The following is a 42,014-nucleotide window of genomic DNA, read 5'->3' on the forward strand; positions in this document are numbered from 1 at the left end:
CTACATCGCACCGCTCAACCACGTACCCTTGCTATGTTCCCATCCTGGGGGAGTCTGCAGGAGCTGGTCGTGTAGGACTTGCCGGTGCAAATATACAATCTTTTTATATTTTTGCAAGGCCTTGTTGCTATAAAAATATCGTCGTATATTGGCTTATTCAAATTTTAAACTATGAAAAAATATAACTTCCTAACTATCATTTTATTAGGAATCACATTAATTGGATGTGGAGATACAAAAAAAGGTGAAAATTCTTTATTTAACATCGATGATTCGGCTTTTCCGGCACATTTTAAACAACAAGAATCAATTTCTATTGGAATTTTAAACCCAAATTCGAAAGAAATTGACAGCGTTGCATACTTTATTAATGATAAAAAAGTAGGAAGCACAAAAGGTACCGAAAAATTTAAATATGCATTAAAAGATCAAAAACTAGGATATCAATATTTAAAAGCAACCGTATATTTTGGATCTGATTCCTCTGATGCTACAAAACGCATTGAGTTGGTTTCTAATATCGAACCTAAATTATTAAAATACAAAGTTCTAAATACTTATCCTCACGACAAACAAGCTTTTACTGAAGGTTTTGAATTTTTTAATGATACTTTATATGAAAGTACAGGTCAGGAAGGAGCTTCTCACATTAAAAAATACGATTATAAAACAGGAAAAATTTACAAACAAATTGATCTTGATAAAGAATATTTTGGTGAAGGAATCACTTTTATCGGCGGAAAATTATTTCAATTGACGTATAAAAACAAAAAAGGTTTTATCTATAATGCCAAAACATTAAAATTAGAAAAAACGTTTAATTACGAAAAAGAAATTGAAGGCTGGGGAATGACAAATGACGGAAAATACATTTATCAAACTGACGGAACCGAGAAAATATGGAAAGTTGATCCGGCTACTCAAAAAATGGTTGATTATATTAATGTATATTCAGGAGATTCAAAAATTAAAGCTATTAATGAATTAGAATGGATTAACGGAAAAATCTATACTAATGTTTGGTTTAAAGATGCAATTGCTGTTGTAAATCCTGCTTCAGGAGCTGTTGAAGGAATTTTAAACATGTCGGATTTGCGCAAGTCTATGAATGACATTACTAAAGATGATGTTTTAAACGGAATTGCTTACAATCCTAAAACTAAAACAATTTTTGTAACGGGTAAAAACTGGAGCAAAATGTTTGAAATTACAGTTTCGGAATAAAGTTAAAAGCAATATTCAAATTTTAAATTTCAATTTTTCAACACGAATTTCACAGATTTTCACAAATTAAATTAGTGCTAATTTGTGAAATTTGTGTTTTACTTTGATACCTAAATATAAAAAAAAAGCTTTTCTTTAATACAACTAAATCCCTATTATGATTACTCTTATCAAAAACATAAAAGAATTACTTCAGGTTCGCGAAACTTCAATTGCAAAAGTTTCAGGAGATGAAATGGCAATACTTCCTACCATAAAAAATGCTTTTTTAGTTTTAAGAAATAATCTAATTGAGGATTTTGGCGTGATGGAAAATCTTCCTGAAATCAAAGCTGATAAAGTTATCGATGCCACCGGAAAAATCGTTTTGCCATCTTGGTGCGACAGCCACACACATATTGTATACGCAGGAAATCGCGAACAGGAATTTGTAGACAGAATAAATGGATTTTCGTATGAAGAAATCGCCAATCGCGGTGGCGGAATTTTAAATTCGGCTAAAAAATTAAATGAAACATCTGAAGAAGAAATTTACGAGCAATCAAAACTACGGTTAGAAGAAGTCATGCATTTAGGAACCGGAGCGGTCGAAATAAAATCAGGTTACGGTTTAACGATTGAAGGTGAATTAAAAATGTTACGCGTAATTAAAAAACTAGCTAAAAATTATCCAATTACTATAAAAGCGACATTTCTGGGTGCTCATGCTTTTCCTGTTCATTATAAAGACAATAAAACAGGTTATATTGATGAAATCATTAACAAAATGCTACCTGAAATTGCGCAAAATAAACTCGCAGATTATATTGATGTTTTTTGCGAAACGGGTTATTTTTCTGTTGAAGAAACAGAGAAAATTATGGAAGCAGGAATTAAATTTGGCTTAAAGCCAAAAATTCACGTCAATCAGTTTAATTCTATTGGAGGAATCCAGTCAGGAATTAAATTTAACGCCCTTTCTGTGGATCATCTTGAAATTATGACACAAGAAGATATTGAAGCTTTAAAAAACACCGAAACGATGCCTGTAGCGTTACCTTCATGCTCGTACTTTTTGAGTATTCCTTATACACCGGCACGAGAAATGATAAAAGCGGGACTTCCGCTGGCATTGGCAACAGATTTCAACCCTGGTTCTACTCCATCCGGAAACATGAATTTTGTTGTTGCAACGGCTTGTATCAAAATGAAAATGACGCCCGAAGAAGCAATCAACGCCGCAACTATAAATGGCGCGTATGCAATGGGAATTTCCCAAACTCACGGAAGTATTACTAAAGGTAAAAAAGCTAATTTAATCCTTACGAAACCTATTTCATCCTATTATCAAATTCCGTATGCTTTTGGCAGCAACCTGATCGAAAGTGTTTTTATAGAAGGTGAAATTTTAGCATAAAGATTAAACACAAGCCAGAAATTTGTATTGAATAATAATTTTAACCACAAAGTGCGCTAAGATTTAATTTTTACTTTACGCATTTAAAACACAAAGTTCGCAAAGCTGTATCAACACAGAGCTTTGCGAACTTTATAGTTTATAAAAAACCATATCTTTAAAAAATCTTAGCGCACTTTGCGTTTAAATTCATCCTTAATATAGCTCCGCAGGTTTTGGTTTTGATCCATATTCTTTTCTTTTTGTCTCAAAAACAACCAACTTAATCCCATAAAAAAAGGTCTGTGAAAAATCACAGACCTTTAATATTATAGTGGTATTATTACCTTAATCGACTAGTATTATCTTAAGTTAAAACTAGTTTTAGAAACTAATTCGTCATTATCAAAAACATTGATAAAATAAGTTCCTTTAACGAAATCTTTACCTGGCAAATCTTCACTTACGTTAACTGTTTTGTTTTCATACTGAACAGTAGTTTTAAAACTATAAGTTAAAGTATTATCACCAAAGCTTTCTGTCTTTTTATCTCCTAAAACATTGTTTTTAGAGTCGATAACTTGTACATAATACGTTTTATCACCAGATTTAGCGATTTGGTTTTCAGCAACAGTAAAGCTAATTTTCAAAACGTCAGCACGGCTTGCTTTATCAGTTTCAACTTGTTTTCCTGAGCTTTTTAATTTGTAAGCTGCAGTTTTTGTGTTCAGGATTGATAATTTAGCCCCTTTTTCAACAGTTTTAGCCAACTCTTCGTTTTGACCAACTAATACTTCATTGTACTTTTTAGATTCACCTAAAACTACAATTGTACTATCTCTTTGAACTGTTAAAGTACCGTTTTGTTTTTTCAGTTCATCATTTTCAGCAACTAAAGTTTTCATTTTACCTTGCATTGCCTGAACCTGAGATTTGTATTTACCTACATCTCCTTTTGATTTATTCAAATCATCCATTAGAGCGACTACTTTATCTCTTTCCTGAATTAACTCATCAGACATTGAAGTGTTTTCTGCAATAGCTGCATCATAAGTTGTTTTTAACTCTTGCAGATCTTTCATTACAGATTCTTTCTCTGTCATTGTTGATGTAAGTTCAGTTTTTGTAACATCTGAATCTGACGACAATTTAAAAATATACACTAAGCTACCAATCAGTAGGACTGCTAAAACTGCGATTACCGCTTTTAGACTTGAGTTGTTGTTCTTTGGGTTTTCCATATTTAAATAATTTTCTTTAAAACAAATTTAAGAATTAATATAAGGTTATAACGTAAGTTAATACAATTATATTATTTTTGGAAAATAAATTTTTTTCATGGAGAAATTAGTCCCGTTTACTATCAATGATTTAGCAAAAGTCACAAATCATCGAAGTGGTGAAATAAAGTTTGGAGAAAAGATGATTATCATTCCAAAAGGAGTTGATAAGATCGAATTTCTAAAAGAAAGCGAAGCCAAATATGTTCTTTTGGGAATTCCAGAAGATATTGGCGTGCGTGCCAATTACGGAAGACCCGGAACAGCATCAGCCTGGGAAAACGCAATAAAAAGTATTGCAAACATTCAGCACAATCGTTTTTCTAAAGGAAGTCAGATCATAGTTTTAGGACATATTAATGTTACTGAAGAAATGCGCGATGTCGAAAACCTTGATTTTAATGATATTGACGACCGATCAAAATTAAGCCAGTTAGTTGAAAAAATTGACAAAGAAGTTTCTCATATCATCTTTACTATTATAAAAGCCGGAAAAACTCCAATTATCATCGGCGGAGGCCATAATAATGCCTACGGAAATATAAAAGGATCGGCTTTAGCCAAAGGAAAACCAATCAATGCCATTAATTTTGATGCACATTCAGATTTTAGAATTCTGGAAGGACGTCACAGCGGAAACGGTTTTTCCTATGCTTATGAAGAAGGTTTCCTGAAAAAATATTTCATCTTCGGTTTACACGAAAATTATACTTCAAAAAGTGTTCTCGATATTATCAAAAAACTGGAAGACAGAGTTCGCTACAATACTTATGACAGCGTAAATATCCGTAAGGAAAAAGATTTTGAGAAAGAAATGGCTTTGGCTTTAGAATTTATAAAAACAGATTCGTTTGGTATTGAAATTGATCTGGATGCAATTCCTAATATTGCCAGCAGCGCTATGACAATCAGCGGATTTTCGGTAGAAGAATTACGTCAGTTTATATCGTTTTTCGGACAGCACAGAAATGCCACTTATTTGCATATTTGCGAAGGAGCGCCGGATTTAGCTGATTCTCCAAACAATAATTTAATTGGTAAATTAATTGGTTATCTGATTACTGATTTTATCAAAGCAAATAACGAAAAAGAATAATTTACCTCATTATCATTAATTTTAGCACATAGTCCCGATAGCTATCGGGACATAGATTTAATGCTTTAAAAAAAGATGTTTCACTTATTTTAAAAAGTACAAAGTTCCCCAAAAGAGAATATTTCTATGTGTTGGATAAATTTATAATTTGAGCCAAATGCTTTAATTTGTTCAGTTATTAAGGACTGGAAATTAGCGCATTTGGCAAATAATACAAGTTTCAAATAAACGATTGGTCGAATAAACCTATCTTTGCACAGAATTTTAGTACTTAAAACTAAATTCTTAATACCTAAGATATGTTATTCGAAGATTTATCACTTTCAAAAAGTATACAAAAAGCCGTATTTGAAGAAGGCTACCTTAACCCTACTCCTATTCAGGAACAATCTATTCCGATTGTTTTGGCTGGACGGGATTTAATTGGTTGTGCCCAAACCGGTACAGGAAAAACTGCTGCATTTGCAATCCCAATCATACATCAATTACACAGAATTGTAGGTTCAACAAAAAAAGCTAAAGTAATTCGTGCTCTTATAGTTACGCCTACTCGTGAATTAGCGGTTCAAATTGGACAAAGTTTTGATACCTATGGCAAATATACCAACTTAACCCAATTGACGATTTTTGGTGGAGTTTCGCAAAATCCGCAAGTAGATGCGTTAAAAAACGGAGTTGACATTTTAGTTGCAACGCCGGGAAGATTACTGGATTTACAAAAACAAGGATTTCTTGATTTAGATCATTTACACACTTTGGTTTTAGATGAAGCAGATCAAATGCTGGATATGGGTTTTATAAATGATGTAAAAAAGATCGTGAAATTAACGCCTAAAAACCGTCAGACTTTATTGTTTTCTGCTACAATGCCAATTGCAATTCGCGAATTAGCCGAAATGTTTCTACAAGATCCGGCAAAAGTAGAAGTTTCTCCGGTTTCATCAACAGCCGAAAATGTAGAACAACGCGTTTATTTTGTTGAGAAAACAGAAAAAAGAAACCTTTTATATCATTTGATAAAAAACGAAGATTTATCAAACGTTTTGGTTTTTTCGAGAACAAAACACGGAGCTGATAATGTTGTAAAAGCACTTAGAAAAAACAATATCGCAGCTGAAGCAATTCACGGTGATAAATCGCAAAATGCAAGACAACGCGTTCTTGATGCTTTCAAAAATAAAGAAGTTGGTGTTCTTGTCGCTACAGATATTGCTGCACGTGGAATTGATATTGATCAATTACCTTTTGTAATCAATTTTGATTTACCTAATATTCCTGAAACTTACGTGCACAGAATTGGTAGAACAGGTCGTGCCGGAAACGGAGGAATTGCGATTTCTTTTTGTAGTAAAGACGAACATGCTTACTGGAAAGATATTCAGAAATTGATAAAAGTTGATGTGAAAACTATTTCAGATCATCCGTATCAATGGCATGCAGGAAGTCCTGAAGCAACGGCAGAAAAACCTAAAAATTCAAACCGAAGCGGTGGCGCACACAAATCAAGAAAATCAGAAGTTTCTAAGCAAAATAAAAAACGCTGGTACTAAACTTGTCATTCATACAAGAATATTATAAATAAACGCTGAACACGAATTTTACAAATTTGCACAAATTTAATAGTTAATTAATTCACAGAATTATGAAACAAAAGAATTAGTGGCAATAGTAAAATTCGTGTTTATTCTTTTGTACCTCTCTCGTTTTTAGCTTCCTGTATTAAGTAACTTATAATTTTAAACAGCTTAACAGGTTCAAACGGTTTAATGATAATATCATTTATTCCGGATGATATTGCTTCATCTGTTATTTCATCTTTATCAAACGCTGTTAAAGCAACAATAGGCGTTTTTACATCTTTTAAACGAATTCGTTTTGTGGTTTCAAATCCATTCATCAAAGGCATATTAATATCCATTAAAATAAGATCAAACTCTTCCTGCTCCAATATTGCCAAAGCAGCAAAACCATCATCGACTACTTTACAGATATAATTATTTTTTTCGATAATTTTTTTTGTCACTAATTGGTTGATAAGATTATCCTCGACAATCAGGATTTTATAAACCTCACTTGAAGTTAAATCAACCTCAATTTCATTTATAATATTCTTTGTTTTTTGAGGGTCATGCTCAAAAGGAATGATGAACATAAATGATGTTCCTTCGCCAATACTGCTTTCTAAGGAAATAGTGCTCCCAAAAAGACCTAACAATCTTTTTACAATACTCAATCCTAATCCGGTTCCCTGATAATCCTCGTCTTTTCGACCAACCTGAACAAATTTCTCGAAGATTTTGCTCTGATCTACAGTTGCAATTCCAACGCCATTGTCTTTGACCAGAAAATCCAGAAAATATATTTTTCCTTCTATTTTATGAAGTTTTACAATAATTTCTACTTCGCCATTTTTAGTAAATTTCAATCCATTACTTACTAAATTCATTAAAATTTGAGCCAGTCGCAGTTTATCCCCAATTAAATATTCCGGAATATCCGCATCGATAGATACTGATATTTCATTCTTGTTTTTTTGGCATAAAAAAGAAAGTGAATTTTTGATCATTGTAATTTCATCCGAAATATTAAATGTCAAATTCTCCAGAACTACTTTATTTTCTTCAATTTTATTAATTTGCAGAATATCATTTACCAGCGATAATAAATATCTTGCCGAAAATTTTAAAGAACTCAAATGCAGGCTTCGGGATAATTCCTTATGCTCTTCAAGCAGCATATTAGTAATTCCTACAACGCCATATAAAGGAGTACGCAATTCGTGACTTATAGTCGAAATAAATTGAGTTTTCAACAAAGAGGCTTCTTCTGCAATTTCTTTTGCTTCTAAAAGCTCTAAATTATGTTTTTTCTTAAATCTGATATTTTTAATCAAAGTAATAATCAGAAAAAGAAGAATAAACGAAATGAGAACAAACAAGATGACAATAATTCTGGATTTTTTCAGACTTTGATATTGTGAATCTTTTTCACTTTCGATTTTATCAATTTGCCTTTTATATTCATCTAATTCAAGATTAAAACCTGCAATAGAAGCTTTTTTCAGCTTTTCCTGATTGTATAATTCTTCGGTAATTTTATTATAAGCTTCAAGATTATCATACGCTTCTTTATACTTTTTGGTTTTACTCAGAAACTTCGAATATTCTAAATGAGCGTATGATAAATCCGATTTTTCATCGGTATTTTTTCCTAGTTCAATTGCTTTTACAAAAAAATCATTTGCTGTTTCATACTCATTTATAGAACTCAAATACATTCCGTTAAGCATATTAACAACAATCTCTGTAGATTCTTCGCCGTACTTTTTCCTGTTACTGTTTACAAATTTTAAATAAGGATAACCTGCTTTATATTGCCCGATATCAAAATATGCCCATGCTAAATTTACGTTTGTAAAATAAACCTGGTTCATTTGATGCATCTTTAAACTAAAAGCAATCGATTTTTTATAGTAATCAATTCCTTTGTCAAATTGTTTTTTTTCGAAACAATAAATATTGCCCAGATTATTATGAAGACTATATTTTATAGAATCATTGTCTGTTCTGTTAGCGTAGAATATACCTTTGTTGTAGAAAAAAATGGCTTTATCAAACTCTGATAATTCACTGTAATTTCCGGCGATAATTTTGTATGATTTCGCAATTAAAAAATCATTTTTTGAAGCTGTAGCATAATTCAGGGCTTTGCGAGAAGTAATTAATGATCTTTCGAAATTAGATTCCTTATAATCATTCCATGCCATTTTTACCATCGAAGCAATTTTCTCATCTGTCATATTTTCAGATTGCGCAATTGCCGAATTGGCAAAACAATTCAGTAAAAATAGTAACAGTAAAAAAATCCGTATTTGGGGCATAAATAGGCTAATTTCATCAAATATACGTTTAAAAATAAAAAAAAGCCGTATTTAAAATAAAAATACGGCTTTGCTTAATTTATTTAAATTTTGCTCAAAATTCAAACTATTTTTCTAAAAAACAGGATATTCCAGTTATTCAGAAGCAATATCTTTAGTCTCTGAAAAAGCCTCTAAATCGTTATCATTTTCCCATTGTCCTACTACAGAAGTTGCCAAAGCGTTTCCTAATACATTTGTAGCACTTCTGAACATATCACAAAAGTGATCGATTGGCAAAATCAAGGCAATTCCTTCAACAGGAATTTTAAACATTCCGCAAGTTGCCGCAACAACAACTAAACTTGCTCTTGGTACTCCTGCAATTCCTTTACTGGTTAACATCAAAACCAATAACATCACCATTTGCGTTCCTAAATCAAGGTGAACGCCATAAAATTGAGCAATAAAAATACTGGCAAAAGTCATGTACATCATACTTCCGTCAAGATTAAACGAATAACCTAAAGGTAACATGAACGATACAATTTTATTTTTTACACCAAAAGCTTCTAATTCTTCTGTTAATTTAGGAAAAACAGCTTCACTGCTGGTTGTTCCAAAAGCAATTGCCAATGGTCCAACAATACGTTTTAATAACTCAGTCATTCTTCCTTTCAGAAAAATATATCCAACTGTAATTAACACAAACCACAATGTACTTATCCCGATTAAAAATGATCCGAAGAATTTGAAATACGTAATTACTAATTCTTCTGCATCTCTAATGGCAAATACTCCGGCAATGGCTCCAAAAACTCCAATTGGAGCGAAGTTCATTACATAATTAACCATTTTTAAAACAATATGCGATACTTTGTCTAAAGCATTTATAACTGGTTTTACAGTAGTTCCTAATGATGCGGCGGCTAATCCAAAAAAGATTGAGAATACAACAATTTGTAAAATCTCATTGGTTGCCATTGCTTCAAAAATACTTTTAGGAACAATATGCTCCACAAAATTCTCAAATGATAAAGTGGTTGTTTTAGCTGTAACTTCAGATGCCGCTGCCATATCTACATGCTCTAATTTTAAACCAACTCCCGGTTCTAAAACATTTACATAAAATAAACCAATTAATAAGGATATAAATGAAGCTGTAAAAAACCATCCAAGTGCTTTTCCACCAATTCTCCCTACGGTTTTAATATCTCCTAATTTCGCAATTCCCACTACTAAAGTGGTAAATACTAAAGGAGAAATAATCATTTGTACCAATCGGATAAAGATGGTTGCAAGCATTTTTATTTTGTTACTAAAGGATACTGCTGCTTCTTGCGAAACCGAATTGTGCAATATAATTCCTAAAGTTGCTCCAAGCACCATTGCAATTATAATTTGCCCTGTTAATCCTGAAAGAAATGATTTTTTTTTGGTTTCTGTAACTTGCATTAATTTTTTTATTTAGAATTAAAATACTAAGACCCTCACTGTCTTAATTTTTATTAATATGTTTTGTTGATTAAGTAAAAATCAGCCAAAACAATTGCTGCCATTGCCTCAACAATAGGTACAGCACGCGGAACCACACATGGATCATGACGTCCTTTTCCGGTCATGGGTGTAATGTTTCCTTTATTATCTAATGAATCCTGAGTTTGCATAATCGTTGCAACGGGTTTAAAAGCCACTCTAAAATAAATGTCCATTCCGTTACTGATTCCGCCCTGAATTCCGCCTGAAAGATTCGTTTTTGTCGTTCCGTCAGGATTGTATAAATCGTTATGTTCGCTTCCTTTCATTTCAGAACCTGAAAATCCGCTTCCGTATTCAAAACCTTTTACGGCATTTATAGAAAGCATTGCTTTTCCTAATTCGGCATGTAATTTATCAAAAACAGGTTCGCCTAAACCAACCGGAACATTCTGGATTACACATGAAACAACTCCGCCAACAGTATCTCCCTGTTTACGGATATCACGTATATATTCTTCCATAATTACTGCTGATTTTTCGTCAGGACAACGAACGGGATTACTTTCTATTTTTGAAAAATCCAAATCCTGATATGGCGTATCTAAATGAATTGGACCAACGGATGAAACATAAGCATTAATTTTAATTTCCGGTAACATTTGCTTTGCAATTGCACCGGCTACTACTCTGCTTGCTGTTTCTCTGGCAGAACTTCTTCCGCCGCCGCGATAATCACGAAAACCATATTTTTGGTCGTACACATAATCTGCGTGACTTGGTCTGTAATTGTCTTTTATATGCGAATAATCGTCTGATTTTTGATTGGTATTCGGGATAATAAAACCTATTGGAGTTCCTGTCGTTTTTCCTTCAAAAATTCCGGATAAAAACTGAACTGCATCCGGTTCTTTACGTTGTGTTACAATTGCTGATTGTCCTGGTTTTCTGCGGGACATTTCAACTTCAATTGCTTCTAAATCAAGTTCAATTCCTGATGGACAACCATCTATAATTCCGCCTAAAGCTTCACCATGAGATTCTCCAAATGTTGTTACTTTATATAGGGTGCCGTAGCTATTTCCTGCCATTGTAATTTGTTTTGAGCAAATGTAAGTTTTATGAATTAAATTAAAAAATTTTACATTAGTATTATTAAATAAACGTTAAACACTTTAAAAATCACAATTTATTAAAATTGTAGCCAAATTGATAACCTTTTGATAAAACAAATCGAGTTGGAGTTTCTTTTATTTGTTGAACTTCAAAAAACGAAAAATTGAAAAAACGAAATGTTGAATTGGTCATTCTTTCAGATGTCCATTTAGGAACTTACGGAAGTCACGCTAAAGAACTAAACAACTATTTATCAAGCATTAGACCCAAAACTTTAGTCTTAAACGGCGACATTATTGATGCCTGGCAATTTAGAAAATCGTACTTTCCAAAAGCACATTTAAGGGTCATTCAGCGTATAATAGGAATGGCTTCTAAAGGTACAAAAGTGTATTATATCACTGGAAATCACGATGAAATTCTTAGAAAGTTTAGCGACATGAACATGGGAAATTTTTCGTTGGTCGATAAATTAGTTTTAGAATTAGACGATAAAAAAGCATGGATTTTTCACGGAGACGTTTTTGATGCCTCTGTTCAGCATTCAAAATGGATTGCAAAACTTGGAGGATTAGGGTACGATTATTTAATTTTAAGCAACCGATTTGCGAATTGGTGTCTGGCAAAATTAGGGCGTGAACCTTATTCATTTTCTAAAAAGATAAAAGCCAGCGTAAAAAAAGCAGTTAAATTTATTTCGGATTTTGAAACTACGGCAACCGATTTAGCTATCGAAAAAAAATATGATTACGTAATTTGCGGACACATTCATGAACCCAAAATAGTCAATATAGAAAACAAATACGGATCTACTTTATACCTAAATTCAGGTGATTGGGTTGAAAATCTAACAGCATTAGAATATCATAAAAAGCGTTGGAAACTATATTCTTACGCCGAAAGTAATTTTACCGAGGAAGAAAATCTTTTTGAAATGGAAGATATCTTAAGTTCTCAATTAATCTCTTCAATAATTTTAAAAAAATAAATTTTCTTTTGTAGTTAATTAAGTATTATAACGCTTCTTATATTTTAACCACTTCCTAAATGTGAATTATATAACAATTTTCAAAAATAGTATACGTTATAACTTTGTACACCAATGTACATTTGAAAAAAATTAATAACCATTTTTATGAAAAGAATTATTTTATTTGCCATTATGCTATTAGGATTAGCGTTTACGGCTCAATCACAAGAAATTTCGAAAAACGCTTTAGGATTGCGTTTGGGAGACAATAACGGTTTTGGTGGAGAGGTATCATATCAATTAGGATTAAACCAAAAAAACAGACTTGAATTTGATTTAGGCTGGAGAAATAGCAGCGATGTAGACGCTATTAAAGGTGTTGCTCTTTACCAATGGGTTTGGAACATCGATGGAGGTTTTAACTGGTACGCTGGTGTAGGTGGTGGAATTGCTGCCTGGGATCATGATTACTATACAAACAATAATAAATATAACGACAGCGGAACATACGTATTTGCAGCTGGAGATATCGGGATAGAATACAGATTTAGCGAAGCACCTATTACATTATCATTAGATGCAAGACCGGAAATTGGATCAGGATATTATGATGATGATAATTTTGGTTTTGATGTAGGTTTGGGAGTTAAATTCAGATTCTAAAATAAAAGTAAAAAATAATTGTAGAAGAAATCCTGTCGTTTAAAACCGACAGGATTTTTTTGTTTGTCACATTGAGCGAAGTCAAAATGTAAACTAAGCAACACCAATGTCAAGCCGAGCAACGCTATGTCAGGCTGAGCGAAGTCGAAATGTAAACTAAGCAAACTCCAATGTCAGACTGAGGAAGGCTATGTCAAGTAGAGCAACGCTATGTCAGGCTAAACACACTATGTCAGGCTGAGCGGAGTCGAAGCCCGCGTTTTAATTGGGGCGCCCGTCGACTTCGCTCAGGGTGACATGCGAATTAAGGTTATTTAGTAAAAAAATTTTCAGGCTAAGCCAAGTCGAATGTGAGAAATTTCAGGTTTGATATGACATTTTAATTTCGCCAAATATGTCCCAGCGGGACTATATATTTATAGAAAATTAAAAATCATCCAACAAAAACCCCATCGGGGTGAAATTAAGTTACTAGTAAATTTATATACCGCTCCGCTGGAGCTGGATTTCAATAACTGAATTATTTTTCTATAAATATAATACTCCTATGGAGCATACTTAATTATAATAATTTTTGTTTGCCTCTCAAATAAACAAAAAAAAGACGCACTACTGTGCGTCTCTATCGTAAAAAAACTCGTTACTTTATAATAATCTCTTTTTTAGAATGTATTTTCACAACCGTATAAGGATATGTAATTACCTGCATTGTCATTGCATCCGGCGCAGGACCATTCTCTTTTACTGTGATAATAATATTTTTATCTGTTTCTTCAACTTTTTCAACACCAATAGAATAACCACCGGTATTTTTTTCTCCCATATTCAGGATAATGTAATTTGAATTACTAATGTCGTCATGCTTCATTTTATCCTTCAAAAGCGGATCATTTTCCAGCATTTTGATTTCGTTAGGTTCCGTCAAAATTTCAAAAAATTTAATGTTTCCTCCACCATCGGATTGTTCTGTTAAAACTTCATATAAAATTTTCGAACCCGAGCCTGAAGTTTTTTTTGCACCACAGGAAACCAAAACAAGAACTATTAAAACCAGAATTACTTTTTTCATTTAGTATATTTTAAATTAAATTTTACTCTTTATAATCGTCTATTGCTCTTTGATACAACGCTTCATATTTAGGCAGAATATTCAGGATATCAAACTTTTTAGCCACTTCTAAAGCATTTGCTTTAAATTGATTTAAAACTGTATCGTCTTTAAGAATTTTAATTGCATTTGCTGCCATCTCATCTACATTCCCCACATCACTCAAATATCCTGAAAAACCATCAAAATTAACTTCTGGCAAACCTCCTGAATTACTAGAAATCACCGGAACTCCACAAGCCATTGCTTCTAAAGCCGCTAAACCAAAACTTTCTGTTTCTGACGGAAGTAAAAATAAATCAGTCAGACATAAAATTTTATCGATTTCATTACTATTTCCAAAGAAAATTACTTTGTCGTAAATTCCCAATTCCATGCACAAAGCTTCTGCTTTTTCTTTTTCAGGACCATCACCAACCATCATTAATTTGGCCGGCATTTCTTTCTGGATAATATAAAAAATCTTAATAATATCCGGAATACGTTTTACCTTTCTAAAGTTACTGATATGCGTAATAATTCGCTCATTTTCCTTAGCCATCACATATCGATGACAAGGCTGTTGCGGATCTTTTCGCATTTTATCCAATTCAATAAAATTCGGAATCACCCTGATTTTGTTCTTAATTTTGAACAATTTCAACGTATCATCTTTCAAACTTTGAGAAACAGATGTCACATAATCTGATTTATTGATACTAAAAGTCACCGCAGGTTTATAAAACGGATGATTCCCCACCAATGTAATATCAGTTCCGTGAAGCGTTGTAATCATTGGGAGATTAATTCCTTCATTTTTAAGCATTTGCTTTGCCATATAACCCGCATATGCGTGAGGAATAGCGTAATGAACATGAAGAACTTCTATTTTATATAATTTCACCATATCGACCAATTTGCTTGACAAAGCCAATTCATAAGGCTGATAATGGAAAAGAGGATATTCAGGAACGTTTACTTCGTGATAATGAACATTAGGATTTAAAAGTGCCAACCTAACGGGCTGACTATAAGTAATAAAGTGGATTTCGTGTCCGCGTCTGGCTAATTCAAGGCCTAGTTCTGTAGCAACTACACCACTTCCGCCAAATGTTGGATAACAAACTATTGCTATTTTCATGTATTAAATTTAATACTACGAAAGTACTCAAAAATAGCGTTTAATGAAGATTTAGATTGTTAGATTTTTGTGAATATTAGATCTATCAGATTATTAGATTGTTAGATCACAGACTAAATTAGATCTCTAGATTATCAGATTCTTAGATTTTTTTTTATTCAGTATTGAATTTTAATCAGTGCTTCAAAAGTTCGAGCAAAAAAAAATTAGGTCGTAATTCATAACTATAATCCATAATTTTATCAGAAGTAGGATTTTAAATTTTCAAAAGAACCATTTGTCCCGCTGTTCGTTATATCTTTTTCTGTCTAAAGAAGCCAGAAAAAGGATATCACTTCCATCGGGGCTAAATTAGAAATTTTTGTTTTTATAACAACCGTATTTCTAAACCCGACAGGTTTTAAAAACCTGTCGGGTTTGCTCAAAACTGTCTTAGAAAATAATAAAAACATGTATAGTCCCTACGGGCAATGTCATTAAGTTAAGCCTTTTTAAGATAATTATGATCAAACAATTTCCAGGCAAATAGTGGGGAAATTTTTAAGCATTTAATTTATTGACTAGCCTCCAGCTTCAGCTGGAGGTATTTAATGCGTACAATAAGATGGCTTTAACCAAATTACGCATTTTTGGCTAAAGCCACTCAGATTGAGTTTATATAAACTCCAGCTAAAGCTGGAGGCAATTCAAAACTAGACTTCGAGAGAAAAAACTATAGTTCCTAAAAAGCTTAACTTAATGACATTGCCCTACGGGACAAATTTACTACGACATTATTTCTACCAACATATAATCTCTACGAGATATTATTTCGCAATTAAATATTTAGATTAGACAAAGTTATACTCCTTTAGGAGTTAAATATGGGTAGAAAAAAAGAATAGTTAAGTAGAAAAATGTCTCGTGGGGACTACACATAATTCTATTAATTCAAATTTAAATTACAAATCATTGGTAAAATCTAAAAATTCTTAAAACCTTAAAGTTAAACCCGACAGGTTTTAAAAACCTGTCGGGTTTGCTACATAAATAAAGAAAGGCGCAAAATCTAAATTTTGCGCCTTTTTTTATTATAAATATTTTTCTAGAAAAATCTGCTATGCCAACTATCAATAGCAGGAACTTCCCAGGATTCGTTATATTCTTCAATATTATTTACAAGATTATTAAAAACAATCGTATTCTCAGAAACCGATTTATCCTTAACCATTTTCTTGAAATCAATTAATGGTTTGTGAGCGATATGTTCTCCTAGTTTAAAAGTAACGTTCATTTTATCTAATAAATCAACGGTATATTTTTTCTCTAAACCCTGAATAAATTCCACCGAACTATCAATAGAACATCCTGTCGCCGCTTGTACATCCTGATTTACAGCCAAAATAATGAATCGGTTGTATTTAAGTTGGTACGAAGCTTCTAAACTTGTTCCGTGTGCTGCCCAACCTTCAACAAAAGCTTTCAGGTCAGTTTCTATTTCAGAAAATTCTTCCTCAGAAAATTTTCTGTTTGATTGATAAATCCAGATTTTGGACTCACCAGGTAAATCTTCAAAAGGTATATACATTTTTAATTTTTTCTTTTAGTTTTTTGTTTCAGGTTTCAAGCTAAAAAACTTAGAACCTTAGAATCTTAGCAGCTCAGAAGCTTACTACAGATCCTGCGCATTAGCAATTAATTCCGCTATGTCCATTACTTTTACTTGCCCTTCTTTTTCCTGATGTTTGATTCCATCCGTTAACATTGTATTACAAAACGGACAACCCGCTGCAATAATATCCGGCTGAACTTCAAGTGCATCTTCTGTACGCAATACATTTACTTCTTTGTTTCCTGGTTCAGCATCTTTAAACATTTGTGCACCACCCGCTCCACAACATAAACCATTTGCTTTAGAACGTTTCATTTCGACTAATTCAACGTCTAACTTCTGAATTAAATCTCTTGGTGCTTCATATACTTTATTGGCTCTTCCTAAATAACAAGGATCGTGAAAAGTGATTTTTTTTCCTTTAAACTGACCTCCTTCAACGGTTAATCTTCCGTCATCAATTAATGACTTCAAAAATTCAGTATGGTGAATTACATCATATTGACCGCCTAATTCAGGATACTCATTTTTTAAAGTATTAAAACAATGCGGACAAGCCGTTACGATTTTTTTAGCCTCGTATGCATTTAAAACCTCGATATTCATCATGGCCTGCATTTGAAACAAAAATTCATTTCCGGCACGTTTTGCAGGATCTCCTGTACAACTCTCTTCTGTACCAAGAACCGCAAAAGAAACATTGGTACGATTTAATATTCGCACAAATGCTTTTGTAATTTTCTTTGCTCTATCATCAAAACTTCCCGCACAACCTACCCAAAACAAAACTTCTGGTTGTTTTCCTTCGGCCAGCATTTCTGCCATTGTTGGTACTACTAAACTTTCTGACATCTCTTTTTATTGTTAAATCGGTTAATTGTTAATTTGGTTAATCGCTCTCTTGAAAAACCTTTTATCTTTATTAACAACCGAAATTTATTGTTTATTTAATCATACAAACGGTTAAACAAATAACCAGTTAAACCATCTTTATTGTTAAATCGGCTAATTGTTAATTGGATTAATCGCTCTCTTGAAAAACCTTTTATCTTTAACAACCAAAATTTATTGTTTTATTTAATCATACAAACGGTTAAACAAATAACCAGTTAAACCATCTTTATTGTTAAATCGGTTAATTGTTAATTTGGTTAATCAGTATTGAAAACACCTACATAATCATTATAATTTAAAAACCGAACTTTATTACAATCGGACAAACAGTTAAACAAATAACCCATTAAACTATCCTAATTCTCATTTTTCCAATTCAATCTGTCTTGCTGATTGTATTGCCAAGGCGCACCATTATTTTCAATATTTGTCATCATGGCATTTAGTGACATTGGAGCAGCACTTTGTTCCATCACTAAATAACGGCGCATATCCATAATAATTGATAACGGACTAATATTTACCGGACATTCCTCAACACAAGCATTACATGATGTACATGCCCATAATTCTTCGGGAGTAATATAATCGTTTAATAATGTTTTATTATCCGGGACAAAAACTCCTTTGTTAGCATCAATGTTTTTTCCAACTTCCTGCAAACGATCTCTTGTATCCATCATAATTTTACGAGGAGACAATTTTTTACCTGTTTGATTTGCCGGACATGCTGATGTACAACGACCACATTCTGTACAAGTATAAGCGTTTAGCAATTGAACCCAGTTTAAATCCTGAACATCACTTGCTCCAAATTTACCTGGTGCAGCATTTGCATCAACCGGAGCTGCCGCAAACGGATCTGCATTTGGGTCCATCATTAATTTTACCTCTTGTGTAACCGATGCTAAATTATCAAACTTACCTTGCGGATTTAAGTTTGCAAAATACGTATTTGGGAACGCTAAAAGAATATGTAAATGTTTTGAGAAGTACAAATAGTTCATAAAAACTAAAATACCTGCAATATGCAACCACCAAAATACTTCGAATAACATTACTACCAATTCATTAGACATTCCGTTGAAGATTGGCGCAATAAACTGACTTACAGGAAAACTTCCTGCTTTATGAAAATGCGAGAATCCACCGGGAACATTCTGCAAATGAAAATCGGCTGCATTCATCAATAAAAATAATGTCATTAAAACCATCTCAAAATACAAGATGTAATTGGCATCACTTTTAGGAAAACCTTTTAAATCAGGATTAATAAAACGTTTTAATCGTATAACATTTCTTCTGATCCAGAAAACTGAAACAGCTGCCAGAACTAAAAGTGCCAATATTTCAAATGAAGCAATTAAAATATTGTAAACTACACCTAAATAAGGCGCAAAGATTCTGTGTGTACCAAATAAACCATCAATGATGATTTCAAGTAATTCGATATTTATGATTATAAAACCCAGGTAAACGACAATATGCAATACACCCGCTACGGGACGTTTCACCATTTTAGATTGTCCAAGCGCAATCAAAGCCATGTTTGCCCAACGTGCCTTTGGATTGTCTTTTCGATCTACATCGACTCCTAAATTAATGTTTCGGATAATTTTTTTTACACTCGTCGCAAAAAAACCAAAACCTGCTATCAGAAGTATAGCGAATAAAATATTGTCTAAATAACTCATTCTATAGTGTACTTAATTATTTTTTGTCAGTCGTTTTTGCATCTTCTGCCGGAGCAACATATGGTTTATTTTTCTTTCCAAAAAGAGAAACATTTACATAACGTGTTGGAGAAAGACGTACATCTTGTAATAATAACTCCAGCTCTTTTGAAGTTTTAGAAAGATTATTGTACAAGGCATCATCGTTTAATAATTTACCTGCGGTACCTTTTCCTGAGTTTAAGTTACTCATAATACCATCAACTTTAGCCAAAGTTTTGTTTAGGTTTCTAACTGTTTTTCCTAAATCAGCTTTGTTTAAAGAGTCAGAAATTTTATTGAAGTTGCTTGACATTTTATTAAAATTTGTCACAACTCCGTTAATTTGACCTTTATTAGTATCTAAAATAGAGTTTAAACTTCCTGAAGCTCTGTGAAATTGCTCCATAGTCTGGCTTAATTCTGCTAATGATTTTTTAAGATTTTCCTGTCCTTGTTTGTCTAAAACATTATTTAAACCGGCAACCAGTGTATTAATGTTAAGGAGCATTAAATCTAATTTTTGCTGAATTGGCTCAATTTTACCTCCAAGAGACTCTGTTAATCCTAATTCTACAGCAGATTCCAGGGTTTGTCCTTCAACAGCAGGATCTTTATCTTGTAGATTAGGCAAAATCTTAATCTGTTTTCCGCCAATTAAACTTGGAGAATATAAAGATGCTTTACTTGTTTTTGAGATTGGGAAATCTGTTTTTAACTGAAGTTCAACTAATAATTTACCAGTTACTTCATTAATTGTGATTTTAGTTACTCTACCTACTGTAAGACCATTTATAGTTACAGGTGCAGATTGTGACAAATCCTCAACATTATTATATTCAACATATAATGTTTTGTAATTTGTAAAAAGGTCTTTGCCTTTTAAAAAACTATAGCCCCAAATAAATAATAAAATAGATGCGATGACTAATATAGCCGTTTTAATTTCTCTTGTTAGTTTCAAAATTCTAAGTGTTTGTACAAAATTAATATAAATATTCGAACTAAAAGCTATTATTTAATAGCGTCTTGAATATTGATTTTCTCTCCATCTTTATTTGCAATTAGAAAAGCGGCTCCATATCCTTTATTTTTAGCTTCTTCCAAATATTTTTTTGCAGTTTCATAATTGGAAGTTTCCTGATAGAAATATTTGTAAATGTTGTTTTCATACAACATTGTTACATTTTTCAATCCTTTAAAGTTTTTAGGTTCCAGTGGTGTTTTTTTAATGCTGGCAATAAGCTGAACCTTGAAGAAGATTCCTTTTGGAGCATTTTTAGCCGCGGCAGCACTTTCTACAACCTTTGCTTTTACCGGAGTAGAGGTGTCTTTTACTGGTCTTGCATCTGATGCTTCAGAAGCTCCTGAACCAAAATACTCTTTTTTATAACTTATAATGGCTTCGGCAATAGCTTTTGCAATATCGTCTTGTCCTTCTTCAGAGTTTAAAATATTTCCTTCGGTAGGATTAGAAACGAATCCGGTTTCAATCAAAACTCTTGGCATGTATGCTTTATGAAGCACCATAAATGGCGCTTGTTTTACTCCGCCTTGTCTTAACTTTTTTCCAAGCTTTTCAAAATTGTCTTCGACTTTACTGGCAAGTGAGATACTGTTATCTAAATATTCTTCCTGCATTAAAGTTATTCCAATCATTGATTCAGGCGAATTAGGATCATAACCTTCATACTTACGTTTATAATCTTTTTCTAATGTAATTACGGAGTTCTCTTTTTTCGCAGCTTCAAGATTCGAGGCAACTTTACTCAAACCCATTACATAGGTTTCTGTTCCGTCCGCCGCTGTGTTTTTATTTGCATTACAGTGAATTGAAACAAAAATATTCGAATTTGCTCTGTTCGCAATATTGGCTCTTTCGACCAAATCGACAAAAACATCAGTTTTACGGGTATAAATAACATCTACGTTTGGACTTGCTTCTAAAATTTTTCCAACTTTTAAAACAATAGCCAAAGCAATATTTTTTTCAATTCGTCCGCTATAAACTGCACCAAAGTCATGATCACCGTGTCCGGCATCTAGTGTTACCTTAAAAACATTTGACTGGCTATAGGCACAAAAAGACAATATCATTAGAAAAAAAGTAAATATTACTTTAATTTTGTTAAATATATTCATAAATCTAAAAGTTAATTTTAATAAAACGTAACAGCTATAATTTTTACAATTGATTATTTTTGACAAAAAATTATATGTAAGTTTGACATGTCAAAAAACAAGCCATAATTATACAAAAATAGCATTTAAACCTTTGCATACAAACTTATTTAATATCGTTTTATTATCATTTTTCCTGTCATTAGGATGTGGTAATTTATATTCGCAAGAGATAAAAAACAAAAAAAAGCCGTTACCCGCTGCAAAACAAACAGATAAACCTAAAATTACTGTTGCAGATAAAGCGCCGGCTCCTATTCTTGATACCATAAAGTTAGATACTGTTAAGCCTAAAAAGAATTTTTTAGATGCTGTTACAAAGTATAAAGCTAAGGATTATGCTAAATATGACAAAAAATTAAGAACGCTGACTTTATACAACGAAGCTGAATTATACTATAAAGATGTCGAGCTAAAATCCGGAATCATTGTATTAAACCTCGAAAAAGATGAAGTTTATGCCGGACGTATAAGAGATTCTGCAGGAGTTTTAACACAATATCCAAATTTTAAACAAGGCGCGAGTGAAGTTCAGCCGGATTCTATCCGCTTTAATTTTAAAACTAAAAAAGCCTTAATTTATAATTCGAGAACTGAACAGGGAGAATTTAAAATCAAAGCTGCCGTTACCAAAAAAGAAAATGATTCCGTTTACTTTTTAAAAGGCGCGCGTTTTACCACTTCAAAAGACATTGATAATCCGGAATATTATTTCCAGACTAATAAAGTCAAGTTTATTCCGGGGAAAAAAGTTATTACCGGATTAACGAATATGGTTATTGCTGATGTTCCTACCCCGCTCGCTTTACCTTTTGCTTATTTCCCGATGAGTCAGGAAAAAAGTGTTTCAGGGATTATTATACCAAGTTATAACGACTCGAATACCAGAGGTTTCTCATTACAAAACGGAGGTTATTATTTTGCTTTAAGCGATAATTATGACTTAACGGTTTTAACAGATTATTATACAAATGGTAGTTACGCCATGCGATTTGAATCGGCATATGCAACGCGATATAAGTATAGGGGAAACATTAATATTCGTTACGAAAACCTGATTAACAGCGAGCGTGGTTATCCTGATTATAGTAAAGAGAAGATTTATAATATCCAGTGGTCACATTCAAAAGACACTAAATCAAATCCTAATTCAAGTTTTTCTGCTTCTGTGAATATGGGTAGTAGTAAATACTTTAAACGATCTATTAATCAGGCGAATGTAGGATCGAATTTAAATAACACTTTAAATTCATCTATCTCCTATAATAAAACTTTTAATACGATTCCTCAGGCGCGTTTTTCATTAACTGCAACGCATTCACAAAACACGCAAACAGAGCAAATTCAAATGACTTTACCTGCTTTACAAGCGAGTGTGGATCGTGTATATCCGTTTGTAGGGAAAGATGGGGTTAAAAAAGGTTTTATAAAAAACATCAACTTACAATATAATTTAAGCGGTAAAAATAATTTCAACACAACCGATTCCCTGTTTTTTAAACCACAAATGTTTAAGGATGCACAAATTGGTATGCAGCATAGTATCCCGATTAGTACGAATTTTAAAATATTTAAATATTTTAGTGCCGGAGCATCTACGAATTACCAGGAAACATGGGTTACAAAAACGGTCGACAGAAATTATGATACAAATCAAAGTAAGGTTGTTGATAAAACCGTAAACGGATTTGATGCTTATAGAACTTATAATTTCAGCACCAATTTAGGAACTACTATTTATGGTACTTTCAACTTTGGAGACGATAAAAGAATCCAGTCGATTCGTCACGTCATGAGACCAACTATTACATATTCATATACACCTAGTTTTGATCAGTATTACAACAATTATACTGTTGATGCTTCAGGAAGAATTTCTACTTATTCAAGATTTGACGGTGGTATTTTTGGAGCACCGGGAAAAAGTAATTCTAATATTGTATCATTTGCTTTAAGCAACACTATTGAAGCTAAAGTAAGAGACAGGGACAGCACAAAAACAGAACCTAAAAAGATTATGCTGCTGAACAATTTAAACTTCAGTACTAGTTATAATTTTGATGCTGACGGAAAAGAAACTTTAGCGTGGCAACCGATTCTTGTAAGTGGTGGAACTCAGCTTTTTGACAATAAGATGAATGTGAATTTTGGCGCTACATTAGATCCGTACGCTATTGATAATGGCGGAACCAGACTTAATACTTATAATATTGATAACGGCGGAAGTTTATTCAGAATGACCAGTGCCAATGTAACTTTAAATTATTCGTTCTCCAATAAAGGCGGCAAAGAAGAAAATAAGCAGAGCGAACGGAATGGTGGCCGTAAAGATGATTTATTCGGGACAAATACTGATTTAAATGATAGCAGAAATAGTCAGTTTGCCAATGAAAAAGACAATGATAAGGATGATCCTATTACCGAGTTTTTTAATTCTAAAATCCCGTGGGACATGACTTTAGCATATTCATTAACGTATTCGAATACAAAGCGTGATAATACCATTAGCGGAAACTCTATTATGATATCGGCAAATATGGATATTACGCCTAAATGGAAAGGCGGGGTTTCAACCGGTTATGATTTTGTGCAAAAAGGTGTTACGTTTACCCAATTTCGTTTTGAACGAGATTTATTAAGCTGGAGAATGGCTTTTAACTGGACTCCGCTTGGTTTAAATTCTAACTGGAATTTCTTTATTGGTATCAAATCAGGAATGCTTAGTGATATTAAATGGAATAAACGAAGTACTTCAAACCGATAAATTAACACCATTTAAACCTATAAATTTTACAGTTATTATGAAGATTAGATCTTAAGATTTAATCTTAATTTCATGATGCTGATAAATTATAATCCTTCAATTTAATATTTCAAACAACTATTATTATGAAAAAGATCATTTTTACAGACAAAGCACCAGCTCCTATTGGTCCATATAACCAGGCTGTATTATCAGGAAACACACTTTATGCTTCAGGTCAGATTGCTATAAATCCAGCTTCAGGTGAACTTGTTACAGACAACATCAATGATGAAACAACGCAGGTGATGAAAAATATTGCTGCAATTTTAGAAGCTGCAAATATGACTTTTGAGAATGTTGTTAAAGCAACTATCTTTATTATGGATATGAATAACTTTGCTGCGATAAATACTATTTACGGTTCTTATTTTGACGAAAAAACTGCTCCTGCACGTGAAACTGTTCAGGTTGCCTGTTTGCCAAAAAATGTAAATGTTGAAATTTCTATAATCGCTGTACAATAGCATTTAAAAATAATTGTGCCGTTGCTACGTTTGTTGCCAGCGGCACATTATGAACATCGCATATCCTGACAAGCATTTTAATATCAACTTCATGAGCGTTTGTTACTAAAGGATCTGTGAACATAAAGGCGATATTGATTTTTCCTTCTGCCACTTTTGAAGCAATTTGAGCATCGCCACCCATTGAACACGGAAGCATCTTTTTTACTTTAAATCCTGATTTCTCAGCATTTCTTCCTAATATTCCTGTTGCAATAAGTTTTACTTTATCATGTTGAAGCGTAATTCCGTTTTTAATTAAAAACTGAAGCATATCTGCTTTTTTATTATCATGAGCAATAATTGCAATTAAAGTTTGTTTTTTCATGATTCAGCGATAAATGTTACATCAAATGTACATTAAAAAATGAAAGAATATAATTACAAGTCAATGAATATCAAATATTTACCAATACAACAATAAAAGACTTCAAATCTATTTTTATAGTAATTAATAAGCAATAAAAAACCGTTTCAATAATGAAACGGTTCTGAATATATCTAAAAATGTAAAATTCTATAATTGCAATGAGACTGCATTTAACAGTAACTGAGCCGAAGCTTCGTTTGTAGCTAAAGGCACATTATGTACGTCACAAACACGAATAAGCATATTAATATCGACTTCGTGGGCGTGGCTTGCAAGAGGATCTTTAAAAAAGAAAACCATCTGTGTTTTACCTTCGGCTACCCGCGCAGCAATTTGCGCATCACCTCCCATTGGTCCTGAAAGCATTCTTTTTACTTTAAATCCAGCATTCACTGCTTTACTTCCGGTAGTTCCTGTTGCAATCAGCCTAATCTTTTCCTGAAGTAACAAGGTTTTGTTTTTGTTTAAAAACTGAACCATATCTGCCTTTTTACCGTCGTGCGCAATAATAGCAATTTCCATATTTACTTTTATTTATTGATTGGCAACATGATAAGCAATTAATCCGTCAATAGGTCTTCTTAAAACATTCCCTAATTGAAGTTCATATTTATCAAATGTTTCCTGTAATTCATCTTTCAGATAAAAAGCAATAGAACCTACAAAATGCACTGGAACTTCTTTACAATTATCAAACTGTTTGATATAGTTTTTCACAAAAGATTTCATTCCTTTAAAAATGATTTTTCTGCAAAACTCAGTGTCCTTATGTTTGATTAAAAATTTCGCAAAAGTCGCTAAATAAGCATTTGGATTTGGTTCTTTATATAATTTATTCTTGATGAAATCAGGATCTAAATCATATTCTTTTTCAAATTCAACAGCCAGTTCTTTAGGCATTTTATTGAAATAATATTTTCTGATTAATTCTTTTCCAAAAACATTTCCGCTGCAATCATCCATAGCAATGTATCCTAATGACTGTACTTTTTGATGCAATACTTTTCCATCAAAATAACTACAATTAGAACCAGTTCCTAAGATACTTACAATAGCTTCTTCTCCTTTTGGAGTAGTTGCATAAACTGCTGCGTATGTATCTTCATGAACTTCTACAATGGCATTTACGAAATATTCCTGAAATATTTGCGAAAGCGCAGTTTTCATTCTGTCAGTTCCACAACCTGCTCCGTAGAAGAACAAATGTGTGGCATTTTTTTTATTTTGTAAAATATCAAAACGATCATTCAATCTTTCAAGAATATCCGGAGCGTCAAGAATTTCAGGATTTAATCCTAAAGTTTGTGTGGTGAATAATACTTTTCCATTATCATCAATTGCAATCCAATCGGCTTTAGTAGATCCACTATCAACTATTAATTTCATTTTATTTAGTTTTTGGATTAGTTTTCTTTAACTAAATAAAAAGTGTATTTTTTACATTAATTAAAGAAGTAACAAAATAAGAAAATCCCGTTACTTTGAAATAACGGGATTTTGCAAATATATATACTATTATTTCAAACCTGCAATATGCACAGATAAATCAATTAATTTAGAAGAATATCCGTACTCATTATCGTACCAAGATACAAATTTGAAGAAAGTAGAGTTTAATCCAATTCCAGCAGTTGCATCAACGATTGAAGTTCTTTTATCAGAAATAAAATCCTGAGAAACAACAGCATCTTCAGTATATCCTAAGATACCTTTCATTGTAGTTTCAGAAGCCGTTTTCAAAACAGCAAGAATTTCCTCGTAAGAAGTTTCTTTTGCCACCTTTACAGTTAAATCTACTACAGAAACGTCAGCAGTAGGAACACGGAAAGACATTCCTGTTAATTTACCGTTCAAAGACGGAATTACTTTTCCAACAGCTTTTGCAGCTCCTGTAGAAGATGGGATGATGTTGATGCTTGCAGCACGTCCACCTCTCCAGTCTTTTCTTGAAGGACCATCAGCTGTCATTTGAGTTGAAGTTGTAGCGTGTACAGTTGTCATTAAAGCTTCTTCAATTCCAAAATTATCGTGGATAACTTTAGCTAAAGGCGCTAAACAGTTTGTAGTACAAGAAGCATTAGAAACTACTAAATCTGTAGCTTTTGCAGTTTCATGGTTTACACCCATTACAAACATTGGAGCATCTGCAGACGGTGCAGAAATAATTACTTTTTTAGCACCACCTTTAATGTGCTCATTTGCAGTTTCGATAGTTGTGAAAATACCAGTACATTCAGCAACTACATCAACATCAACTTCGTTCCATTTTAAGTCAGCTGGATTTCTTTCAGCAGTAATACGGATATTTCTTCCGTTTACGTAAAGTTTTCCTTCTTTAACTTCTACAGTTCCGTTGAAACGACCGTGAACTGAATCATATTTTAATAAATAAGCTAAGTGATCTACATCTAACAAGTCATTGATTGCAACAACTTCTACATTGTCTCTGTTGAAAGATTCTCTAAAAACGATTCTTCCGATACGTCCAAATCCGTTTATTCCTAATTTTACTTTTGACATTTTACTTAATTTTTTGCTTTTGTTTTTATTACACTAATATTAAAGTCTAATTTCCTCACAATAAACTTCTTTCCTTTTTAAACTTTTTTATTTGTTATGTCGACATGATGTCAGACACTCTCAATAATTCCCTATCAATTTCTGATTTACCTTTAATTGCTTGTTCAAGAGGCGTTAAAGCCACTTTATCAGCCTGAAGACCTACCATATAATTTGATTTTCCTTCAATTAGAGATTCCACTGCTTTTACACCTAAACGGCTTGCTAAAACACGGTCAAAACAAGATGGAGAACCACCACGCTGCATGTGTCCTAAAACAGATACTCTTACATCGTACTCAGGTAAATTAGCTTCAACGTAATCTTTTAATTCAAATACATTTTTACCAATTTTATCACCCTCGGCGATTACTACTATACTTGATGATTTTCCTGAAGCTTTACTTTTTTGAAGAGAGTCAAGTAATCTGTCTAAACCTAAATCTTCCTCAGGAATAAGAATTTCTTCTGCACCAGCTCCAATTCCCGCATTAAGGGCAATATGACCGGCATCTCTACCCATAACCTCTACAAAAAACAAACGGTTATGTGAACTTGCAGTATCTCTGATTTTATCAATACAATCTACAACAGTATTCAAAGCGGTATCATAGCCTAAAGTATGGCTTGTACCAAAAATATCATTATCAATTGTACCGGGAATTCCCATAATAGGAAAACCATATTCTGAATTAAATATTAATCCTCCGGTAAAACTTCCGTCACCACCTATTACAACAAGAGCATCAACTCCGGCTTTAATAAGATTATCGTGTGCTTTTCTTCTACCTTCCGGGGTTCTAAACTCAACCGAACGAGCTGATTTTAAGATCGTTCCACCTTTGTTTACAATATTATTTACGCTTCGGGGACCCATTTCCTTGAAATCACCTTCGATCATTCCCTGATACCCTCTATAAATTCCTATGCATTCTATATTATGATAAGCGCATGTTCGAACAACTGATCGTATTGCGGCATTCATTCCAGGTGAGTCTCCTCCCGATGTCAGAACACCAACTTTTTTTATTGTTTTTGGCATTATTTAAGTATTAAAGTGTAAAATTAGCAAACATTCACCACTTTTCAGGTTATGTTTATAATAAATTAATAAAATATGTTAAATTCAAACGTTTTCGTTAATAAGTTTTTCGATAGTAAAAAATTCATTTAAAATAATAAAAGGGTCATTTTTTAATTAAATCCTTAAAATTAACAATACATAAATGAAGTGTTATAAAAATTCAGGTTTTACAATCTGATTCCAAAATTTATGAGCCGCTAAATTTAGCACAAAAAAAACCATTCAATGCAACGAATGGTTTCTTTTAAGTATATTTTTAACAATTTGACTAAAAGTCATTGTCCGGAATTAATCCTTCATTATTATTTTGAGGAGGCGGCTTTTTCTCTTCTTCTTTTTTCTCAGGTTTCTTTTTGTTCTTTTCAGCGTCTTTTTTATTAGAGAAATTGACAAAATCGGGATTTAAATAAGAGTCTTGTAAATCATCCGAAGAATTTTTTATTGCCTTTTCTAATTTATGGTTTTTAAATAATTTGTTGACCAGTTCGCTAAAAGTATCAAAATCGACTTCATACGAAATACCAACTCCTTGCGTATAACCAATTCCCTGACCTATATAATTGATATCATTTTCTTTATTAAACAAACGAAGATTCATTGATCCGTCTTCGTTCATTCTATATAATACTTCAATATCCCCAACAATAGCCGACTCGTTAACGCCGCCAATAGGAACTCCTAATTTTCCGTTTATGGTAATCCTTTCATTTACCTGAGATGTTATATTTGCCACAAACTGACCATCGGCTTCCTGACCAATTCGCTTATCTGCGGATATAAAATTCAAATCAATATTTATTTTATCATTGTCAGATTTTATGATTCCGCCTAATAAGCTTGCCGCAGTTTCTGCAAATGTTCCTGATAAATCACTTTGATTAAAACCATCCGGACTCATAAATGATCCTGTCGAAAGTAAATACAAAGCCTGTGTCTGACGAACATCTTTATCATCTAATTTGTATTGAATTTCAGATTTTAAAACGTTACTTACAGATGGAAACTGAATATCAAAATTAGGCTCAGGACTTGTTAAATCTCCTCTTAAACCAATTACAACTTCTACCGGAACTTTTTTATTGAACGATGAATTCTGTAATAATACAGCCGGATTTGCAGATGTTTTATAAACAGCCTCAAGATTCAATTGCGCTTTCATTGGGTTTCCTTCCCAAATAATAGAACCACCTTTTTTGACTGCGAATTTTTTATCGATTAAACCACCGTATTTAAAATTATAAGTTCCTTCATATGCCTGGAAATCTCCCCACATATTAAATTTACCCAGCGTATTTATCTTAAATAATAACGATCCGTATCCTTTTCCTTTCATACCATGTCCGGAATTTCGATCTAAGATTACTTCGACCTCCGCATCTGGCGTAATATCAAAATCAAACTCTAATTCAAGGCCATTATAGTTTTTGGTTTTTTCAACAATACCATTCGCTAAATTGTATTTCTCTTTTGGTGTAACAAAATGAATCCAACTGCTTTCACCAACACTTTGGGCATTATTAATTGGGATTTTAACCTCAGTTCCTTTCTCAGATTTGGCATCAACTTTAATAAACAAACTTTCCGTAGGTCCTTTTATACTTGCAGTTCCATTAATAAATGCTGTACCAAAATAAGCCGCATCTTCACTATCTTTTGTATCAAGCGCCAATAATCGTTTAGATGTAATGGTCAAATCCAGTTTCCAGTCGCTAAAATTATGATGTTCAATACTTCCGTTAAGTAAACCTTTAGTTCCGTATTTAGTATCTGTTAATTGATTATTTCTGAATAAAAACTTCTCATCTGTTAAATCAATAACCGTTCGATCACTTAATTCATAATCTGTATTAAGGTACGGAACTGTCATTCCGGCTTTTTCAACATATAATCTTCCGTTGATTTCCGGTTTTTTAAGATTCCCCACAACGGCGGCATTTCCGGAAACAGATCCTCTAACATTTGATAAAACATTACCTCCGATTGTTCCTAAAGTTGCCAGATTAAATCCTTCGAGTTTTAGATTTAAATCTAAAAAAGTCTCTTTGTTCTCGACAGCAAAAGTTCCGCTTGCCCTAAATGATTCCGTGAAACCATTTTGAATAGACGAATTTATAGTGAATTTTTTAAAGCTTTCATCTCCGGAAATATCAAAATTCAGAGTTCCCAAATCTATTTTATTCAGATTGAGATGATCAATTACAATGGATGCCGTGGGCTGATAAACATCCTTATTCTGCTTATAATTTATATTTCCGTTCAAATTACCATTAAACACAAACTTGGAATTTAATGGCGTAATTTTATTAATATCTACATCTTCAAAATTGAGGACTATATCCTTATAATCCTTTCCTTTTATGACACCGTTTAAATCAATTTTCTGATTTTCATGCGATAAAATAATATTGTCTATCGTGAAATTTTTAAAGAACTGATCGAATACAATCTGATTATCAGCCTGATCATTTTCGTTTAAATACCATAAATAGTCTTTAAACTTCATTTCAGATTTCTTGATTCCAACAATATTATTTTTGTTTTTATCAATAGTATGATACAAGTCAAGATTAAAATAATCTTCTCCTTTTTCTCCTCCTTTAAACTCAGAACGAACAAACAAAGTATCTTTTGAAGTTACGTTGATTAAGTTAAAATCACGAATTTTATAATAAGGCGTTTTAATACTGTCTAACTCAACAAAAGCATTGTAAAGCGGATTTTTATTATCAATACTAATTCTGATATTATCAAAAGTATTTTTTGCCGCTGTAATTTTTTGAGATTTAAACCTGAATTTAAATTCCTGTAAATCCGAGTCTATTTTTCCACGAACAACTGTACTTGAATCTATATTAATTTCAGGATATAACATTTCCACCACTTTGTCATAAACATGAAAATTAAATCGTAAAAACTGTCCTTTGTTAACTTTATAAGGCTTATAATTAGTGTAAAGACTTCCCACAGAATTCATTACCAATTTTTCTAATTGTGCAAATTGAAATTTACCAACTATTTTACCGTCTACAACATCTTTAGAATTAATGGTGATAGTTCGTAATCTGTCAGCATCAAAATTTGAGTTTACAATGATTTCATCAAAAGTATAAGTTGCTTTTGGGTTTTGATAAACGGCATCTCTAATTGCAACATTTCCTTGTAAATTTTCGATAGAATTTCCGGTAAGTTCAACAACGGCGTCACCTCTAAATGTTGAAATTGAATCATTTATAAATTTCAGTTTTCGTAAATCGGCATTTTCTACATTAATATGAAAATCATATCGGCTTTCGCGTTTACTTAAATCCACCAAACCATCAAATGTCAAACTTAAATTAGGATCATTTATAGAAAGTTGTCCTTTATAATATGGCAATTTGAAATTTCCGTTTACAACGATATTATTATAGGTGTATTTGTTATATTCTAATTTTGCAATATCTCCTTTTATAATCGTGTTCAGGTATTTCTCTGTAAAACCAACGCCATCAACATCTAAATTTAAGGTTGTTCTGCCAATATCTTTACGATTCAGCAAAGCACCAACATTAAAATTATCCAAGATTATATTTCCTGAATAAGATGCTTTATCGATAAAATCGATATTATTCATATGCAAATCGGCTTGACCGTTACCTAAATCGGTAATCATTTTAAAGTTTGCTTCTAATTCCGTTGTAGAAACTTTTGTTTTACCAACGATATTAAACTTGCCAATTCTTTTAAGTTCCTTCGGAAGTTTTTTACCCAAAATTCCAGGTAAAATCACCACTAAATTATCATAACTTGAAATCAGTTTATCAAACTTTCCTTCCATTGCAAATTTTTGAGTTTTGCTTCCTAAAAGGTTTTTAAAATTAAGTGTTCCGTTGATTTTAGAACCATTCATATCACTCAATCTAAGATTTCTTAAATTAAGATTATTCAATGTTCCTTTTAGTTTTGTTTTAATTTTAAAGTGCTGGTTTTTACCCAATCCGTCGTAGAAAAAACGAATATCATTTGATGCAATCGAAGCAGAATCAAGCGCAACATCAAACTTTACTTTATCAGTAAAATGAAGAAAATCTTCAATTTTATAATTCAAAATAGCTTTACCGTAAATCCAGGATCTTTTGGTTTTTATGGCTAAATTTTCAACTTTAATCTGTTTTTTTGTATAAGTTAGTTTTCCGGCAAAATTAGACACATACAAACCACGATGATCTAAAAAAGAAAACCTGTGAATTGTAGTGGTAACATCTGGTCCGTATAATTTAAAATCACTTATATAAGCGTTTAACTTTGTGAAATCAAGAAATTTTGGTGTGCTTTTATTTTCATCAATAACCGTAAAAATACCTTTAGAAATATAGGCGTTTCTGGCTGTTAGCAAAAAGTGTTTTTTTGATTTTGTTTTTTTATCGGTTTCAAACAATTTAATAAACTTATTAATATTGTTTTCGTTTTCGTTTTTATAGGTTTTCAGATTAAAAATCATTCCTGTTAAACGAAGATCTCCAAAAATCAAATCACCATCAAGCAATCTTTTTACACTTAAAATATCCGTGGTAATAATGTCTGAATAGATTAAGGTTTTCTTATGATGGTCTAAAATTAAAACCTTTTTCAGTTTTACGCCTCCAAAAAGATTGATGGCAACCCTGTCAACACTAATATTGGTTTTAAAATCTGTGTTTAATGAAACTGTAACGTATTTTGCAATTTTTGTTTGTACAACAGGCAATGCCAATGTAATAGCAAGTACTAACAAAAGTAAAATCAACCCAATTAGGGTTCTTGAAATTATTTTCTTTACTTTTTTGATAGCTGCTTTTATTTTAGTTTTCTTTTAAATTTATTTTGAACAGACAAAGAACGACTGTTTTTGATAAAAATTCTTTAATTTTGGCGTCTCTTTAATATATAAGAAAATCAAAATATTTGATTCGTCAAATATAATTCAAAATTCGTGCCTTTATATGCAAAATTCAGAGGTTTTTATTCTTGCCATCGAAAGTTCCTGCGATGATACTGCCGCCGCGGTTTTACATAACGACAAAGTACTCTCAAATGTTGTGGCAAATCAGTTAATTCACAACCAATATGGTGGTGTAGTTCCAGAATTAGCTTCAAGAGCACATCAGCAAAACATAGTTCCGGTAATTGACGCCGCACTTCGCAAAGCAAATGTACAAAAAGATCAATTAACCGCAATTGCATTTACGCAAGGTCCGGGCTTAATGGGCTCTTTATTGGTAGGAAGTTCATTTAGCAAATCATTATCATTAGCCTTAAAAATTCCGTTAATTGCTGTTAATCATATGCATGCGCATATTTTAGCCCATTTTATTGACGAAGAAGGTTTTGATAAACCTGAATTTCCTTTTCTGGCTTTGACAATAAGTGGCGGACATACACAAATTGTAAAAGTAAACGGTTTTTTTGACATGGAAATTATTGGTGAAACCACTGATGACGCTGTTGGAGAAGCTTTTGACAAGAGTGCAAAAATCTTGGGACTTCCCTATCCGGGCGGACCTTTGGTTGATAAATATGCACAATTAGGAAACCCTAAAGCATTTGCCTTTACAAAACCAAAAGTTCCGGGATTAAATTTTAGTTTTTCCGGATTAAAAACCGCGATTTTATATTTTATCCAGAAGAAAAAACTGGAGAATCCTAATTTCATCGAAGAAAACCTGAATGATATTTGCGCTTCTATTCAATATACGATTATCGAAATTTTGATGGATAAATTGAAATTAGCAGTAAAAGAAACCGGAATCACACAAATTGCGATTGGCGGAGGAGTTTCGGCAAATTCAGGAATCAGATCAAGATTAAAGGAAACAGAAGGGAAATACGGCTGGAAAACTTTTATCCCAAAATTCGAATACACAACAGATAACGCTGCAATGATTGGCATTGTAGGATATCAAAAATATTTATCAAGTCGTTTTGAAACTTCAGCAGTGGTTTCAAAAGCGCGAATTCAATTTTAATTATGCAATTATTTTACAATCCGGACATTGACGAAACTACTGAGACTTTTTCTTTTGATAAGGAAGAAAGCCGACATATTATAAAAGTTTTACGCAAGAAAGATTCGGATATTTTACACGTTACAAATGGTTTAGGTCTATTGTTTGAAACCGAAATTACTTTGGCTTCTGACAACAAATGTATTGTCAAAGTTCTTTCTATTACAAAAGCCGACAAACCGAAATTCCGTTTGCATTTAGCCGTTGCGCCAACCAAAATGAACGATCGTTTTGAATGGTTTCTGGAAAAAGCGACTGAAATTGGGATTCAGGAAATCACGCCGATTATTTGTGATCGATCTGAACGAAAAGTAATTAATTTAGAGCGTTTCGAAAAGATTATTCTTTCGGCAATGAAACAATCTAACGAAACTTATTTGCCTAAATTAAACGAAGCAATTTCATTTAAGGAATTCGTTAAACAAAAAAATGAAGGTTTACAATTGATCGCGCATTGCGAGGAAACGGATAAAAAATCATTAAAAGATATCCTGAAACCTAATGAAAGCGTTACAATGCTTATTGGTCCGGAAGGTGATTTTTCTGAAAAGGAAATTGCTCTGGCTTTAGAAAATAATTATCAGCCTGTTACGTTAGGAAATACGCGTTTACGTACTGAAACCGCTGCAATTGTGGCGTGTCATAGTGTTGTGTTTTTGAATGAAAGGCCTAATTAAGGTTTAATTATAACAATTAAGGCAACGTTTTGTCATTTCGATTAGTTGCTTTTCTCATTGCTTTGTCATTTCGACAGAGGAGAAATCACACGCGGGATTCGACAAAGATTAAGCACAATCTTGTCATTTCGACGCAGAAGAAATCTCCGCTAGAAACTCGACAAAGATTAGAAACATCAGTAACGGAGCTACTTGCGGAGATTTCTCCTGCGTCGAAATGACACAACAGACCGCATATAAAAAAGCAAATAACCATAATTTATAATTATATATGAAAAAAATATTTCTTTTGTTTTTATTGGTTTCCATTTCTTCATTTTCACAAGAAATTGCTTTGCTAAAATACAGCGGTGGTGGCGATTGGTATGCAAATCCTACATCATTGCCTAATTTGATTAAGTTTTGTAATGAGAATATCAATACACGAATAAAAGCAAAACCTTCAACGGTTGAACCAAGTAATCCTGATTTGCTTTCGTATCCTTTTGTGCATATGACGGGTCATGGAAATGTGGTTTTTAGCGATGCTGATGTCAGTAATCTTAGAAATTATTTAAACGGCGGTGGTTTTCTTCATATCGATGATAATTACGGAATGGATCAATATATTCGAAAAGAAATAAAAAAAATATTTCCTAATAATAATTTAGTTGAAATTCCGGCGAATCATGCCATATTTCAAAAACCATTTCCGTTCCCAAACGGATTACCAAAAATTCATGAACATGACGGAACTCGCGCTCAGGCTTTTGGGATTTTTGTAGAAAATAAACTGGTTTTATTATATACGTATGAATGCGATCTTGGCGATGGCTGGGAAGATCCTGAAGTGCATAACGATCCGGCTCCGGTAAGAGAAAAAGCCTTAAAAATGGGCGCCAACATTATCAATTATATCTTTACTAATTAAAACTTAAAAAGTGCAGCTTACTCACGAAGAAAATCAATTTCAAAGAAAAACGTTTCCGATTACATTAGTTTGTGATCACATTTATTTTCAACAGAATATTGGTTCTCTCTTTAGGATTAGTGAAGCTTTTGGGGTCGAAAATATTATTTTCTTAGGAAAAGATATTCCGTTAACGCCCCGTAAAATCAATAAAACTTCAAGAAGCACGCATCTTCATGTGCCTCATATTATAATTGAAGAAACAAGCGAACTTGTTGACTACTTAATTAAGAACAACTTTGAAATTATTGCATTGGAAATTGCAAGCAATAGTAAACCGCTAAAAGAAGTTGTACTTCCTGACAGTCAAAAAATTGCACTTTTGATAGGAAGTGAGATCGATGGAATTTCTGATGAACTTTTGAAGATTTCGAACCAAATTGTGCACATAAATATGTTCGGAAATAACTCAAGTATGAACGTTGTGCAAGCTGCAAGTATCGCTTTGTATGAATTTACTTCGTAATTTTTTATGTTAATTTTTTGTAGGAACTAGATTATACAAGGGTTCGTAAAAAATCTTACAAATAATTTAATGTAAAAATTTTGCTACAATGTGTTTTTGTTATAAAATTGCAATATAAATAACCAAATTTAATATTTTATAACAAAAACCCAAATTATTATGAAAAATGTTCTTATTACCGCATTCACAGCGTTAGTGTTGTTTTCTTGTCAAAATGAATCTACAGGATCATCAGATTCAAATGTAAGTGCTGTTGCCCGTCGCGGATGCGCAACTCAGGAAGTTTTAGAAGCTCAATTAAAAGCTGATCCAACTTTAGCAATCAGAATGAATGAAATTGATGCTTTTACAGAAAAAGCCATATTAAGTGGTAAACTTGTTAATGGAAAAGTTCAAATTCCTGTTGTAGTTAATGTATTGTACAGAACAACGGCAGAAAACATTTCGAATGCACAAATCCAAACCCAAATTGATGTATTGAATAAAGATTTCAATGCATTAAACTCTGATTACAATAGTGTACCTGCCTTATTTGCTGGTGTAAAAGCAAATGTTGGAATTTCATTTGTTTTAGATCAGGTGATCAGAAAATCTACTACAAAAACATCATGGGGAACTAATGATGCTGTTAAAAAAGTGGCTCAGGGAGGTTTAGCGCCAACGACGCCTACAACAAAACTTAATTTATGGTCATGCACAATTGGTGGCGGAATATTAGGATATGCACAATTTCCAGGAGGAGCTTCTGCTACTGACGGTGTTGTAATTGATTCTAAATATTTTGGTTTATCTGGTTCTGCAGCTGCACCTTACAATTTAGGAAGAACAGCTACTCACGAAGTTGGTCACTGGATGAATTTACGTCACATTTGGGGAGATGCAACTTGCGGAAGCGATTTAGTATCTGATACACCTACGCACAATACTGCAAATTATGGTGTTCCGGCTTATCCTCATTATAGCACTTGTTCAGGAACTCCTGTAGAAATGACTATGAACTACATGGATTATACTGATGATAATGCTATGTATATGTTCTCTAACGGACAAAAAAGCAGAATGGCTGCGATCTTCGTAACTGGAGGTGCAAGAGCTGCTTTTGGAATCTAAAAAAACAGATTAAAATAATAAATGGAAAAGCGGGATGATATCTCGCTTTTTTTTGTTTAATCACATATTTTAAAAGCTTTTTCCTATATTTATAATCTAAAATTAAAACATGATTACATCAAAAATTATTTCTAACGGAATATTAAGGGCTTTAGCAACGATTTTAATTGTTGGCGTTATTTTATATTTTTTATACGAAATACAAACTGTTATTGTTTACTTGTGCATTTCCTTGTTATTGTGTTTAATTGCAAATCCGTTAATACAATTTTTAAAAACCAGATTAAAGTTTGGTAATGGGCTCGCGGCAGCAACAACTTTAATTGTATTTATATTAATGTTAGTAGGTTTTATATTTTTATTTGTTCCTTTAATTATATCGCAGGCTAATAATTTATCTTTATTAGATACTCATAGTTTACAACTTCAATTTCTTGAAGCTGAACGCAATGTCGAAGCTTATTTTAATGTTCAGCATTTAGATCTAAGTAAAGTATTGAAAGATTCTAAGGTTACATCAATAATAGATTTTAGTTATTTTACTGTTTTTTTAAATTCGATTTTGGGATTTTTGGCCAATATAGGAATGGGATTAGTTTCTGTATTTTTCATTACTTTTTTCTTTCTTAAAGATCAGGATTCTTTTAAATTAAGTGCGCGCAAAATTTTACCGGACAATAATGAGGATAAAATTTTAAACTCTATTACTAAAATAAATCACTTTTTAACCCGCTACTTTATTGGTTTATTACTTCAGTTAACGGTTGTATTTATTTTGTATTTAATTGTTTTAATGATTTTTGGAAATAAAAATGCTTTTGTAATTGCTTTTTTATGTGCGATATTAAATGTGATTCCATATATAGGACCAATAATAGGAACTGTTTTAGCGGGAATTTTAACGATGATTAGTATGATTGGAAGTGATTTTCAAACCGAAATCCTGCCAAGAACGATTTATGTAATTATTGGCTTTTTAGTAGTTCAGGCGATTGATAATAATATTAGTCAGCCCATAATTTCATCAAAAAGTGTAAATTCGCATCCGCTGGAGATATTCCTGGTTACTTTAATCAGTGGAATTACTTTTGGGATTGTCGGGATGATTATTGCGATTCCTGTTTTTACAATGCTGAAAGTAATCCTGAAAGAATTTTTTCCTGAAAACAAAATTGTCTCCGTATTAACCGAAAGAATTTAGCATTGAATATTTCTATTTTAGACAAAAACATACAGGAATTTATAACTCAAAATAGTGGTGCATCGATTACAAAGTTAGCGCTTCAAAAAAATCCGTTTCCTGAAATTGACTGGATTTTAATCTTAAATCAGATTGAAGCGAAGTCCAAGGCAAAAGAAAAATTACCAACCTGGTTTTTGACCGAAAATATTATTTATCCCAGTAAAATTTCTGTTGAACAAACCTCATCTGAAAAAACAGCTGTTTATAAAGCTTCTTTAATTTCGGGCGAAAGCCTGATTGATCTTACGGGAGGTTTTGGCGTTGATGATTATTACTTTTCAAAGAAATTTAAAAACATTGCACATTGCGAAATCAACGAAGATTTATCGGCAATTGTAAAACATAATTTTGAACAGCTTAAAGTAATAAATTGTACTTTTTATGCTGAAGATTCTACTACTGTTTTAACGGAATCAAATCAAAAATGGGATTGGATTTATATTGATCCCTCGCGAAGAAATGATGCAAAAGGCAAAGTTTTTATGTTGAAGGATTGTTTGCCAAATGTTCCTGATTTATTAGATTTTTATTTTGAAAAAGCTTCTTCGATTTTAATAAAAATGGCTCCGTTACTGGATATTTCGGCAGGATTATCTGAACTTAAATTTGTAAAAAACATTCATATTATTGCGCTTGAAAATGAAGTTAAGGAATTGCTTTTCGAAATTCACAATCATTATTCTGGCGATATCACGATTAAAACGGCTAATATATTAAAACATAAAACCGAAACATTTGAATTTGTTCTGGGCGATGATTCTCTTTTTGCTTCTTATCATTTACCTCAACGTTATATTTATGAGCCAAATTCGGCAATTATGAAATCCGGTGGTTTTGATGAAGTTAGTGCTATTTTTGATGTCAATAAGCTTCATAAACATTCTCATTTATATACTTCGGATGATTTAATTGATTTTCCCGGACGCAGTTTTGAGGTTACAAAAGTGATTCCGTACAGTAAAAATGAGATGAAAACGGAACTCGCTAATCAACAGGCAAATGTTACTACGAGAAATTTTCCGGACACGGTGGAAAACATCCGAAAAAAATGGAAAATAAAAAATGGCGGAAATTTGTATTGTTTTTTTACAACTGATAAAAATGAGAGCAAAATAGTTTTAATTTGCAGAAAAATTACTTAAAAATGAAACAACTAATTACGCTAACCTTTTTTTTATTAACCTTTACCGCTTTTGCCCAAAAACCATGTGAATACAGTGCAAATGTAACCGACTCAATTGGTACTTATAAAGTTACGAATGAATACCTGATGAGTGAGAAATACTTTGGCGGAACATTTGATTATATTTTCTTTTCGCTTGCAAAAACGGATGGAATGCCTACTTTAAATTTGCAATTGATCCAGAAAAGTAAGGATTTTATAAAGGCGAATTGCTTTGATAAAAATTCGAAAGTTTTTTTACAATTGGAAAACGGAAAAATAGTGACGCTAATTCATATGGACAGGGAAACTTGCGGAACGCTTATTCACGACGAAAAAGGTTTTGATAATCGTGTTAATACGGGAATTTTTATGTTCATGAAAGAAAATTTTGAGGAGCTTAAAAAATCTCCAATTTCGATTATGCGTATTAAATACCTGACCACTACTGAAGATTATATCGTAAAAAGAGAATTAACATCTGAGCTTAATGCGAAGGTTTATAACCCGAATACGTATTTTATGGAAAATATCAGATGTGTTGAGTAATTAATCACATTTCCATTTTTGGTTGGAAACATTATCTTTTAAACCTGCTTTTAAATTATAATGCCACCACTCTGAATCAAATGAATTAAAGCCATTTTTGATCATTATACTTTTAAGATATTTTCTATTAGATTTTACATCATTAGAAAGCATCGTATAATTATGACTGGCACGAATACCAAAGAAATCAAACGGAGTTCCCATATCAACTTCTTTTCCATTTATATCGACTATTGAAATATCAACGGCTCCTCCTCTATTGTGGATGGAGCCTTTTTTTGGATCAGCAACATATTTGGGATTTGATACAATCTCCCACATTTTTTGCTGAATCGCTAAAGGTCGATAACAATCGTATAATTTGATTTTGAAGCCTTTTTTGATAAAATCTTTATTGGCTTTTATCAATGCCTGAACCGTTTTGTAACGCAACATGCATTCGGCACAATCATAGACTTTTGCTTTCAGGAAATTATCTTCGGTTGCATATTTCATATCGTAGATAAAATCGTTGCTGTAATCTTTTAAATTCACAAATGTAGTATCGGCAATTTCTTGTTTTACAGGACTTGAATAAACCTCATTTTGTGCGTTTGCATGAGCGAGAATGAAAAAAGCTCCAATAAATAAAAAAGTTTTAAGATACACAGTCATGAAATTGCAGTTATAAAATTAAAAAATCTGTAGACAGCTACGAATTTAATAAAATTTAGGCAGACATTTTATCAAAGCTAAAAAAAGATATCGGCAGTGTTTCCTTATCTATCAATGAAATAAGCTTTTACAATAATGCTTATTCATTCATTTGATTTTTTTTCTTAGGGCATTAAATTAATAAAAACCTAAGG

35 protein-coding genes are annotated in these 42,014 nt (G+C 32.4%); 17 read left to right on the forward strand and 18 right to left on the reverse strand.

The window, feature by feature from the left end; genetic code table 11:
* The 3 genes from ACHZDT_RS14600 to hutI all read left to right on the forward strand — a co-directional run.
* A partial coding sequence (locus tag ACHZDT_RS14600) for a hypothetical protein (RefSeq protein WP_394775356.1) occupies positions 1–185 on the forward strand: 185 nt, incomplete at its 5' end.
* A complete protein-coding gene (locus tag ACHZDT_RS14605; protein WP_394775357.1) occupies positions 172–1,224 on the forward strand; it encodes a glutaminyl-peptide cyclotransferase in 1,053 nt (350 codons plus the stop codon). The genes ACHZDT_RS14600 and ACHZDT_RS14605, both read left to right, overlap by 14 nt.
* A gap of 157 nt (positions 1,225–1,381) precedes the next feature.
* The gene (gene hutI, locus ACHZDT_RS14610; RefSeq protein ID WP_394775358.1) at positions 1,382–2,620 is read left to right on the forward strand and encodes an imidazolonepropionase; all 1,239 of its coding nucleotides are present in this window, start codon (positions 1,382–1,384) and stop codon (positions 2,618–2,620) included.
* A gap of 341 nt (positions 2,621–2,961) precedes the next feature.
* Here the strand turns inward: hutI and ACHZDT_RS14615 are convergent, their stop codons facing one another.
* A complete protein-coding gene (locus tag ACHZDT_RS14615) occupies positions 2,962–3,840 on the reverse strand; it encodes a hypothetical protein (protein ID WP_394775359.1) in 879 nt (292 codons plus the stop codon).
* Between the two features lie 97 nt (positions 3,841–3,937).
* Here ACHZDT_RS14615 and ACHZDT_RS14620 point away from each other — a divergent pair, with 97 nt between their 5' ends.
* On the forward strand, positions 3,938–4,975 hold the full coding sequence (locus tag ACHZDT_RS14620) for a formimidoylglutamase (protein ID WP_394775360.1): 1,038 nt from the start codon (positions 3,938–3,940) through the stop codon (positions 4,973–4,975).
* Positions 4,976–5,274: 299 nt separating this feature from the next.
* Positions 5,275–6,525, forward strand: coding sequence for a DEAD/DEAH box helicase (locus tag ACHZDT_RS14625; RefSeq protein ID WP_394775361.1), 1,251 nt, complete (start codon positions 5,275–5,277; stop codon positions 6,523–6,525).
* A 131-nt stretch (positions 6,526–6,656) separates the two neighbouring features.
* Here the strand turns inward: ACHZDT_RS14625 and ACHZDT_RS14630 are convergent, their stop codons facing one another.
* From ACHZDT_RS14630 to aroC, 3 genes are all read right to left on the reverse strand, one after another.
* Positions 6,657–8,855, reverse strand: coding sequence for a response regulator (locus ACHZDT_RS14630; RefSeq protein WP_394775362.1), 2,199 nt, complete (start codon positions 8,853–8,855; stop codon positions 6,657–6,659).
* A 135-nt stretch (positions 8,856–8,990) separates the two neighbouring features.
* A complete protein-coding gene (locus ACHZDT_RS14635) occupies positions 8,991–10,289 on the reverse strand; it encodes a dicarboxylate/amino acid:cation symporter (protein ID WP_394775363.1) in 1,299 nt (432 codons plus the stop codon).
* A 53-nt stretch (positions 10,290–10,342) separates the two neighbouring features.
* Complete coding sequence (aroC, locus tag ACHZDT_RS14640; RefSeq protein WP_068842689.1) at positions 10,343–11,401, reverse strand: chorismate synthase; 1,059 nt, start codon at positions 11,399–11,401, stop codon at positions 10,343–10,345.
* 188 nt (positions 11,402–11,589) lie between these two features.
* Here aroC and ACHZDT_RS14645 point away from each other — a divergent pair, with 188 nt between their 5' ends.
* Both ACHZDT_RS14645 and ACHZDT_RS14650 read left to right on the forward strand, forming a co-directional pair.
* Entirely contained in the window at positions 11,590–12,414 is an 825-nt protein-coding gene (locus tag ACHZDT_RS14645) for a UDP-2,3-diacylglucosamine diphosphatase (protein WP_394775364.1), read from the forward strand.
* Positions 12,415–12,561: 147 nt separating this feature from the next.
* On the forward strand, positions 12,562–13,059 hold the full coding sequence (locus tag ACHZDT_RS14650) for a hypothetical protein (RefSeq protein ID WP_394775365.1): 498 nt from the start codon (positions 12,562–12,564) through the stop codon (positions 13,057–13,059).
* Positions 13,060–13,699: 640 nt separating this feature from the next.
* Here the strand turns inward: ACHZDT_RS14650 and ACHZDT_RS14655 are convergent.
* The 7 genes from ACHZDT_RS14655 to ACHZDT_RS14685 form a co-directional block, all read right to left on the reverse strand.
* Entirely contained in the window at positions 13,700–14,128 is a 429-nt protein-coding gene (locus tag ACHZDT_RS14655) for a protease complex subunit PrcB family protein (protein WP_394775366.1), read from the reverse strand.
* A 22-nt stretch (positions 14,129–14,150) separates the two neighbouring features.
* Positions 14,151–15,287: an N-acetyl-alpha-D-glucosaminyl L-malate synthase BshA gene (bshA, locus tag ACHZDT_RS14660; RefSeq protein ID WP_394775367.1), complete on the reverse strand. Its 1,137-nt coding sequence runs from the start codon at positions 15,285–15,287 to the stop codon at positions 14,151–14,153.
* A 1,084-nt stretch (positions 15,288–16,371) separates the two neighbouring features.
* Complete coding sequence (locus ACHZDT_RS14665) at positions 16,372–16,854, reverse strand: ABC transporter ATPase (protein WP_394775368.1); 483 nt, start codon at positions 16,852–16,854, stop codon at positions 16,372–16,374.
* A gap of 84 nt (positions 16,855–16,938) precedes the next feature.
* The gene (locus tag ACHZDT_RS14670) at positions 16,939–17,730 is read right to left on the reverse strand and encodes a (Fe-S)-binding protein (protein ID WP_213298474.1); all 792 of its coding nucleotides are present in this window, start codon (positions 17,728–17,730) and stop codon (positions 16,939–16,941) included.
* A gap of 398 nt (positions 17,731–18,128) precedes the next feature.
* Positions 18,129–19,466, reverse strand: coding sequence for a 4Fe-4S dicluster domain-containing protein (locus ACHZDT_RS14675; RefSeq protein ID WP_394775369.1), 1,338 nt, complete (start codon positions 19,464–19,466; stop codon positions 18,129–18,131).
* A gap of 16 nt (positions 19,467–19,482) precedes the next feature.
* Positions 19,483–20,448, reverse strand: a complete 966-nt coding sequence (locus tag ACHZDT_RS14680) for an MlaD family protein (protein ID WP_394775370.1) — start codon at positions 20,446–20,448, stop codon at positions 19,483–19,485.
* A gap of 50 nt (positions 20,449–20,498) precedes the next feature.
* Positions 20,499–21,626, reverse strand: a complete 1,128-nt coding sequence (locus tag ACHZDT_RS14685; RefSeq protein WP_394775371.1) for an N-acetylmuramoyl-L-alanine amidase — start codon at positions 21,624–21,626, stop codon at positions 20,499–20,501.
* An 82-nt stretch (positions 21,627–21,708) separates the two neighbouring features.
* Here ACHZDT_RS14685 and ACHZDT_RS14690 point away from each other — a divergent pair, with 82 nt between their 5' ends.
* Both ACHZDT_RS14690 and ACHZDT_RS14695 read left to right on the forward strand, forming a co-directional pair.
* Positions 21,709–24,429: a putative LPS assembly protein LptD gene (locus tag ACHZDT_RS14690; RefSeq protein ID WP_394775372.1), complete on the forward strand. Its 2,721-nt coding sequence runs from the start codon at positions 21,709–21,711 to the stop codon at positions 24,427–24,429.
* A gap of 125 nt (positions 24,430–24,554) precedes the next feature.
* On the forward strand, positions 24,555–24,935 hold the full coding sequence (locus ACHZDT_RS14695) for a RidA family protein (RefSeq protein WP_394775373.1): 381 nt from the start codon (positions 24,555–24,557) through the stop codon (positions 24,933–24,935).
* On the opposite strand, the gene ACHZDT_RS14700 is transcribed toward ACHZDT_RS14695, so the two are convergent.
* From ACHZDT_RS14700 to ACHZDT_RS14725, 6 genes are all read right to left on the reverse strand, one after another.
* Positions 24,916–25,302 carry a methylglyoxal synthase gene (locus ACHZDT_RS14700; RefSeq protein ID WP_394775374.1) on the reverse strand — a complete coding sequence of 129 codons (387 nt, stop codon included), beginning with the start codon at positions 25,300–25,302 and terminating at the stop codon, positions 24,916–24,918. The two genes, ACHZDT_RS14695 and ACHZDT_RS14700, sit on opposite strands and share 20 nt — an antisense overlap.
* Before the next feature lie 189 nt (positions 25,303–25,491).
* A complete protein-coding gene (locus ACHZDT_RS14705; RefSeq protein ID WP_394775375.1) occupies positions 25,492–25,866 on the reverse strand; it encodes a methylglyoxal synthase in 375 nt (124 codons plus the stop codon).
* A 12-nt stretch (positions 25,867–25,878) separates the two neighbouring features.
* Positions 25,879–26,730 (reverse strand): N-acetylglucosamine kinase, encoded by an 852-nt coding sequence (locus tag ACHZDT_RS14710; protein WP_394775376.1) that lies wholly within the window; start codon positions 26,728–26,730, stop codon positions 25,879–25,881.
* Positions 26,731–26,859: 129 nt separating this feature from the next.
* On the reverse strand, positions 26,860–27,864 hold the full coding sequence (gene gap / locus ACHZDT_RS14715) for a type I glyceraldehyde-3-phosphate dehydrogenase (RefSeq protein ID WP_394775377.1): 1,005 nt from the start codon (positions 27,862–27,864) through the stop codon (positions 26,860–26,862).
* Between the two features lie 94 nt (positions 27,865–27,958).
* Positions 27,959–28,945 carry a 6-phosphofructokinase gene (gene pfkA / locus ACHZDT_RS14720; protein ID WP_394775378.1) on the reverse strand — a complete coding sequence of 329 codons (987 nt, stop codon included), beginning with the start codon at positions 28,943–28,945 and terminating at the stop codon, positions 27,959–27,961.
* A gap of 310 nt (positions 28,946–29,255) precedes the next feature.
* A complete protein-coding gene (locus ACHZDT_RS14725; RefSeq protein WP_394775379.1) occupies positions 29,256–33,752 on the reverse strand; it encodes a translocation/assembly module TamB domain-containing protein in 4,497 nt (1,498 codons plus the stop codon).
* Positions 33,753–33,948: 196 nt separating this feature from the next.
* Between ACHZDT_RS14725 and tsaD the strand changes: the two genes are divergently transcribed.
* The 8 genes from tsaD (at position 33,949) to ACHZDT_RS14765 (ending at position 41,166) form a co-directional block, all read left to right on the forward strand.
* The gene (gene tsaD, locus ACHZDT_RS14730; RefSeq protein WP_394775380.1) at positions 33,949–34,971 is read left to right on the forward strand and encodes a tRNA (adenosine(37)-N6)-threonylcarbamoyltransferase complex transferase subunit TsaD; all 1,023 of its coding nucleotides are present in this window, start codon (positions 33,949–33,951) and stop codon (positions 34,969–34,971) included.
* Between the two features lie 2 nt (positions 34,972–34,973).
* On the forward strand, positions 34,974–35,687 hold the full coding sequence (locus tag ACHZDT_RS14735) for a 16S rRNA (uracil(1498)-N(3))-methyltransferase (protein WP_394775381.1): 714 nt from the start codon (positions 34,974–34,976) through the stop codon (positions 35,685–35,687).
* 271 nt (positions 35,688–35,958) lie between these two features.
* Positions 35,959–36,597 carry a DUF4159 domain-containing protein gene (locus ACHZDT_RS14740; RefSeq protein ID WP_394775382.1) on the forward strand — a complete coding sequence of 213 codons (639 nt, stop codon included), beginning with the start codon at positions 35,959–35,961 and terminating at the stop codon, positions 36,595–36,597.
* Between the two features lie 10 nt (positions 36,598–36,607).
* Positions 36,608–37,102, forward strand: a complete 495-nt coding sequence (locus tag ACHZDT_RS14745) for a TrmH family RNA methyltransferase (protein WP_394775383.1) — start codon at positions 36,608–36,610, stop codon at positions 37,100–37,102.
* Positions 37,103–37,261: 159 nt separating this feature from the next.
* Entirely contained in the window at positions 37,262–38,212 is a 951-nt protein-coding gene (locus ACHZDT_RS14750; protein ID WP_394775384.1) for a zinc metalloprotease, read from the forward strand.
* A 109-nt stretch (positions 38,213–38,321) separates the two neighbouring features.
* On the forward strand, positions 38,322–39,413 hold the full coding sequence (locus ACHZDT_RS14755) for an AI-2E family transporter (protein ID WP_394775385.1): 1,092 nt from the start codon (positions 38,322–38,324) through the stop codon (positions 39,411–39,413).
* A 2-nt stretch (positions 39,414–39,415) separates the two neighbouring features.
* Positions 39,416–40,597, forward strand: a complete 1,182-nt coding sequence (locus ACHZDT_RS14760; RefSeq protein ID WP_394775386.1) for a class I SAM-dependent methyltransferase — start codon at positions 39,416–39,418, stop codon at positions 40,595–40,597.
* A 2-nt stretch (positions 40,598–40,599) separates the two neighbouring features.
* Entirely contained in the window at positions 40,600–41,166 is a 567-nt protein-coding gene (locus ACHZDT_RS14765) for a hypothetical protein (RefSeq protein WP_394775387.1), read from the forward strand.
* Here the strand turns inward: ACHZDT_RS14765 and ACHZDT_RS14770 are convergent, their stop codons facing one another.
* Positions 41,167–41,820 carry a M15 family metallopeptidase gene (locus ACHZDT_RS14770; RefSeq protein WP_394775388.1) on the reverse strand — a complete coding sequence of 218 codons (654 nt, stop codon included), beginning with the start codon at positions 41,818–41,820 and terminating at the stop codon, positions 41,167–41,169.
* Positions 41,821–42,014 lie beyond the last annotated feature (194 nt).

Origin of the sequence: Flavobacterium sp. (genome assembly GCF_043722275.1) — a bacterium.
Classification (GTDB): domain Bacteria; phylum Bacteroidota; class Bacteroidia; order Flavobacteriales; family Flavobacteriaceae; genus Flavobacterium.

What these genes read in the sequence shown, in the direction of transcription:
- ACHZDT_RS14605 (WP_394775357.1), top strand. Translation starts at nt 172, where the DNA reads ATGAAAAAATATAACTTCCTAACTATCATTTTATTAGGAATCACATTA.
- hutI (WP_394775358.1), top strand. Translation starts at nt 1,382, where the DNA reads ATGATTACTCTTATCAAAAACATAAAAGAATTACTTCAGGTTCGCGAA.
- ACHZDT_RS14615 (WP_394775359.1), bottom strand. Translation starts at nt 3,840, where the DNA reads ATGGAAAACCCAAAGAACAACAACTCAAGTCTAAAAGCGGTAATCGCA.
- ACHZDT_RS14620 (WP_394775360.1), top strand. Translation starts at nt 3,938, where the DNA reads ATGGAGAAATTAGTCCCGTTTACTATCAATGATTTAGCAAAAGTCACA.
- ACHZDT_RS14625 (WP_394775361.1), top strand. Translation starts at nt 5,275, where the DNA reads ATGTTATTCGAAGATTTATCACTTTCAAAAAGTATACAAAAAGCCGTA.
- ACHZDT_RS14630 (WP_394775362.1), bottom strand. Translation starts at nt 8,855, where the DNA reads ATGCCCCAAATACGGATTTTTTTACTGTTACTATTTTTACTGAATTGT.
- ACHZDT_RS14635 (WP_394775363.1), bottom strand. Translation starts at nt 10,289, where the DNA reads ATGCAAGTTACAGAAACCAAAAAAAAATCATTTCTTTCAGGATTAACA.
- aroC (WP_068842689.1), bottom strand. Translation starts at nt 11,401, where the DNA reads ATGGCAGGAAATAGCTACGGCACCCTATATAAAGTAACAACATTTGGA.
- ACHZDT_RS14650 (WP_394775365.1), top strand. Translation starts at nt 12,562, where the DNA reads ATGAAAAGAATTATTTTATTTGCCATTATGCTATTAGGATTAGCGTTT.
- ACHZDT_RS14655 (WP_394775366.1), bottom strand. Translation starts at nt 14,128, where the DNA reads ATGAAAAAAGTAATTCTGGTTTTAATAGTTCTTGTTTTGGTTTCCTGT.
- bshA (WP_394775367.1), bottom strand. Translation starts at nt 15,287, where the DNA reads ATGAAAATAGCAATAGTTTGTTATCCAACATTTGGCGGAAGTGGTGTA.
- ACHZDT_RS14665 (WP_394775368.1), bottom strand. Translation starts at nt 16,854, where the DNA reads ATGTATATACCTTTTGAAGATTTACCTGGTGAGTCCAAAATCTGGATT.
- ACHZDT_RS14670 (WP_213298474.1), bottom strand. Translation starts at nt 17,730, where the DNA reads ATGTCAGAAAGTTTAGTAGTACCAACAATGGCAGAAATGCTGGCCGAA.
- ACHZDT_RS14675 (WP_394775369.1), bottom strand. Translation starts at nt 19,466, where the DNA reads ATGAGTTATTTAGACAATATTTTATTCGCTATACTTCTGATAGCAGGT.
- ACHZDT_RS14685 (WP_394775371.1), bottom strand. Translation starts at nt 21,626, where the DNA reads ATGAATATATTTAACAAAATTAAAGTAATATTTACTTTTTTTCTAATG.
- ACHZDT_RS14695 (WP_394775373.1), top strand. Translation starts at nt 24,555, where the DNA reads ATGAAAAAGATCATTTTTACAGACAAAGCACCAGCTCCTATTGGTCCA.
- ACHZDT_RS14700 (WP_394775374.1), bottom strand. Translation starts at nt 25,302, where the DNA reads ATGAAAAAACAAACTTTAATTGCAATTATTGCTCATGATAATAAAAAA.
- ACHZDT_RS14705 (WP_394775375.1), bottom strand. Translation starts at nt 25,866, where the DNA reads ATGGAAATTGCTATTATTGCGCACGACGGTAAAAAGGCAGATATGGTT.
- ACHZDT_RS14710 (WP_394775376.1), bottom strand. Translation starts at nt 26,730, where the DNA reads ATGAAATTAATAGTTGATAGTGGATCTACTAAAGCCGATTGGATTGCA.
- gap (WP_394775377.1), bottom strand. Translation starts at nt 27,864, where the DNA reads ATGTCAAAAGTAAAATTAGGAATAAACGGATTTGGACGTATCGGAAGA.
- pfkA (WP_394775378.1), bottom strand. Translation starts at nt 28,945, where the DNA reads ATGCCAAAAACAATAAAAAAAGTTGGTGTTCTGACATCGGGAGGAGAC.
- tsaD (WP_394775380.1), top strand. Translation starts at nt 33,949, where the DNA reads ATGCAAAATTCAGAGGTTTTTATTCTTGCCATCGAAAGTTCCTGCGAT.
- ACHZDT_RS14735 (WP_394775381.1), top strand. Translation starts at nt 34,974, where the DNA reads ATGCAATTATTTTACAATCCGGACATTGACGAAACTACTGAGACTTTT.
- ACHZDT_RS14740 (WP_394775382.1), top strand. Translation starts at nt 35,959, where the DNA reads ATGAAAAAAATATTTCTTTTGTTTTTATTGGTTTCCATTTCTTCATTT.
- ACHZDT_RS14750 (WP_394775384.1), top strand. Translation starts at nt 37,262, where the DNA reads ATGAAAAATGTTCTTATTACCGCATTCACAGCGTTAGTGTTGTTTTCT.
- ACHZDT_RS14755 (WP_394775385.1), top strand. Translation starts at nt 38,322, where the DNA reads ATGATTACATCAAAAATTATTTCTAACGGAATATTAAGGGCTTTAGCA.
- ACHZDT_RS14765 (WP_394775387.1), top strand. Translation starts at nt 40,600, where the DNA reads ATGAAACAACTAATTACGCTAACCTTTTTTTTATTAACCTTTACCGCT.
- ACHZDT_RS14770 (WP_394775388.1), bottom strand. Translation starts at nt 41,820, where the DNA reads ATGACTGTGTATCTTAAAACTTTTTTATTTATTGGAGCTTTTTTCATT.